General features: G+C 71.7%; 45 protein-coding genes and 2 tRNA genes (1 of these 47 running past the window's edge). 17 read left to right on the top strand and 30 right to left on the bottom strand.

Annotation, left to right across the window (positions count from 1 at the left end):
* Positions 1 to 772, top strand: the 3' portion of a protein-coding gene (gene rsgA / locus ACFYTE_RS02730) for a ribosome small subunit-dependent GTPase A (protein WP_388703866.1). Its footprint begins 239 nt before the window's first position; only the last 772 of its 1,011 coding nucleotides appear in the window; its start codon lies off the left edge, out of view; it ends in the stop codon at positions 770 to 772.
* A gap of 89 nt (positions 773 to 861) precedes the next feature.
* Positions 862 to 1,185, top strand: coding sequence for a DMT family transporter (locus ACFYTE_RS02725; RefSeq protein WP_388703864.1), 324 nt, complete (start codon positions 862 to 864; stop codon positions 1,183 to 1,185).
* A gap of 69 nt (positions 1,186 to 1,254) precedes the next feature.
* On the opposite strand, the gene ACFYTE_RS02720 is transcribed toward ACFYTE_RS02725, so the two are convergent.
* Positions 1,255 to 1,848 (bottom strand): TetR/AcrR family transcriptional regulator, encoded by a 594-nt coding sequence (locus tag ACFYTE_RS02720; protein ID WP_388703861.1) that lies wholly within the window; start codon positions 1,846 to 1,848, stop codon positions 1,255 to 1,257.
* 197 nt (positions 1,849 to 2,045) lie between these two features.
* Between ACFYTE_RS02720 and hisN the strand changes: the two genes are divergently transcribed.
* Together hisN and ACFYTE_RS02710 are read left to right on the top strand one after the other, a co-directional pair.
* Complete coding sequence (gene hisN, locus ACFYTE_RS02715) at positions 2,046 to 2,846, top strand: histidinol-phosphatase (RefSeq protein WP_388703858.1); 801 nt, start codon at positions 2,046 to 2,048, stop codon at positions 2,844 to 2,846.
* Between the two features lie 296 nt (positions 2,847 to 3,142).
* The gene (locus ACFYTE_RS02710; RefSeq protein WP_388703856.1) at positions 3,143 to 3,535 is read left to right on the top strand and encodes a cyclic nucleotide-binding/CBS domain-containing protein; all 393 of its coding nucleotides are present in this window, start codon (positions 3,143 to 3,145) and stop codon (positions 3,533 to 3,535) included.
* 75 nt (positions 3,536 to 3,610) lie between these two features.
* Here the strand turns inward: ACFYTE_RS02710 and ACFYTE_RS02705 are convergent, their stop codons facing one another.
* On the bottom strand, positions 3,611 to 5,134 hold the full coding sequence (locus ACFYTE_RS02705) for a catalase (protein WP_388703853.1): 1,524 nt from the start codon (positions 5,132 to 5,134) through the stop codon (positions 3,611 to 3,613).
* A 73-nt stretch (positions 5,135 to 5,207) separates the two neighbouring features.
* Between ACFYTE_RS02705 and ACFYTE_RS02700 the strand changes: the two genes are divergently transcribed.
* The 4 genes from ACFYTE_RS02700 to ACFYTE_RS02685 all read left to right on the top strand — a co-directional run bounded on the left by ACFYTE_RS02700 (position 5,208) and on the right by ACFYTE_RS02685 (position 8,551).
* Complete coding sequence (locus ACFYTE_RS02700; RefSeq protein ID WP_388703850.1) at positions 5,208 to 5,624, top strand: Fur family transcriptional regulator; 417 nt, start codon at positions 5,208 to 5,210, stop codon at positions 5,622 to 5,624.
* Between the two features lie 154 nt (positions 5,625 to 5,778).
* On the top strand, positions 5,779 to 6,546 hold the full coding sequence (locus ACFYTE_RS02695; RefSeq protein ID WP_388703847.1) for an ABC transporter ATP-binding protein: 768 nt from the start codon (positions 5,779 to 5,781) through the stop codon (positions 6,544 to 6,546).
* A complete protein-coding gene (locus ACFYTE_RS02690; protein ID WP_388703845.1) occupies positions 6,543 to 7,403 on the top strand; it encodes an ABC transporter permease in 861 nt (286 codons plus the stop codon). Before ACFYTE_RS02695 ends, ACFYTE_RS02690 begins: the two co-directional genes overlap by 4 nt.
* Positions 7,400 to 8,551 (top strand): ABC transporter substrate-binding protein, encoded by a 1,152-nt coding sequence (locus ACFYTE_RS02685; RefSeq protein ID WP_388703843.1) that lies wholly within the window; start codon positions 7,400 to 7,402, stop codon positions 8,549 to 8,551. The genes ACFYTE_RS02690 and ACFYTE_RS02685 overlap by 4 nt, the downstream gene beginning before the upstream one ends.
* An 80-nt stretch (positions 8,552 to 8,631) precedes the next feature.
* Here ACFYTE_RS02685 and ACFYTE_RS02680 read toward each other — a convergent pair.
* The 4 genes from ACFYTE_RS02680 to ACFYTE_RS02665 form a co-directional block, all read right to left on the bottom strand.
* Positions 8,632 to 8,705 (bottom strand) — tRNA-Met (locus ACFYTE_RS02680).
* Positions 8,706 to 8,890: 185 nt separating this feature from the next.
* Entirely contained in the window at positions 8,891 to 10,738 is a 1,848-nt protein-coding gene (locus ACFYTE_RS02675; RefSeq protein WP_388703840.1) for a tetratricopeptide repeat protein, read from the bottom strand.
* Between the two features lie 215 nt (positions 10,739 to 10,953).
* A tRNA-Met gene (locus ACFYTE_RS02670) sits at positions 10,954 to 11,027 on the bottom strand.
* A gap of 40 nt (positions 11,028 to 11,067) precedes the next feature.
* Positions 11,068 to 14,037, bottom strand: a complete 2,970-nt coding sequence (locus ACFYTE_RS02665; RefSeq protein ID WP_388704050.1) for a UPF0182 family protein — start codon at positions 14,035 to 14,037, stop codon at positions 11,068 to 11,070.
* Between the two features lie 174 nt (positions 14,038 to 14,211).
* Between ACFYTE_RS02665 and ACFYTE_RS02660 the strand changes: the two genes are divergently transcribed.
* Positions 14,212 to 14,754: a PPA1309 family protein gene (locus ACFYTE_RS02660; RefSeq protein ID WP_388703838.1), complete on the top strand. Its 543-nt coding sequence runs from the start codon at positions 14,212 to 14,214 to the stop codon at positions 14,752 to 14,754.
* Between the two features lie 566 nt (positions 14,755 to 15,320).
* Here the strand turns inward: ACFYTE_RS02660 and ACFYTE_RS02655 are convergent.
* The 4 genes from ACFYTE_RS02655 to ACFYTE_RS02640 form a co-directional block, all read right to left on the bottom strand.
* Entirely contained in the window at positions 15,321 to 16,418 is a 1,098-nt protein-coding gene (locus ACFYTE_RS02655; protein ID WP_388703837.1) for a PDZ domain-containing protein, read from the bottom strand.
* Positions 16,419 to 16,477: 59 nt separating this feature from the next.
* Positions 16,478 to 16,642: a hypothetical protein gene (locus ACFYTE_RS02650; RefSeq protein WP_388703835.1), complete on the bottom strand. Its 165-nt coding sequence runs from the start codon at positions 16,640 to 16,642 to the stop codon at positions 16,478 to 16,480.
* Between the two features lie 131 nt (positions 16,643 to 16,773).
* Positions 16,774 to 17,232 (bottom strand): molybdenum cofactor biosynthesis protein MoaE, encoded by a 459-nt coding sequence (locus tag ACFYTE_RS02645; protein ID WP_388703833.1) that lies wholly within the window; start codon positions 17,230 to 17,232, stop codon positions 16,774 to 16,776.
* 196 nt (positions 17,233 to 17,428) lie between these two features.
* Entirely contained in the window at positions 17,429 to 18,541 is a 1,113-nt protein-coding gene (locus ACFYTE_RS02640; protein ID WP_388703831.1) for an SDR family oxidoreductase, read from the bottom strand.
* Positions 18,542 to 18,733: 192 nt separating this feature from the next.
* Between ACFYTE_RS02640 and ACFYTE_RS02635 the strand changes: the two genes are divergently transcribed.
* Together ACFYTE_RS02635 and ACFYTE_RS02630 are read left to right on the top strand one after the other, a co-directional pair.
* Positions 18,734 to 20,194 carry a zinc-dependent metalloprotease gene (locus ACFYTE_RS02635; RefSeq protein WP_388703828.1) on the top strand — a complete coding sequence of 487 codons (1,461 nt, stop codon included), beginning with the start codon at positions 18,734 to 18,736 and terminating at the stop codon, positions 20,192 to 20,194.
* Positions 20,191 to 20,712: an NUDIX hydrolase gene (locus ACFYTE_RS02630; RefSeq protein WP_388703825.1), complete on the top strand. Its 522-nt coding sequence runs from the start codon at positions 20,191 to 20,193 to the stop codon at positions 20,710 to 20,712. The genes ACFYTE_RS02635 and ACFYTE_RS02630 overlap by 4 nt, the downstream gene beginning before the upstream one ends.
* A gap of 92 nt (positions 20,713 to 20,804) precedes the next feature.
* On the opposite strand, the gene ACFYTE_RS02625 is transcribed toward ACFYTE_RS02630, so the two are convergent.
* The 4 genes from ACFYTE_RS02625 to ACFYTE_RS02610 form a co-directional block, all read right to left on the bottom strand.
* On the bottom strand, positions 20,805 to 21,560 hold the full coding sequence (locus ACFYTE_RS02625; protein ID WP_388703823.1) for an AIM24 family protein: 756 nt from the start codon (positions 21,558 to 21,560) through the stop codon (positions 20,805 to 20,807).
* A gap of 18 nt (positions 21,561 to 21,578) precedes the next feature.
* Entirely contained in the window at positions 21,579 to 22,259 is a 681-nt protein-coding gene (locus ACFYTE_RS02620; RefSeq protein WP_388703821.1) for an AIM24 family protein, read from the bottom strand.
* 11 nt (positions 22,260 to 22,270) lie between these two features.
* Positions 22,271 to 24,004 carry a TerD family protein gene (locus tag ACFYTE_RS02615; RefSeq protein WP_388703819.1) on the bottom strand — a complete coding sequence of 578 codons (1,734 nt, stop codon included), beginning with the start codon at positions 24,002 to 24,004 and terminating at the stop codon, positions 22,271 to 22,273.
* Positions 24,005 to 24,140: 136 nt separating this feature from the next.
* Positions 24,141 to 24,737, bottom strand: coding sequence for a M48 family metallopeptidase (locus ACFYTE_RS02610; protein WP_388703817.1), 597 nt, complete (start codon positions 24,735 to 24,737; stop codon positions 24,141 to 24,143).
* A 276-nt stretch (positions 24,738 to 25,013) separates the two neighbouring features.
* Here ACFYTE_RS02610 and ACFYTE_RS02605 point away from each other — a divergent pair, with 276 nt between their 5' ends.
* Positions 25,014 to 26,228 carry a TOMM precursor leader peptide-binding protein gene (locus ACFYTE_RS02605; RefSeq protein WP_388703815.1) on the top strand — a complete coding sequence of 405 codons (1,215 nt, stop codon included), beginning with the start codon at positions 25,014 to 25,016 and terminating at the stop codon, positions 26,226 to 26,228.
* Positions 26,221 to 27,594: an ABC1 kinase family protein gene (locus ACFYTE_RS02600; protein WP_388703813.1), complete on the top strand. Its 1,374-nt coding sequence runs from the start codon at positions 26,221 to 26,223 to the stop codon at positions 27,592 to 27,594. The genes ACFYTE_RS02605 and ACFYTE_RS02600 overlap by 8 nt, the downstream gene beginning before the upstream one ends.
* Positions 27,595 to 27,600: 6 nt before the next feature.
* Here the strand turns inward: ACFYTE_RS02600 and ACFYTE_RS02595 are convergent, their stop codons facing one another.
* From ACFYTE_RS02595 to ACFYTE_RS02575, 5 genes are all read right to left on the bottom strand, one after another.
* Complete coding sequence (locus tag ACFYTE_RS02595) at positions 27,601 to 27,813, bottom strand: hypothetical protein (RefSeq protein WP_388703810.1); 213 nt, start codon at positions 27,811 to 27,813, stop codon at positions 27,601 to 27,603.
* Positions 27,814 to 27,945: 132 nt separating this feature from the next.
* Positions 27,946 to 28,269, bottom strand: a complete 324-nt coding sequence (locus tag ACFYTE_RS02590) for a hypothetical protein (RefSeq protein ID WP_388703809.1) — start codon at positions 28,267 to 28,269, stop codon at positions 27,946 to 27,948.
* On the bottom strand, positions 28,266 to 28,634 hold the full coding sequence (locus tag ACFYTE_RS02585; protein WP_388703806.1) for a WhiB family transcriptional regulator: 369 nt from the start codon (positions 28,632 to 28,634) through the stop codon (positions 28,266 to 28,268). The genes ACFYTE_RS02590 and ACFYTE_RS02585 overlap by 4 nt, the downstream gene beginning before the upstream one ends.
* Before the next feature lie 173 nt (positions 28,635 to 28,807).
* Entirely contained in the window at positions 28,808 to 29,146 is a 339-nt protein-coding gene (locus ACFYTE_RS02580; RefSeq protein ID WP_388703803.1) for a hypothetical protein, read from the bottom strand.
* Positions 29,147 to 29,310: 164 nt separating this feature from the next.
* The gene (locus tag ACFYTE_RS02575; RefSeq protein WP_388703800.1) at positions 29,311 to 31,506 is read right to left on the bottom strand and encodes an ATP-dependent DNA helicase UvrD2; all 2,196 of its coding nucleotides are present in this window, start codon (positions 31,504 to 31,506) and stop codon (positions 29,311 to 29,313) included.
* A gap of 239 nt (positions 31,507 to 31,745) precedes the next feature.
* Between ACFYTE_RS02575 and ACFYTE_RS02570 the strand changes: the two genes are divergently transcribed.
* Positions 31,746 to 31,988 (top strand): mycoredoxin, encoded by a 243-nt coding sequence (locus ACFYTE_RS02570; protein WP_388703797.1) that lies wholly within the window; start codon positions 31,746 to 31,748, stop codon positions 31,986 to 31,988.
* Positions 31,989 to 32,066: 78 nt separating this feature from the next.
* Here the strand turns inward: ACFYTE_RS02570 and nudC are convergent, their stop codons facing one another.
* From nudC to ACFYTE_RS02545, 5 genes are all read right to left on the bottom strand, one after another.
* A complete protein-coding gene (gene nudC / locus ACFYTE_RS02565) occupies positions 32,067 to 33,011 on the bottom strand; it encodes an NAD(+) diphosphatase (protein ID WP_388703794.1) in 945 nt (314 codons plus the stop codon).
* A 151-nt stretch (positions 33,012 to 33,162) separates the two neighbouring features.
* Positions 33,163 to 34,566, bottom strand: a complete 1,404-nt coding sequence (locus ACFYTE_RS02560; protein ID WP_388703792.1) for a dipeptidase — start codon at positions 34,564 to 34,566, stop codon at positions 33,163 to 33,165.
* Between the two features lie 10 nt (positions 34,567 to 34,576).
* Complete coding sequence (locus ACFYTE_RS02555; RefSeq protein ID WP_388703789.1) at positions 34,577 to 38,098, bottom strand: UvrD-helicase domain-containing protein; 3,522 nt, start codon at positions 38,096 to 38,098, stop codon at positions 34,577 to 34,579.
* A gap of 236 nt (positions 38,099 to 38,334) precedes the next feature.
* Complete coding sequence (locus ACFYTE_RS02550) at positions 38,335 to 41,778, bottom strand: ATP-dependent helicase (RefSeq protein ID WP_388703787.1); 3,444 nt, start codon at positions 41,776 to 41,778, stop codon at positions 38,335 to 38,337.
* Positions 41,779 to 42,032: 254 nt separating this feature from the next.
* Positions 42,033 to 42,422: an MGMT family protein gene (locus ACFYTE_RS02545; protein WP_388703784.1), complete on the bottom strand. Its 390-nt coding sequence runs from the start codon at positions 42,420 to 42,422 to the stop codon at positions 42,033 to 42,035.
* Positions 42,423 to 42,608: 186 nt separating this feature from the next.
* On the opposite strand from ACFYTE_RS02545, the gene ACFYTE_RS02540 reads away from it, so the two are divergent.
* The 3 genes from ACFYTE_RS02540 (at position 42,609) to ACFYTE_RS02530 (ending at position 48,690) form a co-directional block, all read left to right on the top strand.
* Entirely contained in the window at positions 42,609 to 45,350 is a 2,742-nt protein-coding gene (locus tag ACFYTE_RS02540; RefSeq protein ID WP_388703782.1) for a lysylphosphatidylglycerol synthase domain-containing protein, read from the top strand.
* Positions 45,351 to 45,453: 103 nt separating this feature from the next.
* The gene (locus ACFYTE_RS02535) at positions 45,454 to 46,992 is read left to right on the top strand and encodes an alpha/beta hydrolase (RefSeq protein ID WP_388704047.1); all 1,539 of its coding nucleotides are present in this window, start codon (positions 45,454 to 45,456) and stop codon (positions 46,990 to 46,992) included.
* Between the two features lie 180 nt (positions 46,993 to 47,172).
* Positions 47,173 to 48,690, top strand: coding sequence for an alpha/beta hydrolase (locus ACFYTE_RS02530; RefSeq protein ID WP_388704044.1), 1,518 nt, complete (start codon positions 47,173 to 47,175; stop codon positions 48,688 to 48,690).
* A 95-nt stretch (positions 48,691 to 48,785) separates the two neighbouring features.
* On the opposite strand, the gene moeZ is transcribed toward ACFYTE_RS02530, so the two are convergent.
* From moeZ to pelF, 6 genes are all read right to left on the bottom strand, one after another.
* Complete coding sequence (moeZ, locus tag ACFYTE_RS02525; RefSeq protein WP_388703781.1) at positions 48,786 to 49,964, bottom strand: adenylyltransferase/sulfurtransferase MoeZ; 1,179 nt, start codon at positions 49,962 to 49,964, stop codon at positions 48,786 to 48,788.
* A 63-nt stretch (positions 49,965 to 50,027) separates the two neighbouring features.
* Positions 50,028 to 50,777, bottom strand: coding sequence for a spherulation-specific family 4 protein (locus ACFYTE_RS02520; protein ID WP_388703778.1), 750 nt, complete (start codon positions 50,775 to 50,777; stop codon positions 50,028 to 50,030).
* Positions 50,765 to 51,724, bottom strand: coding sequence for an NAD-dependent epimerase/dehydratase family protein (locus ACFYTE_RS02515; protein ID WP_388703776.1), 960 nt, complete (start codon positions 51,722 to 51,724; stop codon positions 50,765 to 50,767). Before ACFYTE_RS02515 ends, ACFYTE_RS02520 begins: the two co-directional genes overlap by 13 nt.
* 175 nt (positions 51,725 to 51,899) lie before the next feature.
* The gene (gene ltrA / locus ACFYTE_RS02510; protein WP_388703772.1) at positions 51,900 to 53,639 is read right to left on the bottom strand and encodes a group II intron reverse transcriptase/maturase; all 1,740 of its coding nucleotides are present in this window, start codon (positions 53,637 to 53,639) and stop codon (positions 51,900 to 51,902) included.
* Between the two features lie 747 nt (positions 53,640 to 54,386).
* Positions 54,387 to 55,886, bottom strand: coding sequence for a hypothetical protein (locus tag ACFYTE_RS02505; protein WP_388703771.1), 1,500 nt, complete (start codon positions 55,884 to 55,886; stop codon positions 54,387 to 54,389).
* Positions 55,883 to 57,568, bottom strand: coding sequence for a GT4 family glycosyltransferase PelF (gene pelF, locus ACFYTE_RS02500; protein ID WP_388703769.1), 1,686 nt, complete (start codon positions 57,566 to 57,568; stop codon positions 55,883 to 55,885). Before pelF ends, ACFYTE_RS02505 begins: the two co-directional genes overlap by 4 nt.
* Positions 57,569 to 57,671 lie beyond the last annotated feature (103 nt).

The raw sequence follows: 57,671 nt of genomic DNA, 5'->3' as shown, positions 1-57,671 counted from the left end.
TGATCTGTCCGGGCGGAAGGACACGCTCGCGCGGATCGTCCGCATCGCGGAGCGCACGTCGGTGCTGCGCCGCACCGCGGACGACGACGACCCCTACGAGCGGGTGGTCGTCGCCAACGCCGACCAGCTCGCCATCGTCACCGCCCTCGCCGACCCCGAGCCCCGCCCCCGGCTGATCGACCGCTGCCTGGTCGCCGCCTACGACGGCGGCCTCGACCCGCTGCTGATGCTGACCAAGTCGGACCTGGCCCCGCCCGACAAGCTCCTGGAGCTGTACGGCGACCTGGACATCCCGTATGTCGTCACCAGCCGCGCGGAACTGGCGGACGGCGCCGCGGCCGACCGGGTGCGGGAGCAGCTGGCGGGCAAGGTCACCGCGTTCGTCGGTCACTCCGGCGTCGGCAAGACGACGCTGGTCAACGCGCTGGTCCCGGAGGACCTGCGGCGTACGACGGGCCATGTCAACGCGGTGACGGGCCGCGGCCGGCACACCACCACGTCGGCGCTCGCGCTGCCGCTGGGCGACGTGACCGGCTGGGTCGTCGACACCCCGGGCGTTCGCTCCTTCGGCCTCGCCCACATCGACCCTTCCCGCGTGATCCACGCCTTCCCGGATCTGGAGCCCGGCACCGCGGGCTGCCCGCGCGCCTGCAGCCACGACGAACCGGACTGCGCGCTGGACGCTTGGGTGACCGAGGGACACGCGGACCCGGCACGCCTGTACTCTTTGCGCCGGTTGCTGGCCACACGGGAACGCAGGGACGGCGACTGACCTCAGCGGTGTTTGCGGGGGCGCGGGTCTGGCAAGTGCATAATCGCACCGGAGCCGGACATACGGCCGGACATACGGGAGGACAGCACATGGCGTGGCTGCTGGTCGTGGTGGCCGGACTGCTCGAAACCGGCTTCGCGGTCTGTCTGAAGCTGTCGCACGGCTTCACCCGGCTGTGGCCGACCATCGCGTTCGCGTGTTTCGCCCTCGGCAGCTTCGGCCTGCTGACCCTCTCCCTGCGGAAGCTGGACGTGGGGCCCGCCTACGCCGTGTGGACCGGCATCGGCGCCGCGGGCACCGCGATCTACGGCATGATCTTCCTGGGCGACCTGGTGTCGACGCTGAAGATCGTCTCGATCAGCCTGGTCATCATCGGCGTGATCGGACTCCAGCTGTCCGGCTCGGCCCACTAGCCGGACCGCCGGCGGGACGGCTCCCGACGGCGCTGGCAGGGGTTCACGCCGGCGAGTGGGAGCAGGGGTTCACACCGGCTGGTGGTGCAGTGCGTCACGCACCAGGTCGGCGATCCCGCCCTCCGCGGGCGGCGCGGCCACACACGACAACGCCAGCCGCGCCACCAACTCACAGGACCGAACCAGCTCCCCGCCCGCACCCGGACCGGCCAAGGCCGCAAGCGCCCTGTCCCGCACCATCCGCACCAAATCCCCCGGCGACGGCAACGCCCCATCCGCCCGACGCTGCGCCGGCACAACCGAAGACGACACCACAGCGGACAACGACGGCGCGGGCAGTCGCTCGCTCCAGCAACCGGTGAGCATGGCACGCACGATCGGGTTGTCACGGGCGACGGCGGCGGTCCACTCGGCGGTGGCGGTGAGCCGCTCGTGCGGTTCGACGCCGCCCGCCAGGGCCCGCTCGACCCCCGCGAGATAGCCGTCGGCCTCCCGGCGCACGAGCGCCCGGGCGAGCCCGTCCTTGCTTCCGAACTCGTTGTAGAGGGTCTGCCGGGACACTCCGGCCGCCGCGGCCACGTCCACCATCCGCACGGCGGGCCACGGCCGCAGCGCGAGTGCGGTGTAGGCGGCGTCCAGCAGGGATTCCCGGGCAGCAGGCATCGTCGCCTCCCTGGGGGTGAGCGGCTCTGCGCCCAGGTTTGACGCGCCCCTGTGCACTGTCAAGGGTTCGCGTAGCGGGCGCATCCCGCGGGGGCGGTTGTGCGCCATGCCGTGGCCGAGGCGGCCGCGCCGGGGCGGGGCCCTCGCCCGCGGCCCCCGCTGGCCGCGCCGCGAGTGGGCCGGATACGGTGCATCACATGCCCGACTACCTCGACGACCTCCGCCTCGCCCACGTCCTCGCGGACGCGGCCGACGCCGCGACGACGTCCCGCTTCAAGGCCCTCGACCTCAAGGTGGAGACCAAGCCGGACATGACCCCGGTGAGCGAGGCGGACAAGGCCGCCGAGGAGCTGATCCGCGGCCAGCTCCAGCGCGCCCGGCCCCGGGACGCCGTCCTCGGCGAGGAGTACGGCATCGAGGGCACCGGCCCGCGCCGCTGGGTGATCGACCCGATCGACGGCACCAAGAACTACGTGCGGGGCGTGCCGGTCTGGGCCACGCTGATCTCGCTGATGGAGGCGGCCGAGGGCGGCTACCGGCCCGTCGTCGGCGTGGTCTCCGCCCCGGCCCTGGGCCGCCGCTGGTGGGCCGCGAAGGGCCATGGCGCCTTCACCGGCCGCAGTCTGTCCTCAGCGACCCGTATCCACGTCTCCCGGGTCTCCGAGCTGGCGGACGCGTCCTTCGCGTACTCCTCGCTGTCCGGCTGGGAGGAGCAGGGCCGGCTCGGCGGCTTCCTCGACCTCACCCGCGCGGTGTGGCGCACGCGCGCGTACGGCGATTTCTGGCCCTACATGATGGTCGCCGAGGGCTCGGTGGACCTCTGCGCCGAGCCCGAGCTGTCCCTGTGGGACATGGCGGCGCCGGCGATCGTCGTCACGGAGGCCGGCGGCACCTTCACGGGCCTCGACGGCCGCCCGGGCCCGCACGGCGGCGACGCCGCCGCGTCCAACGGTCTGCTCCACGACCGGTTGCTGGGGTATCTCAACGGGCGCTACTGAGAAGCGCGAGGTGCCTGCGCACGCCCTCGGTCAGCTGCACGCGCCCCCTTGTTGACTCGCGCTTTGCCTGCGACTCTGAGAGTCCCCCCATTTGTGAATTTGTGAATCCGTGAACTACCGATCCGTCGACGTGATCGATCCATCGATCTGCCGAATTGCCGAACTGCCGCCCTGTCGCCCTGTCGATCCATCGATCGGCACGACCGCCGGTCGGCCACTTCGTCGCCAGGTCACCGCGTCGTCCACGATCGGCCCGGATTCCTCGGAGGATTCTCCCTAGGAGGTGGCTTACTGCCATGCTCGTCCGTGACGCCATGAGCACGGTGGTCCTCACCGTCGGCCCCGCACACACCCTCCGCCAAGCAGCCGCCCTGATGTCCGCCCGCCGCGTGGGCGCCGCCATCGTCCTCGATCCCGACGCCGGCGGCATCGGCATCCTCACCGAGCGCGACATCCTCAACTCCGTGGGCCTCGGCCAGAACCCGGACACGGAACGCGCCCACGCGCACACCACCAACGACGTCGTGTTCGCCACCCCGACCTGGACCCTGGAGGAGGCGGCCCGCGCCATGGCGCACGGCGGCTTCCGCCATCTGATCGTCCTGGACCACGGCGAGCCCGTGGGCATCGTCTCGGTCCGCGACATCATCCGCTGCTGGGCTCCGCTGCGGCAGCGGGTGCCGGCCTGAGACATGCCGACGGGCCGGAGCCCCCGTACCCGGGAGATCCGGCCCGCGCCACGGCAAGCGGTCCAGTGCTGGTGATCAGCCGCGCAGGGCCTGGACCGCGGCCTCCAGCCGCTTGCCGAAGTCGTCGTCCGCCCGGCGGAAGTTCCCGATCGCGCGCTCGGCGATGTCGTCCCTGGACACCTTGGCGATGAAGCCCGCCAGGTTGCCGATCAGGCGCTCCTTCTCGTCCTCGGACATCAGCCGGTAGAGGGTGCCCGCCTGCACGAAGTCGTCGTCCTCGGCGTGCACCGGTGCCGGGTGGTCGCCCGTGCCGCCGGCGACCGCCGTGGACTGCCACAGCGGCCGGTCGGTCTGGAACGGGCCGCCGAAGCTGTTCGGCTCGTAGTTCTTCGCGCCCTTGTGGCGGCCGTCGTAGAGGAAGCCGTCACGCGCGTGGGTGCGCGCCTCGGTGGCGTGCGGCCGGTTCACCGGCAGGTGGTCGGCGTTGATGCCGACGCGGTAGCGGTGGGCGTCGCCGTAGGCGAAGAGGCGGCCCTGGAGCATCTTGTCCGGGGACGGGCCGATGCCGGGCACGAAGTGCGCGGGACTGAAGATCGACTGCTCGACCTCGGCGAAGATGTTCTCCGGATTGCGGTTGAGTTCCAGCTTGCCGATGGTGATCGGCGGGTAGTCCGCGTGCGGCCACACCTTGGTCAGGTCGAACGGGTTGAAGCGGTACGTCGCCGCGTCGGCCGCCGGCATGATCTGCACCTGCACGGTCCAGCTCGGGAACTCACCGCGCTCGATGGCCTCGCGCAGGTCCCGCTGGTGGGAGTCGGGGTCCTCGCCGGCGAGCCGGTTCGCCTCCTGCTGCGTGAGGTTCTCGATCCCCTGGTCGGTCTTGAAGTGGTACTTGACCCAGAAGACCTCGCCGGCCTCGTTGTTCCACTGGTAGGTGTGCGAGCCGTAGCCGTTCATGTGGCGGTAGGAGGCCGGGATGCCGCGGTCGCCGAACAGCCAGGTCACCTGGTGGGTGGACTCGGGCGACAGCCCCCAGAAGTCCCAGACGTTGTCCGCCTCCTGCGAGCCGGTGTACGGGTCGCGCTTCTGGGTGTGGATGAAGTCGGGGAACTTGATGGCGTCCTTGATGAAGAACACCGGGGTGTTGTTGCCGACGAGGTCGTAGTTGCCCTCCTCGGTGTAGAACTTCAGCGCGAAGCCGCGCGGGTCGCGGACCGCGTCCGCGGCGCCCAGGTTGCCGGCCACGGTCGAGAAGCGCAGGAAGGTCTCCGTCTGCTTGCCGACCTCGGACAGGAACCCGGCGCGGGTGTACCGCGTGACGTCGGCGGTGACCGTGAAGGTGCCGTACGCGCCGGCGCCCCGTGCGTGCACCACACGCTCCGGGATGCGCTCACGGTTGAAGTGGGCCAGCTTCTCCAGCAGCAGCTGGTCCTGGACCAGCACCGGGCCGCCGATGCCCGCGGTCTCGCTGTTCTGGTTGTCGGCAACCGGAGCACCGGCCTCCGTCGTGAGAGGTCCCTGCGTCACGTGCGCCTCCTGGGTCGCTTGCCACTGATCCTGTTGCTTGGCCAAAGCCGAACCCGATCCTACAATAGACATTGTCTAAGTCAAATGGCGATCCAAAGTCACACTTGTTCGGAACCTGGTCCCTTTAGCTGTTAGGCTGGTTTTCATGAGTGACCTTCTGGAACGGCTGCGCGGACGCGGATGGCGGATGACCGCGCAGCGCCGCGTCGTGGCCGAGGTCCTGGACGGCGAGCACGTCCACCTGACGGCCGACGAGGTCCATGCCCGCGCCGTCGACCGGCTGCCGGAGATCTCCCGCGCGACCGTCTACAACACCCTCGGCGAGCTGGTCTCGCTCGGCGAGGTGCTTGAGGTCGCCACCGACAAGCGGGCCAAGCGCTACGACCCGAACGCCCACCGGCCGCACCACCACCTGGTGTGCGCCCGCTGCGGCGCGATCCGCGACGTCCACCCGAACGGGAACCCGCTCGCCGACCTCCCCGACTCGGAGCGCTTCGGCTTCACGGTCTCGGACGTCGAGGTCACCTACCGCGGCCTGTGCCCGGACTGCGCAAGGGCCTAGCCCACTCACCGCGCACACCCGACGAAGACCCGGCGAGCCCCGGCAGCGACATCTGCCGGGGCTTTGTGCTGCGTACGGGCTTCCTGAAACTGACGACCCGTCATATGGTCAACGGCGCCCACCAGTCCGTTCCGCACTCCGCGAGGAGACGCCCGTGGGAGAGCCGTATCCAAAACTCCGAGCCACCGAACTGACCCGCACCTTCGGCCGAACCCCCCACACGGTCGACGCCCTCGGCCCCCTCGACCTCACCGTCGACGCCGGCGAGTTCGTCTGCGTCGTCGGCCCCTCCGGCTGCGGCAAGTCCACACTGCTGCGCATCGCCGCGGGCCTGCTGCGCCCCAGCACGGGCACGCTGGAGATCCGCACGACGAGCCCGCACCCGGTCGCCATGATCTTCCAGGACTACGGCATCTACGACTGGAAGACCGTCCAGGCGAACGTGCGCTTCGGTCTGGACGTGCAGCGCGTGCCGCGCCGCGAGGCGAACGCCCGCGCCGCCGACTGGCTGGCCCGGCTGGGCCTCGCGGACTTCGCTCACGCCCATCCGGCGACGCTCTCGGGCGGCATGCGCCAGCGCGTGGCGATCGCCCGCGCCCTGGCGGTGGAGCCCGAACTGCTGCTGATGGACGAGCCGTTCGCCGCGCTGGACGCCCAGCTGCGCACCATCCTCCAGGACGAACTGCTGGAGATCACCCAGGCGCTGCGCACCACCACCGTGTTCATCACCCACAGCCTGGAGGAGGCGATCGTCCTCGGCGACCGGGTCCTGGTGATGTCCGCGCGCCCCGGCCGGATCATCGCCGAGCGGCGCCCGCCGTTCCCGCGTCCGCGCACCGGCGACATCCGCTCGGCGCCCGCGTTCACCGCCCTCAAGGGCGAGCTGTGGGACCTGCTGCGGAAGGAGGCGGTGCCGGCATGACGACCGTGCTTTCCGACCGGGAAGCCGTCCTGGTCCGCCGCCCCGGCTCCCGCGAACTGCATCCGGCCGGCGCCCACCGCCGGCACCGCGCCCTGGAGCTGTCCCTCGCGGTGGCCGTGCCCCTGCTGCTCGTCCTGCTGTGGCAGCTGGCCGCGAGCCGGGCGTGGATCGACGACCGCGTCTATCCGGCACCGTCCGCGATCCTCGCCGACGGCTGGGACCGGGCGGCGGCCGGCGAGCTGTGGCCCGACGTGTGGGCGACGCTGCGCCGCGTCCTGGCGGGCTACGCCGTCGGCACCGCGACCGGTTATCTGCTCGGCCTCCTGATGGGTTCGCTCCCCCTGGTCCGGGCGGCCCTGGAACCGCTTCTGGACGCCCTGTACGTCGTACCGAAGCTGGCCCTGCTCCCCGTCTTCCTGAACATGTTCGGCCTCGGCGAGGGCCCGCAGGTGGCCCTGGTCGCGGCGACCGTCTTCTTCTTCGTCTGGATCTCGACGATGTCGGCGGTGATCGCCGTCCCGGCCGGCCACCGGGACGCGGGACGCGTCTTCGGCGCCTCGCCGTGGCAGATGTTCCGCCATGTCCTGCTCCCCGCCTCCCTGCCGTCGGTCCTGGTCGGCGCGCGGATCGCGGCGGGCGTGGCGGTCCTGGTGATCGTCGCCTCGGAGCAGATCGCCGCATCCGACGGCCTGGGCCATCTGATCTTCGACTCGCGCGCGCTGTTCCAGAACGACGTGATGTTCGTGGGGATCGTCTGCGTGGCCGTGCTCGGGGTGCTCTTCTCCGAGCTGGTCCGGATCGCGGGCAGGCTGCTCACTCCGTGGGCGCCGCGGGACCGGGGACGGGGGCAGTCATGAGGAGACGCTCCGGCCCCGGGCGCAGGACGGCGCTCGCCGCGGGCGCCGCCCTGCTGGCGGTGGCCGGCTGCTCGTCGGCGCACTCCGGGGACGCCCGGGCGCGGTCCGGACCGGAACACCGCACGATCCGGCCGGTCGACGGCTGCGGCACGGCGTCCTGGACCGACCCCGCGGACGTGTCCCCCGGCCGGGCACCGGCCCGCTGCGCGCCGCGCGCCCCGGCCGCCCGGCCACTGGCCCAGGACCGGAAGATCACGATCGCCACCGGGACGCTGAGCGCGGAGTATGTGGCCCCGTTGCAGGTCGCCCTCGACAAGGGTGAGTTCAAGGCGGAGGGGCTGGATGTCACGCTGCGTGTGCTGCCGACGCCGGACGCGCTGCCGCTGCTGGCCAAGGGCGACATCGATGCCCTCTGGGCGGCTCCGGAGGCGGCCGTGATGAACGGCGTCCGCGGCGGCTTCGACATCAAGTGGGTCGCGGGCAACTTCTCACCCGCCCCGGAATCGAAGAGCGGCCTGTGGGTGAAGCTGGCGAGCGGCGAGGGCGCACACCGGGTCCGGATGGCGGGCCGCACCATGGGGACCATGATCGGCAAGGGCTCGGTGATCGCGTACCCGATGCAGCGGGCCCTGGCCCGGCACGGCGGCGGCCTCGACGAGATCCGCTACCAGCAACTGGGCTCGGCGGACGTGCTCACGGCCCTGCAGGGCGGCGGCGTGGACTCGGCCTGGCTCCTCGACCCGGTCTGGCGCCGGGTGGACGGCGAGCGGGGCTATGCCTTCCTGGGCGGCCAGCCGCTCGGGGAGCCCCTGGGCGGCATGCTGTACGGCCGCACGCTGCTCCAGGACGACGTGGACGCCGGGGTGGCCCTGCTCCGGGCCTACATCCGCACGGTCGACACCTACTTCGCCGCCGACTACAAGAAGGACGCGGGTTTCGTCGCCTACCTGGCGAGGCTTCTGAAGACGGACGCGGCGGTCCTGAAGTCGACGCCGTCGCTCCGCATGGACTGGGAGATCAGATCCGGCACCGTCACCCGCCTCCAGGCCGCCTACCGGGCCCAGGGAGTCGCCGAGGGCGCGGCCCTGCCGGAGTCGAAGACGGTGGACCGCTCGCTGTACGAGGAGGCGGTGGGCCACGCCCCCTGACCCGCAGCCCCGGCATCGGGCCGCCCGGAAACACACCGAGGGCCGGAATCCACTGCCTGGATTCCGGCCCTCGGTATCAGTAGCGGGGACAGGATTTGAACCTGCGACCTCTGGGTTATGAGCCCAGCGAGCTACCGAGCTGCTCCACCCCGCGTCGGTGAACGCAACATTACGTGCCCCCCACCCCCAGACGCAAATCACTTACTGCCCCCTGCCCCGGAACTCCTCCATCACGCCCACACCACAACCCACCCAGGGGCGCGGGGAACTGCGCGCTCAGCCCCCACCCACCCGCACAAACAACCCCACCTGCAGGCCGAGCGGTCTTCCCGGCCAAAGCTACGCAGTAAGCTCGTCGCGGAGCGCATCGCTCAGCCGAGCCGCGCGTTCCGTGACCTCCGCGGGACCCAGCGTCACCGCACGGTCGGCCCACCGCTGGCCCTCCGCCAGCTCGCCGCGGCGGGCGTAGACGAGGGCCAGCCGCAGTGCCGCACGGCCGTGCCCCGCGTCGGCGGCCCGCGTCCACCACACCGCGGCCTCCGGCTCGCTCCCCTCGCGGGCCAGCAGCAGCCCCAGGTTGAACGCCCCGTTCCGGGACCCGGCCTCGGCCGCCGCCCGGTACCACCGCGCCGCCTCGACGACATCGCCCCGCGCCGCGGCCATCATCCCGACCCGCACCTGCGCGCGCCGGTGCCCCTGGCCGGCCGCCCGCTCGTACCACTCCTCGCACTCGGTCTTCTCGTGCACCGTCTCCCCCAGCTCGTGCGCGGGCCGCGGGGGCCGCCGCGCGTCGAGCAGGGCGGCCAGCCGGTATGCCGCCTCCGCGCTGCCGGCCCCCGCCGCGCACCGCAGGTGCCGCTCCGCCTGCTGTTCGTCCCCCTCCCGCAGCCGGGCGATCCCGACCTGCAGAGCCGCCTCCGTGTGCCCGGCAGCCGCCGCCCGCTCGTAGCAGCGCAGCGCCACCCGCTCCTCGCCCCGCCCTGCGTACAGGATCCCCAGGTTGAACGCCGCGTCGACGCTGCCCGCCTCGGCCGCCTTGGAGAACCACGGCTCTGCACCGGCCGGGTCGCCGCTCTGCAGCAGCAGGATCGCCAGCGCGTTGGCCGCCTCCCGGTGTCCGGCGTACGCGGCTCGCCGGTACCACTGCTCGGCCTGCCCGATCCGCCCCTGCTGGGCGCAGAGCAGCCCCAGGTTGTACGCGCCGTTGTCGTCGCCTGCGTCCAGCGCCGCCCGGTACCACCGCTCGGCGGTCTGCGGCTGGCCGCGCTCGGCGTACAGTGCGCCCAGCGCGTTCGCCGCGTTGCCGTCGCCGTCCTGCGCGGCCCGCAGCCACCACACGGCCGCGCTCTCGGTGTCCCCGGCGTCCCGCAGCAGGAATCCGAGCGCGCAGGCGGCCCGCGCCTCGCCGTCCTTGGCCGAGGTCAGGTACCAGCGCCCGGCCTCCTTCAGTTCGCCCCGCTTCTCCAGGATGGCCCCGAGCTGGAGCGCGGCCCGGCGGTGCCCGCGCGCGGCGGCCTGCCGGTACCACTGCTCGGTCTCCTCCGCACCGGACGCCCCGGCACCGGTGTCCGCGTCGGCGCCCGCGGCGCGGTCCAGCATCCGCGCCAGCCGGTACGCCGCCTCGCGGTGCCCCCGTTCGGCGGCGGCCCGCAGCCACCGCTCGGCTCCGTCCACGCCGCGGTGTTCCAGCAGATCGGCGAGCGCGTACGCGCCCAGCACATGGCCCTGTTCGGCGGACTGGCGCAGCCAGTACTCGGCCGCGGGTTCGTCGCCGCGTTCGCGGTGGTGGCGGCCGAGCGCATGCGCGGCGGCGGGCGATCCGGCGACGGCGGCGATCCGCCACCATCCGGCGGCCTCGTCGGCGTATCCGCGCTGGTGCAGCAGGACCCCGAGGTTGTTGGCGGCGGCACGGTCGCCCGCGGCGGTGGCGGCCCGCAACTGGGGTTCGGCGCCGTCGAGATCACCGCGGCGCAGCAGCATGGCGCCGAGGACGCTCATCGCCTCGACGTCACCCGCCTTGGCGGCGAGCCGGCGGCGCGCCTCCTCGGCAGCCTCGCCGGCCTCGTCACGGTCGGTGGGCTGGACAAGGTCGGCGGGGTGCACAAGGCCGGCAGCCTGCCCAAAGTCGGCAGGCTGCGCAAAACGCCCTGTCTCCAACAGACTTGCCTTGTCCCCCATAACGTCCATCGTCGCACCACCCGCAACCCGGGTACACCCGGTATACCGCAGCCCATGAGGTCACTTCAGCGTTTTGTCGACATGCCCACAGAGAGACAAGTCAAACACACATCCCCCAAGTCCCCACGAGGGCGCGGCGACCCCGCACATCGGCACATGCGTTCGTCGTGCGTACGCACACGTCGAAGGCCCGGATCCCTGAGGATCCGGGCCTTCGACTTCAGTAGCGGGGACAGGATTTGAACCTGCGACCTCTGGGTTATGAGCCCAGCGAGCTACCGAGCTGCTCCACCCCGCGCCGTGTGCAGTAACCGTACCACGGCACGGGGTGGTCTTGATCAGCCGCTGCTCGGACTGCCGCCCGGACTGGGGCTGCCGCTCGGACTCGGACTGCCGCCGCCCTTGCCGTCGCCGTTCTTGCCGCCGCTCGCGCTGTCGGCCTTGGCCTGTGCCTCCTCGGCCCGCTTCAGCGCGTCCTGGAGGTCCTTCTGCGCCTTGCCGTAGGCCGTCCAGTCGTTGTTCTTCAGGGCCTCCTGGCCGGCGTCGAAGGCCTTCTGCGCGTCCTTCAGCGCCTGCTGGACGGTGGGATCACCGGAGGCCGGCGGTGGATTCTCGGTGCCGGTACCGGCGCCGTTGTCGGTGTCCGACGGCGGAGGAGTCGATGCCTTCGCCCCGAACACCACGTCCAGGGCCTCGTCGAGGGTGTCCTCGAAGGCGGTTCTGCCCTCGTAGGTCACCAACACCTTCCGCAGCAGCGGGTACTTGAGTCCACCACCGCGTACATAGACCGGCTCCACGTACATCAGTCCGCCGTCGAGCGGCACGGTCAGCAGGTTGCCGTACTCGACCTGGGAGCTGCCGCCCTCAAGCAGCTTGATCGCCGAGGCGATCTCCTGTTCCGAGTTGAACTGGCTCTGCACCTGTTTGGGCCCGTCGACCGTCGTGCTCGTCGGCAGTTTCAGGATTCTGATCTTGCCGTAGTCGCTGGTGCCCGCCTCGGCGTCGACCGACATGAACCCGCTGAGATTGTCCCGGCCGTTGGGCGTGAAGGTCGTCGACAGCGAGAACGACTGCGACGTCTGGTCGGGCATCCGCATGCTCAGGTAGTACGGCGGCACCGCGTTGCCCGACTTGTTGGTCGGGTCGTCCGGCACCTGCCACACCTCGCTGCCGGTCAGGAACGTCTGCGCGTCCGTCACGTGGTAGCGGGTGAGCAGTTCCCGCTGCACCTTGAACAGGTCCTGCGGGTAGCGCAGATGCGCCATCAGATCGCCCGAGATATCCGACTTGGGGTGAACCGTTCCGGGGAACGCCTTCATCCAGGTCTTCAGGACCGGGTCCTTCGTGTCCCACTCGTAGAGCTTGACCTCGCCGGTGTACGCGTCGACAGTCGCCTTCACCGAGTTGCGGATGTAGTTGACCTGGTTCTGCTGGGCGACCACCGCACGCGAGTTGTTGGTCGCGGTCAGCGAGTCGGCCGTCGTGTCACCGAGGGTCGTGCGCGAGGAGTACGGGTAGCCGTTCGTCGTCGTGTACGCGTCGACGACCCACTGGATGCGGCCCTTGACCACCGCCGGGTAGGCGTCGCCGTCGATCGTCAGCCAGGGGGCCACCGCCTCGACGCGATCCTTGGGCGTGCGGTTGTACAGGATCCGCGAACCGTCGCCGATCGCGCCGGAGTAAAGGATCTGCGGCTCGTTGAACGCCAGCGCGTACGCGGCACGGTTGATCGGGTTGGCGAGGCTGACCCCGCTCTTGCCCTGGTAGCTGGTGGTCTTCTCACCGTTGTCGTCGGAGTAGTCGATCTCCTTCTGGGGACCGCCGACGATCGAGTACGTGGTGGTCTTCTCGCCGTAGTAGATCCGCTGCTCGTAGGTGCCGAGGTCGCCCTTGGACGGCAGGTTGTACTCGGTGAAGACCGGGCGCCCCTCGGAGTCCGCCTCGGTGCCCTTGCCGGCGACCGCGCCGTACCCGTGGGTGTAACGGAAGTGGTCGTTGATCCAGTTGTTCTTCGGAATGCCGTCCAGGTTCAGCTCGCGCAGACCGATGACGGTGTCCTGGTCCTTGCCGTCCTTGGAGTACCGGTCGACGTCCAGGTTGGTCGGGAACGCGTAGTAGTTCCGCATCTGCTGGAGCTGCTGGAACGTCGGCGAGACGATGTTCGGGTCCATGATCCGGATGCTCGCGGCCGAGTTGACGTCGTCCCGCAGTCGCGTCTTGTCCGTGGTGGTGCTCTTGCCCTCGTACTCGGTGACCTTGGTGTCGTCGATGCCGTACGCCTGACGGGTCGCCTTGAGGTTCTTCTGGACGTACGGGGCTTCCTTGGCCTGCTCGTTGGGCTGGACCTGGAACTTCTGGACGATCGCCGGGTACAGACCGCCGATGAGGATCGCCGAGAGGACCATCAGGCCGAAGCCGATGACGGGCAACTGCCAGGTACGCCGCCACAGCGTGGCGAAGAACAGCAACGCGCAGATGACCGCGATGCAGAACAGGATCGTCTTCGCCGGCAGATACGCGTTCGCGTCGACGTACCTGAGGCCCGTCCAGTTGCCGGTGGCCTTGAAGTCGCTGGACTTCACGGCCAGTCCGTAACGGTCGAGCCAGTAGGCGACCGCCTTCAGGGCGACGAAGATGCCGATCAGCACCGACAGATGCCCGGTGGCCGCCGCGGTGGCCCGCGCGCCCGGACTGGTCACGCGCAGCCCGCCGTACAGATAGTGGGTGAGCGCGGCGGCGATCACGGACAGGATCGTGGCGGCGAAGCCGAAGCCCAGCAGGAAGCGGTACCAGGGCAGATCGAAGGCGTAGAAGGAGACGTCGAGGTGGAACTGCGGGTCCTTCTCGTGGAAGGGCACGCCGTTGACCCACATCAGCCAGGTGCGCCACTGGCTGGCCGCGGAGGCGCCGGCGATCAGGCCGACCAGGGCGGTGATGCCGAGCAGCAGCCACTTCTTGAAGGGCGCGATGCCCATGCGGTAGCGGTCGAGGCTCTGCTGCTCCATGGACATGGCGCTGAGCGGTGGCCGCAGCCGGTGCGCGAGCCAGACGTTGAAGCCGACCGCGAGCGCCATCAGCAGTCCGAAGACGGCGAACAGCCCGATCTTGGTCCACAGGGTGGTGGTGAACACGGACGAGTAGTGCACCGACCGGTACCACAGCCAGTCCGTCCAGAACCCCGCGAACATGGTGAACGCCATGCCGAGGACGGCAAGGACGCCCAGTGTCATGAGCAGGGTCCGGACGCGCCGGGACGGGCGGCCCGCTCTGATCCGTGGCCCCGTCGGGCCTCCGCCGCGGTCCGGCATCTGGAAAGCCAAGGTGCGTACCTCGAAGTTCGGTGGTGGTTCGCTGTCGTTGCGTCAGGCCCCGGGTTCGTGGACCGTCCGGTGGGCCCGCGGTTCACGGGCCCACACCTATGCAACTTACTGACCGTTTACTCGGTTCCCGATTCCGGCCAGGAACGAGGCAGGATTGTGACCATGTCCAACACTCCCATGGCAGCGAACCCGCTCACCCGGGTCGTGCTAGAGATCGACGAGTACGCCTCCGGCCTCGGCTGGGACCAGCCCGCTCGCCTTTTCGCCCTCGTCGACACCGCGCGGCTGCGGGCCGAGGAACCCGCGCTCGCGGCCCAGCTCGCATTGCCGGACGAGCCGGGGCCCGCCGGCCTCACCCCGATCGAGCAGGACGAGATCCCCGCGGGCAGGCCGCTCGACGAGTTCCTCGGCACCATCGCCTGGCCGGACGCCGTGGCCGGCTGTGCGCTCACGGTGGAGCGTCTGATGCTGCCGCCGTCCGCCGAGGCACAGGTGCCGCAGGGGCTGGACGGGGCGAGGCTGACCAAGTGGGTGGCGGATCACCCCGAGCGCCAGGAGGTCCGGATGACGGTCGCGGTCCTGCGCGACGGCGCCCGGGAGTCGGCGCTGCGGCTGCGTGACAAGGACACGCCGACGGAGGTGCTCACCGGGCCCGACCTGGTGCCGGGACTTGCGGATGCGCTGACGGCGACGTTCGAGGACTGACCCGCCCGCGCGCCCACGGCCCGCTGCTCCGCCCCGCGCGCCGGACACCCCTGCGGCCTCCTGCGCGCGGGCCGCCCCGCTGTCCTGCGCATGCTGACGCCGTCACGGTCTGCTGCCCGCCGAACGCCGGCGGCCCTGCGCCAGGAAGCCCCGGCTGCTGCTGACGTACCCCACCGGGACCCGGCTCGGCCGGGCCCGACAGTCCGCACACGCCGTGGTCCACGCTCGCCCCGCCCGCCCCAAGGACCCTCACGGGTCACCGGCCCGCCCGGCCCACGCACGCCCGGCGGCCGGACCGCAGCGGACCGGGCGGTGAAGCCCTAGGGACGCCTCGCCCATTCGCCTCGCCGCGATCGCAACCTGACCGGCCGGGTCTCCCTCGGCCCGGGGAGGATTGGGCGACTGCGTCCCTGCGGTCTCCCGCGCGCGGGCCGCACCCGCGGTGATCCGCGTGGGACGCCCGCGCGGTCTCCTGCACTCTGGACGCCTCGTCCGACCGGGCACCCCTTCCGGCCGGGCGTCTCCGGCCCGGTCCTTCCGGTGGCCTCGCGTGCGGTGCCGGTTGTTCAGCCCTTGGTCGTGCACTTCGGCAGGGCGGCCGTGTCTCCGCTGCGGATGTCGTCGAGGGCACCCAGGGCGTCCTTGATGGTCTTGACCTTGACGAGGGTCAGCCCGCCCGGGGCGTCCTTGGCCGCGGCGGCGCAGTTGTCGGCGGGCGTCAGGAAGTACTGGGCGCCCTTGTCACGCGCGCCGACGGTCTTCATCTCGATCCCGCCGATCGGCCCGACCTTGCCTTTGTCGTCGATCGTGCCGGTGCCGGCGACGAACTTGCCGCCGGTGAGACTGCCCGGGGTGAGCTTGTCGTAGATGCCGAGCGCGAACATCAGACCGGCGCTGGGCCCGCCGACGTCGGCGAGCTTGATGTCGATGGAGAACGGAAAGGTGTGGTCGGTCCCGGCGGAGATCCCCACGATGGCCCGCTTGGCCCCGCTGTCCTCGGACGTCGTCGTGGTGATCGTCACATCCTGGGTGAGGGTCGGCGTCCGGTTCTCCTTCTCCGCGGCGGCCTGCTCCTTGGCCGGGATGATCCTGAAGACGACGTCCTGGCCGGGCTTGTGCTTGGTCACCAGCTCGGCGACATCGGAGGGCTGCTTCACGGGCGTGCCGTCGACGGCCTTGATGACGTCACCGGCATGCAGCCGGCCCTCGGCCGGTGAGTCCTTGACGACGGTGGAGACGATCACCCAGGACTTCACCGGGATGTCCAGCTCCTTCAGGGCGGAGACCTTGGCGCTCTCCTGGGACTGGCTGAACTCCTCGGCGTTCTCCTGGGTGGACTGCTCCTCGGTCTTGCCGTCCGGGTAGAGCGTGTCGTGCGGCACAACCTTGTCGTCGTGCGCCAGCCATCCGTAGACGGCCTCGACCAGGTTCATCTTGTAGTCGGCGCTGGTGACCCGGACCGTGGTCATGTTGAGGTGCCCGGTCGTCGGGAACGTCCTGTGACCGGAGATCTGCAGCACCGGTTCGCCGTCGTGCTCCCCGAGGGTGTTCACCGTCGGTCCCGGGGACATCTCCGAGTACGGGACGGGCAGCAGTACACCCGCGCACAGAAATGCGATCAGCATCAGGGTGGAGGCGAGCATCGTCGCGGTGCGGCGTGGCATGGTTCGACACTACGGGACGAGCCTGTCGGAGCACCGTCAGGGCGCCCTCGACCGGGTTGTCACCGACCGGAGTGCGGCTTCTCCATCGCCGCGCAGAACCGGGCGTAGCCGTCCAGCTCGGGACCGTCGCTACGGGCCTTCCGCGTCCGGTTGGCCCAACTGCCCCACAGACTTGCGCCTATCGCGGCGATAAGCGGAATCAGCAACCAGGCGAGCACCGCCATGCCGACCTCCCAACCCCATGAGCGTCCGCAACTGACAGATCAGCAGATTAACCATTCGCACTGACAACGCTCAGGCCAGGGGTGCGGTTACGCAACCGGAACGGCGTGCGGGAGCGGGCCGACCTGCGGGGCTACGCCCCCACCCACTCCTCGGTGCCGTCGGAGAAGGTCTGGTGCTTCCAGATGGGCACCTCGTGCTTCAGGTCGTCGATCAGCTTCCGGCAGGCTTCGAAGGCCTCCGCCCGGTGCGGGCAGGCGACCGCGACCACGACGGCGAGATCCCCGACGTCGAGATCCCCCACCCGGTGAACGGCGGCCAGCGCCCGCACCGGGTACTCCGCGACGACCTTCTCGGCGATCCGGCGCATCTCGGCCTCGGCGCTGGGGTGACACGAGTACCCGAGCCGGTCGACGTCCGCGCCCCCGTCGTGGTTGCGCACGGTCCCGACGAACAGCGCGATGCCGCCCGCCGCGGCGTCGCCCACGGCCTGGAACACCTCGTCCACGGAGAGCGCGGTCCGGCGGACGCCGATCAGCTTGATGGGATCCTGAGCCGCCTGCTCACCGGGGTGATCGTTGGTTGGTGCCATGGAGCCATGGTGCCGCACCGCAGGGAGATCGTGGAACAGGCCGCCACGGAGACCCCGGACGGCACGCGACCCGTCACGCGCGCGTAGGCGTTCCAAGGCTCCTCCACAAGCACGATCCGCAGCTCCTCCACAGGCACGATCCGCCGGGGCCTCCTCCGGGCTCCTTCCGGGCTTCTGCCAGGGGGCCGGGATCGTCTCAGATCCGCCGCCGCGCCTTCCGTGCCCGCCGTACCACGGCCGCCGCGCCCAACAGGGCGACCGTCGCCCCCGCGGCCCCCGCCGCGGTCGCGTCCTTGCGGCCGAGCCGCCGTCCGGCCACGGTGTGCCGCCCGGAGACCTCGTCCAGCAGCTCCGCCAGGACCTCCTCGTTGGTCCACTGCGGCCGCCACCCGGCGTCGTGCAGCCGGCTCCCGCTGACCACCCAGGGGTACATCGTGTAGGCCAGGTCCCCGGCAGGCGACGGGGTGAGCCCGATCCGGTGCAGCCGGGCCGCCGCCCCCAGGGCGACCGCCGACGGCAGTTCCATCCGCCGGATCCCACTCAGCTCCTCGACCTCCTCCTGCTCCAGCCAGCCGTCGCAGCCCACGGCCAGTTCCCCGTCGACCTTCTCCAGGACGGCGTACTCCAGGGCGCCGCACAGATCCTCGACGTGGCAGAACTGCCAGGCGGGCCGCGACCCGGCCACCACGAGCAGCCGCGGCGACTCGAAGTACCTGGTGAGCGCGGTGTCGGTGCCGCCGACCAGGACGGCGGGCCGCACCACGGTGACATTGAGGCCGGGATGCGCCCGCGGCGCCCGCCGGGCCAGCCGCTCGATCTCCAGCAGGTCGCCCACCCCGGTCGCCTCGGCGGTCGCCCGCAGCTCCGCGTCCTCCGACAGGGGCAGTTCGTTGTCCGGCAGCGCCCCGTACACCATCGCGGAGGTGCACAGCACCACCCGGTGCACACCGGCCGCCGCGGCCGCGGTCAGCACGGTCTGCGTGCCGCGCACGTTGTACGCCGTCCGGGCCGCCGCTTCGGTCTCCAGGTCCAGGTCGAGCGCAAGGTGGACGACCACGTCGGCGCCGCGCAGCCTCTCGGCGATGGCCGGATCCCGTACGTCGAGGATGTGCCACTGGGCCGCCGCGCAGTCGCCGCGCCGCTCGTCGATCGCGATGACCCGCTTGACCTCCTCGGACGCGGCGAGCCGCGCGGTCAGCAGCGCGCCGACCCCGGTCGCGGCGCCCGTGACCGCGACGACGGGCCCGCGCACGGCGGGAGGGGTTGCGTGGTTTCGCGCTGCGCGAACCTGCGGATCTGGGGAACTCACCAGGCGTCTCCAGCGGTTGTCTTCAGTACATACGCGTCGGAGGCGTACGAACCAGGTGGCATCCATCCTGCCGCAGGCCGAGAGTCGGCGAAGCACCGAGGCCCGATCGGGTCTTGGTGTCTACGCTGGGTGGTGTTGTCGGGCAGCCGCGCCGTCGGAGAGAACCGGCGGCCTAACCAGCCGAGGAATCCCGTGAGTGACACCCCATTCGGATTCGGCCTTCCGCCGGAGGAGCCGGAGAACGGCGACGAGGGCAAGAAGAAGGACCAGCAGAGCGGTGGTGAGCAGGGACCGGCCAACCCGTTCGGTTTCGGGCTGCCCGGAGCCGGAGGCTTTGGCGGCCCGGGCGCCGACAATCCGCTCGCTGCCATGTTCGGTTCGCTGAACCCCACCGACCTGGGCGCCGCGTTCCAGCAGCTGGGCCAGATGCTCTCCTACGAGGGCGGCCCGGTGAACTGGGACATGGCCAAGCAGATCGCCCGCCAGACGGTCTCCCAGGGCACCCCGGACGGCGTCAAGGACGCGAGCGTCGGCCCCGCCGAGCGTTCCGCGGTCCAGGAGGCCGTGCGCCTGGCCGACCTGTGGCTGGACGACGCGACGTCCCTGCCGTCCGGAGCGGGCTCCGCGGTGGCGTGGAGCCGCGCGGAGTGGGTCGAGGCCACCCTTCCGGCCTGGAAGGAACTGGTCGACCCGGTCGCCGAGCGGGTCGGCGCGGCCATGGGCGACGTCCTGCCGGAGGAGATGCAGGCCATGGCGGGCCCGCTGATCGGCATGATGCGCTCGATGGGCGGCGCCATGTTCGGCACGCAGATCGGGCAGGCCGTCGGCGTGCTCGCCGGCGAGGTGGTCGGTTCCACCGACATCGGTCTGCCGCTCGGTCCGGCCGGCAAGGCCGCGCTGCTGCCGCTGAACATCGAGGCGTTCGGCAAGGACCTGGGCGTTCCCCGGGACGAGGTGCGGCTCTACCTCGCCCTGCGTGAGGCCGCCCACCAGCGGCTGTTCGCGCATGTGCCGTGGCTGCGCTCGCACCTGTTCGGCGCGGTCGACGGCTACGCTCGCGGGATCAAGGTCGACACGGCCAAGCTGGAGGACGTCGTCGGCCAGTTCGACCCGCAGAACCCGGAGCAGTTGCAGGACGCCCTCCAGCAGGGCATGTTCCAGCCGGAGGACACGCCGGAACAGAAGGCCGCCCTGGCGCGTCTGGAGACGGCCCTGGCGCTCGTCGAGGGCTGGGTGGACGCGGTGGTCCACGCGGCCGCGAAGCCGCGTCTTTCGTCCGCCGACGCCCTGCGTGAGACGCTGCGCCGCCGCCGTGCCTCGGGCGGTCCGGCCGAGCAGACCTTCGCGACGCTGATCGGCCTGGAGCTGCGGCCCCGCCGGCTGCGCGACGCCTCCCGGCTGTGGGCCTCCCTCACGGACGCGCGCGGTGTCGACGGCCGGGACGCCCTGTGGGCCCACCCGGACATGCTGCCGACGGCCACCGACCTGGACGACCCGGACGGCTTTGTCCACCGCGAGCAGCTGGACTTCTCCGAGCTGGACAAGATGCTCGGCGAAGCGGCCGGCGGCACCGGTGAGAAGCCGAACCTGAAGAAGGGCGACGCGGGCGACGACGCCAAGGGTGACCCCGCCGAGGGCGACGGCACCGAGTGAGCCTGTACGACGACGCGGTCCTCGTCCTGAAGGAGTACGAGGGCCAGGAAGAACTGCGCCAGGCCTATCTGGACCACCTCGCCGCGCATCCGGACGGCATGTGGAAGGCCTGCGAGGCCGGGCACCTCACGGCGAGCGCCCTGGTCGTCGACCCGGCACAGGGCCGGGTGCTGCTCACCCTGCACAAGAAGCTGCGGATGTGGTTGCAGATGGGCGGCCACTGCGAACCGCAGGACCCGTCCGTACGGGCCGCGGCCGTGCGCGAGGCCACGGAGGAGTCGGGCGTGGCGGGGCTGACGCTGCTCCCCGGCGGCCCGGTGCGCCTGGACCGCCATCGGATCCCGGCCCCGTGCCACTGGCACTTCGACGTGCAGTACGCGGTCCTGGCACCCCCCGGAGCGGTGCAGGAGATCAGCGACGAGTCGCTCGACCTGCGCTGGTTCGCCTACGACGAGGTGCCGCGGGTGGCGGACGCATCGGTCGTACGGCTGCTGGAGGCGACGCGTGCCAGGCTCTGAGACCTGACGTCGTCAAGGCGTGCACCCGGGCGACCGGCGGGTGAGGGACGACCGCCCGAGGGTGGTCGCCCCTGCGCCTTGCTCGCCGCGGCTCAGCTCCAGACGTTGCCCTGGTTCTGGCCCCGTGCGCCGTGCTGCCCCATGCCGTACTGCGCGGCGAGGCCCTGGCCGACCGCGGCGTTCTGCGGCGGCAGCAGTTCGCTCGGCTGGACGAGCGCGTAACCGGTGCCCATGAAGCTCAGCTCCCAGCCCTCACCGGTGTTGCCGCGGCGCCGCCACACGCCGGAGGAGTGCGTCTGCGCCTGCATCTGGACGCGCAGGCCCGTCGACCAGGCGACGATCGCGTCGGCGTCGCAGTTGACGTACCGGTCGGGGGTGACCTGCATCATCAGCGGCACGCCCGACGTCATCAGGGCGACCTTGCCGTGTCCGGTGATGTTGAGCTGGTACTTCCCGGACCCCGAGATGCCGTACTGGCTGTCCACGGCGATGACCTCGTGGTGCAGCGAGGAGTCCAGGGCGAGCACATAGCTGCTGTCGACGGTCAGGCCCTCCTGCTCGACGTCCACCACATGGACGTACTGGGCGAGATTGGCGAAGTAGACCGTGCCCTGCCCGTGGCAGCGCATCAGGTCCAGGCCCTCCCCGGTGTGCGCACGCGCGCGTGCCTGGCCGCCGCTCTGGTACTCGGCGTCGAACTCGACGAGTCCCTGGTAGGCGACCATGGTGCCCTTGCGGGCGAGGATGTCGTCGTGACCCCCCAGGGTGACGCGGAGCATCTGCTTGTTCTGCAGGCTCCAGCGTTCCTGGGTCTGCTGGTCGTTGTGGGCGAAAAGCGGGCTCTGCATGGTGACTCTGGCTCCCCCTCAGCCCCGGACCCGGAGGCGGTCGGTGCTGTCCTCGCTGGGCTGGACGACGACGATGCCCTGACCGGAGAAGGCCATCTGGTAGGCCTCGCCGCTGCCGCGGCCGATCAGCGACTGCGCCTTGAAGCTGCGCTTGCCCTTCACCTTGAGGTTCGGGGACCACGCGACGAGCGCGTCCGGGTCGACGTACGTCTCGTCCTCGCCGCCGCCGCAGTCGACGACGATCGGCTTGCCCCGGGAGGTCAGGGCGACCCAGCCCTGCCCGGAGATCCTGGTGTTCCACAGGCCCTGTCCGGCGAACTTCGCGAGCCCCTTGACCCGCTCCACACCCCAGGTCAGATGGGCGTCGAAGGCGAGCAGGTTGGTGGCGTTGACGGAGATGCCGTCGCCGTTGAGGTTGATCACGACGACGTTCGCACCGTAGTCGGCGAGGTAGAGCAGGCCGTCGCCGGAGCACTTCATCAGGGGGGCGCCCTCGCCGGTGACCCAGTCGCGGGCGATCTGGCGGACGGCCGGCGGGTTGGGCTCGTACTGGACGAAGCCTTCGTAGGCGACCATGGACCCCACGCGCGCGAAGAGGTCGTTCCCGGTCTGCATGGCGACCTTCAGCATGTGGTCGCCGTGGTTCTCCATGCGGGCGGTGACCGGTGCGGGGGCGTAGCCCGCGAGCGGATGGATCATGACGGGCTCCCTCAGACCTCGTACGGCTGGACGACGATGAAGTTGCCGGGTGCGCCCCGGAACTGCAGGTTGATGCTTTCGCCGGTGTCGCCCGGGTAGGCGTTGCGGCGCATGCGGACCTGGCTGGAGACGATCACCTGGGAGGCGGCCGACCAGGCGACGACCGCGTTGCAGTCGGCGAACGTGGTGGGTGTGACGGGCAGGACGACGGGCGTGCCGTGCGTCTTGACGACGACGGTGCCGGTGCCCTGGAACTGCATCGTGAACAGGGCGCCGCCGGGGATGCCGTGTCCCTCGATGCGGCGGACCTCGTACTGAAGGCTCTCGTCGAAGGCGAGGACGTTCTCGGAGGAGACGCAGATCGCGTCGCCCTGGAGTTCCACGGGGTGCAGATGCGTGGCCTCCTCCGCGAGGAACACCTGGCCCTGGCCGGTGCAGCGCATCAGCTGCATCTCCTGGCCGGTGGCGTTGCCCACGATCCGGCCCATCACGCCCGCGCCCTTGTAGCTGAAGTCGACCTTGCCCTGGTAGAGCACCATGCTGCCCTGCCGGGCCAGCACGGGCTGGCCGCCGATGCCGAGGTCGACCCGGATGAGCTTGCTGTTCTGCTGGGTCCAGCGCTGCCCGGTGGGCGTTTCCTTGAACAGTTGCAGCGCCGCGGTCACACCGGCGCCGCCCTGGGGCGCGCCCTGCGGCACGCCGTAGCCGGCGGGCGGCTGGCCCAGGGCCTGTCCGAGCGGCGGCTGCTGGCCGTATCCGGGGGGCGGGACCGGCTGTCCGTAGCCGGGGGGCGGTGCCGGGGCCTGCGGGGCCGGGGGCTGGCCGTATCCGGGAGGCGGCGGGGCGCTCGGGGCGCCGGGCCCGCCGCCGTACGACGGCTGGGGCTGGGGCTGGGGGTAGGGCGCGGGGGCCGGGGGCGGCACCGTGCCGCCGGGGGGCGTGCCCAGGGGAGCGATGACGGTGGGCGCGGCGTGCACGTTGGGGGCGGGTGCCGGGGCGGGCGGCGCGGGCGGTGTGGCGCCGGGCGGGGGCGCGAAGCCCTGCGGAGCGGGAGCCGGCGCCGGGGCGGGCGCGGAAGGCGCGGGCGCGGGGGCGGGTGGAGCGGGCGCGGGGGCGGGTGGAGCGGCGAACGCGGGCGGCGCGGCGGCCTGGGCGGGCGGGGCGAAGCCCGGAGCGGCGCCGGACTGCGGCTGCTGCGCGGCCGCCTCGGGCGCCTCCTCCGCCACCTCGCCGCCGAAGTTCTTCAGCAGCGCTTCGAGACCGCCGTCGAAGCCCTGGCCGACCGCCGCGAAGCGCCACACGTCCTTCAGATAGAAGTCGCCCAGCATCACGGCCCGTTCGGTGGAGAACTCCGAGCCTGTGAACGAGTACCGGGCCACCTCCTCGCCGCCCGCGACGATACGGAGGTAGCCGGGCTGTATCTGGGACATCTGCCCGGCGCCGTCGATGGTCGCCGTGAACGACAGCTTCTGGATCCCCGGCGGGATCCGGTCCAGCGTGATCCGGAAGGACTCCGTGTCACCGGCCTGGGCACCCAGCAACTGGATGGACTCCTCGGGGGACTTCGGCTGGTTGAAGAAGACGAAGTACCGGTCGTCCGAGAGGCGCTCGTCGGCGTCGAGCCCGAAGCAGCTGATGTCGAAGGTCAGTCCTGGTCCCGAGATCTGCACGCCTACGTACAGGTCCGTGCCCGCGGTGAGGTCACTGATCCTGGCCTTGTGGCCCCGTTGGAATTCCCTGGCCATGCGTAACGACCGTCCCCCATCCGGAATGTGAGTGCGTCGCGTCAGGCTAACGGCAAACCCCGACATTGGACGAAGTCGGTACAGACCCGGTACACAACGTCCTCGGCGGCGCGGGAGGCTCCGCCCGGGGAAGGGATCACTCCTCGTGCGGGTCCTGCGCATGGGGCAGTCGGTCCGCGGCGGCGACCCCTTCGAGGTAGCCGCGCGCCCGCTCGGTCCGCGGGTAGGACTCCAGCAGCTGCCAGAACCGCGGCCCGTGCCCGGGTACCAGCAGATGCGCGAGTTCATGGCAGAGCACGTAGTCGATCACATACTCGGGCATGCCCTGCAACCGGTGCGAGAGCCGGATGCTGCCCTCGGCGGGGGTGCACGAACCCCAGCGCGTGTTCTGATTGGTGACCCAGCGCACGGAGGCGGGCCGGGCCCGGCCGTCGAAGTACTGCTCCGACAGCCGCCGGGCGCGCTCGGCCAGTTCCGCGTCGCCCAGCACCCGCCTGCTCTCCTGGGCGGCCAGTTTGTCGAGCATGACGGTCACCCAGCGCTGCTCCTCCGCCTCGGACATCCGGGCGGGGATCAGCACGACGGTGCGATCGCCCTCGCGGTACGCGGAGACCGTCCGGCGTCGCCGGGCGCTCCTGCGGACCTCGATCGCGCTCGTCCCCGAGCCGCTCGGCGGCTGGCTCGTCGTGCTGCGCTGTGGCGTTCCGGCGCGGTGCGGTGGGTCGGCGGGCACGCCCCGACGTTACCCGCTGGGCCCTGGGGAAGTCCCGGGTCCGGAACGGTTCAGTGCCGTTCCCCCACCATGCGTTTGATTTGTACGACGAATATCCACCGCCTGTGGACAACTTTCGGCGCCGGTTCGCCGGGCCGGGCATGCTGGCACTCGTCGGCGGAGCGCGACCGATTCCGTCGACTATCACCGATATGCCGTGAATTGCTTCTGTTTTAAGCGAGTCACGGAGGATTACGGTGAAGTACGGGGAATGGCAGCGAATGACGGGGGACAGATATGCATCCGATGACGAAGCCCGCGTTCCGGCGCGGCTGGCGCGACCTCAACACCGTGCAGTTCGGCATGACACCGGCGCATGCGCTGACGCTCGGTCCGATCGACACGGCGACAGGCAGCTTCCTGGAACTGCTCAACGGCACCCGGGGACTGCCGCTCCTGCGCGACGAGGGGCACCGGATGGACCTGCCCGACGGCCATGTCGACGCCCTGGTCCGCGGGCTGGCCGGGGCCGGGCTGCTCGACGACGCGCGCGGCGGCGGCCCCGCGGGCGCCGCCCTGCGCGAGCACAAGGAGATCCTCGACCGGCTGCGCCCCGATCTGGCCTCCCTGTCCCTGACCACCTCCGAACCGGGCGAGGCGATCGACCGGCTGGCGGCCCGCCGTGCTCTGCGCGTGCAGGTGAGGGGCGCGGGCCGGGTCGGCGCCGTCCTGGCCTCGCTGCTGTCGGGCGCGGGGGTCGGCGAGGTCGACGTGCGCGACGGCGGCCAGGTCGAGCCATGGGACGTCGCCCCGGGCGGGCTGCCCGCCGAGTCGGTCGGCGAGCGCAGGGACGAGGCCGCACGCCAGGCCGTCCGCCGGGCGGCACCGGACCGCCCGCGCCGCCGTGCCCGCGCCGGTCCGCCCCCGGCCGACGACCCCGGCTTCTGCCTGGTGATCCTCGCGCCGCGGGACGATGTCGCCGTGCACGCCCCCGATCCGGGCGCCATCGACCCCTTCCTGGCGTCCGGGACACCTCATCTGCACTGCGGTGTCGCGGAGGGAACCGCGGTCGTCGGACCCCTCGTGCTGCCGGGTGAGACGGGCTGTGCCGGCTGTCTGCACCGGGACCGGGCGGACCGGGACCCGGTCTGGCCCCGCCTGGTCGCGCAGTGGCGCTCCGGGCGGGCCCGCCCGGTGGGCCCCTGCGACCTGACGCTGGCGGCCACGGCCGCCGGGCTGGCGGCCGCGCACGCGCTCGCCTTCCTCGACGGGCGTTCGCCGTCGAGCACGGGCGCGCGCTGGGAGGCCGCGCTGCCGGGCCTGCGGTGGCACGCGCGACCTGTCCCGCCCCATCCCGCGTGCCCGTGCGGGGCCGCAGGCAGAGGTAAGGAAGAACACACCTCCACGGACGGGCGGCCGCACGAGACAATGGCCGTGCAACGGCCGTCGACGCAACGACGACGCACCACGGACGCTTCGCGGCCGGCTGGGACTTGGAGGGCGCATGTCTGATCTTCCCCGGAAGGCGGTCACCCGGACCGCCAAGCTCGCCGCGCTCCCGCTCGGCTTCGCCGGCCGGGCGACCTGGGGCCTGGGCAAGCGGATCGTGGGCGAGTCCGCGGACATCGTCGGCCGCGAACTGCAACAGCGCACGGCCGAGCAGTTGTTCAAGGTCCTCGGCGAGCTGAAGGGCGGTGCGATGAAGTTCGGGCAGGCCCTGTCGGTCTTCGAGTCGGCGCTGCCCGAGGAGGTCGCGGGCCCCTATCGCGCGGCCCTGACCAGGCTCCAGGAGGCGGCGCCCCCGATGCCCACCCGCACCGTGCACTCGGTGCTGGAGGAACGGCTCGGGACAGACTGGCGGGAGCTGTTCCTGGAGTTCGAGGACAAGCCGGCCGCGGCTGCGTCGATCGGCCAGGTGCACCGGGCGGTGTGGCACGACGGCCGCGACGTGGCGGTCAAGGTGCAGTACCCGGGGGCCGGCGAGGCACTGCTTTCCGATCTGGGGCAATTGAGCCGTTTCGCCCGTCTGTTGGGGCCGCTCATCCCCGGCATGGACGTCAAGCCGCTGATCGCCGAGCTGCGGGACCGCGTCTCCGAGGAACTGGACTACGGCCTGGAGGCCCAGGCCCAGCAGGCACACGCCGAGGAGTTCGCGGACGACCCCGATGTGCTGGTCCCGGCCGTGGTGCACCAGTGCGACCAGGTACTGGTCACCGAGTGGATCGACGGAATCCCGCTCTCGGAGGTGATCACCGGCGGCACGCAGGAACAGCGGGACCGGGCCGGCCAGCTTCTGGCCCGCTTCCTGTTCTCGGGTCCGGCCCGCACCGGTCTCCTGCACGCCGACCCGCACCCGGGCAACTTCCGGCTGCTGCCCGGCGAGCCGGACGGCGAGGGCGACTGGCGCCTGGGCGTCCTGGACTTCGGCACCGTCGACCGCCTCCCCGGCGGCCTGCCGTCGCCGATCGGCGACGCCCTGCGCATGACTCTGGACGGCGAGGCCGTCGCGGTCTACGAAATGCTCCGCGCCGAGGGCTTCGTCAAGGACTCCATAGAACTGGACCCCGACGCCGTTCTCGACTACCTCCTGCCGATCATCGAGCCGGCCCGGGTCGACGAGTTCACGTTCACCCGTACCTGGATGCGCAGCCAGGCCGCCCGTATCGCCGACCCCCGCTCCCCTGCCTACCAGCTGGGCAAGCAGCTCAACCTGCCCCCGGCCTACCTGCTGATCCACCGGGTGACCCTGAGCACCATCGGCGTCCTGTGCCAACTGGGCGCAACGGTGCGACTGCGGGAGGAACTGGAGGAGTGGCTTCCGGGATTCCTCCCCGAGGAGGAGAGCCTGACCGCGCAGGAACCGGCGGCGCAGGCGTGAGCCCCGTCACCACCAGGCCGAGTCCAGCCGCCCCTCGATCGCCCTGAGGTTCTCTCTGGAGCAGCCGTCGCAGAAGTACTGACGGACGCCGTTCTCCACGGAACAGGTCCAGGTCGCGGGCTGAGGGGCCGCGGAGGGGGTGCGGCAGCGGGCGCACACTAGGGGGCGCTGCCGCGCGGCGGGGCCGTCGTGGTCACCGTCTCCGGAAGGACTCGTCACTCGGCGACGATATCTCCGCGGCCCGGTTTCGGCCCGACAACGCACCGCGGGGGCCGGTCCGTTCGGACGGACCTGCCCCCGCGGGAAGGTTTCGCCCCCGAGGCCGGGGGCCACCGCTTCCGGTGTGATCGGCTACTGCATGAGCGCCATGGCGAGCGCACGGCGGGCACGCCTCGACGCGCGCTCGGCCCGGCGCTGCATCCGGCGGGCGGTCGCCAGGCGTACCGCCTGGCGCTCCCGTTCGGCCTCGTGCAGCCGGTCGTGCATATGCGCACGAGCCAGGGCTTCTGGGATGAGTTGCATCTCTCGGGTCCTGTTCTGACGCGAGTCGATCGCGCCGGTGGTGGTGAAGTCTGGGGTCGCGGAGCCTTCGGGCTCGTTGGTGGACGGCTTCATCGGGGCCTGCTTCTTGGGGTCGTGCGTGAGGGGGCGGTCGATGGTTCCTGGGATGTTCATGCTGTGACCGGGTTCTTGCGCGGGCGGCCACGCGGCCGCTTCCGGGCGACGACAACCCCCTGGACGAACAGCTCGCCACCCCAGACGCCCCAGGGCTCACGCCGTTCCCTGGCGCCGGCGAGGCATGCCTCGATCAGCGGGCAGGTCCGGCAGAGGGACTTGGCGTACTCGACGTCCGCCGGCGACTCCGCGAAGAAGACCTCCGGGTCGTAGGAACGGCAGGGGACGGGCACGCCGAGGTTCTCGATGGCGTCGTCGAGCGCGGTGAGCGGGGTGAGCGGGGTCAAGGTGGAGTCCTCCGTGGGGACGGGCGGGGGGATCGTGTCGGAAGGCGGTACGGACGGGGCGTGCGCTTCGAGTTGCACGGTTCGTCTTCCTCGTCTGGTCGGTCCGGCCTGTTGACCGGGTGTCGGCTTGGTACCGGGTTCTTTCTTGTCCCGAGGCCCCTTCGCTCCGTCGTCCCCGTTCGGGGAAAACAGAAGGGCCGCGGATCCCGGATGGGGTTCCGCGGCCCTGAAGGCGCCGGCCTGATCGGCGATCAGGCTGGATCACTCCAGGGTTTTGGCCCACGGAAGGCCCACATCAGGTGGTGCTGCGTCGTCTGCTTCCGGAATCCGGCACCGGCTGCCGCAAAGGCATAGGCCTGCGCCTGTGCCACTACTGCTTCCAGTGCCTTGGTCGGTCGCTCATCGCGCTCACGCACGGGAAGACCCGCGAGAGACACGGAGGACGCCGGACGCACGGCACGAATGCCGGACACACCGGTGCCCGTGTTCGAGGCGCCGAACATGCACGGGGAGACGGTCGCGCGATCGCGCAGTTTGGCCGCGTTCATGAAACCGGCGCTGGTGCTGGTGCTGGTGTTGATGCTGATCACTGGACTCGCCTCCTCTCGGCGTCTCGGGGACCGGGGTGAGCCGGTCCCATCGGATATGCAAGTAGAACACGGAATCAGTGCCTCCGAGAAGGCCGCTGTTTCCGTGTCTAGAACCTATGGGGATCGCCGGGCCATGCGCAAACTATTTTTTCGACGAGTTCGCATCAGTCGCCCTCGTCGTCTCCCGCGCCGCTGCCGCCTGCGCAGATGGCCAGAACGGCGGCCCCGTAGAGCTTGAGCTTGCGGGCCGGGACCCCGGGGATCCGGGACAGCTCGGGATAGTCCTCGGGCACGGACTCGGCGATCGCCATCAGGGTCTTGTCGGTGAACACACAGAAGTCCGGCTGGCCCGAGCGCAGCGCCTGCTCCGCCCGCCACTCACGCAGTCGCTCGTAGATTCCCTCGTCCATGTCGGAGGGGCAGTCGTCACAGCGCATCAGTTTCATCTCACCGGCGTCGGTGAGCGTACGGCCGCAGACCCGGCACCGGGCCGGGGTGCGCTGGGTACGCCGGGGCGCGGCCGTGCCGCCCGCCGGCCGGCCCCGTTCGATGCCGCCCGCGGCACCGCCGGCCCAACGCCCGACCGTGGCCGCGGAACCGGGGCGCAGTCCGTCGAGGAAGCGGCTCGGCCGACGGCTCGGACGACCGCCCGGGGACCGGGCGAGGGACCAGGAGACATGCAGCCGCTCCCGGGCCCGGGTCACACCCACATACAGGAGCCGGCGTTCCTCCTCGATCTGCTCGTCGGTCTTCGCGTAGGTGATCGGCACCATGCCCTCGGCGACGCCGACCAGGAAGACGACGTCCCACTCCAGGCCCTTGGCCGAATGCAGCGAGGCGAGGGTGACGCCCTGGACGGTGGGGGCGTGCTGGGCGTTCGCCCGTTCGTCGAGCTCCGCGACGAAGTCGCCCAGCGTGGCGCCTGCTCTGGCGGCGGCGAAGTCCTGCGCCAGACCGACCAGCGCCGCCAGTGATTCCCAGCGCTCCCGGACCGCGCCCGAACCCGCCGGGGGCTCGGGGCTCCAGCCCTCCCCCGACAGGACCGCGCGCACCTGGGAGGGCAGGTCCACGGCATCGTCCAGCAGCGCGTCGTTGCCGCCGAAGCGGGCCGCGCCGCGCAGGGCGATGCCCGCCTTGCGCACCTCGGGGCGGTCGAAGAAACGCTCGGCGCCGCGCAGTTGGTAGGGCACCCCGGCGTCGGCGAGGGCCTGCTCGTAGGTCTCGGACTGGGAGTTCGTGCGGAACAGGATCGCGATCTCGGCGGCCGGGACACCGGCGTCGATGAGTTCGCGGATCCGGCGGGCGGCGCCCTCGGCCTCGGCGGGCTCGTCCACGTACTCGGTGTAGACGGGCTCGGGGCCCGCGGCGCGCTGGGAGACCAGCTCCAGGCGGTGGTCGGCGGCCCGCCCGCGGGCCTGGGCGAGCAGCCCGTTGGCGAGGTGGACCACCTGGGGGGTGGAGCGGTAGTCGCGGACCAGTTTGACGACGGTGGCGCCGGGGTGGCGGATGCGGAAGTCGAGGAGGTGATCGGGGGTCGCGCCGGTGAAGGAGTAGATCGTCTGGCTGGCGTCGCCGACGACGCACAGGCTGTCCCGGTCGCCGAGCCACAGCTCCAGCAGCCGCTGCTGAAGGGGGCTGACGTCCTGGTACTCGTCGACGACGAAGTGCTGGTACTGGACGCGGACCTGCTCGGCGATGTCGTGCCGGTCCTGGAGGATCGCGACCGTCAGCAGCAGGACGTCCTCGAAGTCGATGACCGAGCGGCTGCGCTTGAGGTCCTCGTACACGGAGTAGAGCTGGGCGACCTCGGCCGCGTCGCGGGGGGTCTCACGGCCGGCCTTCACGACGGCGAGCGGATAGTCGGCGGGGACGGTCTGGGTGACCTTGGACCACTCGATCTCGGCGGTGACGTCGCGCAACTCGCCGCGGTCGAGGCGGATGCGGCAGGCGGCGGCCGCGTCCGCGACGAGCTGGATCTTGCGGTCGACGAGCCGGGGCATGGCACCGCCGACCGCCTTCGGCCAGAAGTACTGGAGCTGGCGGAGCGCGGCGGAGTGGAAGGTGCGGGCCTGGACCCCCTGCGCGCCGAGCTGGCGCAGCCGGCCGCGCATCTCGCCGGCGGCGCGGTTGGTGAAGGTGACGGCGAGCACGCTGGACGGCTGGAGGATGCCCGCACGCACGCCGTAGGCGATGCGATGGGTGATCGCCCGCGTCTTGCCCGTGCCGGCCCCGGCCAGCACGCACACCGGGCCGTGCAGGGCGGTGGCCACCTCGCGCTGCTCGGGGTCGAGCCCTTCGAGCACCGCGTCGGCCGAGTCCGGTACCTGCGGGAAGAGGGTGGAATGCGTTGCTGCTGTCACACGGCCATGCTGCCAGGTCGCCCGGGACGGCTGTGGCGGTTGTCCACAGGGAGCCCCTTGCAGTCGTACTAATACGTCAGGCGTGCGGTACATCAGGGCTGACGCAGGCGCATCGCCCGGGCGGCGGGCCGCACCCGCTCCCTGTACCCCCGGCATACCCCCGGCGGGAATGGCGGGGCCGGTGGCGTACGTTCCCCACAGGACGACCTTCCCCGAGCTGCCAGAGGAGCGCGAGCGAGATGCAGGGCACTGTGACGATGTACAGCACGACGTGGTGCGGATACTGCCGTCGGCTGAAGAGCCAGATGGACCGGGAAGGCATCGCGTACACCGAGATCAACATCGAGCAGGACCCCGAGTCGGCCGCGTTCGTGGAGAAGGCGAACAACGGCAACCAGACGGTGCCCACCGTGCTCTTCGCCGACGGTTCGACGCTGACGAACCCGTCGTTGGCGCAGGTGAAGCAGAAGGTCGGCGTCTGAGCGGTCCGCTCACGCGAAGGGGTGGCGGTCCTGACGGGACCGCCACCCCTTCGCCGTTTCCGGCCCCGTCCCCGGTCCTCAGACGAAGCTGCGGGTCGGCAGCGGCTTGCCGTACCAGAGTTCGATGAGGCGGGCGGCGATGGAGATGCCGTACGGCGGCTGTACCTCGCCGGACTCGAAGGCGGCCCGCAGCTCGTCCCGGGAGAACCAGCGGGCCTCGTGGATCTCGTCGCCGTCGACCTCGATGTCGGTCGTGGTGGCGTGGGCCATGAACCCCAGCATGAGGCTGGACGGGAACGGCCAGGGCTGGCTGGCGACGTACTCGACCCGGCCGATGGTGACGCCTGCCTCCTCGAAGACCTCGCGGCGCACCGACTGCTCGATGGACTCGCCGGGTTCGACGAAACCGGCGAGCGTCGAGAAGCGGCCCTCGGGCCAGTGGACCTGGCGGCCGAGCAGAATGCGGTCCTCGTCGTCGGTGACCGCCATGATCACGGCGGGGTCGGTGCGCGGGTAGTGCTCGGCGCCGCAGGCCGGGCAGCGGCGGATGTGGCCGGCGGCTGCGATGACCGTGCGCTCCCCGCAGCGGGAACAGAAGCGGTGGGTGCGCTGCCAGTTCTCCAGGCCGACCGCGTGCACCATCAGGCCGGCGTCACGCGGTGACAGGAGCAGACCGGCCTCCCGCAGCCCGGCCGGACGGGCGGACTGGTCGATGCGGCCGGGCAGGGAGTCCTTCTGGAGCGCGAAGTAGCTGACGCCGTCCTCGTCGGTGCCCAGGAAGTAGCGGTGCGCCTCGGTGAGGGGGGCCTCGAAGGACGGGGTCATGACGAGTTCGGTACGGCCGTCCGCCGTCTCGTCGATGAGGACCTGGCCGCCGGAGACCACGAAGCAGCGGGTCGTGGGGTGGCTCCACGCCGCCGCGAGCCAGGCCTCGTCGAGCCGGTGGTGGGCGGCGCGGTCGATGCCACTGGGTGCGGTGAGCGAGATGGGTCGGTCGGCGGTCTGGTCGGTCCAGGTGGTCACGGGTGCTTCCAACTCCCCCGGTGGAACGGTCGGGTTCGGCGGCGGTCAGCGGGATCTGGGGTGGGAGGGAACCGGGTCGGGCGGGTACGGGGCGGGCAGGGCGGTCCTTCCAGTGTGCCGCGCGGGCGGTGCCGCCCTGCGCGGCACCGGATCAGGGCGCATGGCGCCAGTTCTGCGCGAGGTCGCCCCACAGGTGGGCGCTGGTCTCGACCCCCTTGAGCAGCAGGTCGAGCTCGACCTTCTCGTTCGGGGCGTGCCAGCCGTCGGAGGGAACGGAGATGCCCAGGAACAGCACCGGGGCACCGAGGACGTCCTGGAGGTCGGCGGCCGGTCCGGAGCCGCCCTCGCGGGTGTAGCGGACGGGTCTGCCGAAGGCGCGGCCCATGGCGCGGACGACGGACTGCAGGGCGGGGTGGTCCAGCGGGGTCAGGCACGGGCGCGTGGCGGCGCCGAAGTCGATCTCGCAGCGGATCCCGGCGGGCACCTGGTCGGCGGCCCAGGCGCGGACGGCCTTCTCGATGTGGTCGGGGTCCTGGCCCGCGACCATCCGGAAGGAGAGCTTCACCATCGCCGAGGCCGGGATGATCGTCTTGCTGCCGGGGCCCTGGTAGCCGCCGCCGATCCCGTTGACCTCGGCGGTGGGGCGGGCCCAGATGCGTTCCAGGGTGGTGTGTCCTGCCTCGCCGTGGGCGGCGTACGACTTGGCGGTACGCAGCCACTGCTCCTCGTCGAAGGGCAATTCGGCGAAGAGTTCGCGCTCGCGGTCGGTGAGTTCGACGATGCCGTCGTAGAAGCCGGGGATCGCCACGCGCGCGTGCTCGTCGTGCAGGGCGGCGACGAGGCGGGCTGCTGCGGTGGCCGGGTTGGGCACGGCGCCGCCGAACGAGCCGGAGTGGATGTCCTGGTCGGGGCCGTACAGCCGGATCTCGCACTCGGCGAGGCCGCGCATGCCGGTGCAGACGGTGGGGGTGTCCGCGGACCACATGCCGGTGTCGGAGACGATCACGGCGTCGGCGGCGAGCCGTCCGGCGTGCTCCTCGACCAGGGCCCGGAAGTGCGGGGAGCCGGATTCCTCCTCGCCCTCGATGAGCAGCTTGAGGTGGACGGCGGGGGCGGTACGGCCGGTGACGGCGAGGTGGGCGCGGACGCCGAGTGTGTGGAAGAACACCTGGCCCTTGTCGTCGGCGGCCCCGCGCGCGTACAGCCGGCCGTCCCGTACGACGGGCACGAAGGGATCGCTGTCCCAGCCGTCCTCGCGGGCGGCGGGCTGGACGTCGTGGTGGCCGTAGACGAGGACCGTGGGTGCCTCGGGGTCGTCGGCGGGCCACTCGGCGAAGACGGCCGGGGCGCCCGGCGTCTCCCAGACCTCGGTGGTCGGGAAGCCGGTCTCCATGAGCACGGCGGCGAGCCAGTCGGCGCTGCGTCGTACGTCGGGCGCGTGGTCGGGCTGGGCCGACACGGAGGGGATGCGCAGCCATGCGGCGAGGTCGTCGAGGAAGGCGGCGCGGTGCTGCTCGATGTACGCGCGGACGGCGCTGTCCGGGGTCTGGCTCATGCCATCGAGCCTATCGGCCCGCGACGGCTTCCTGATCGGGCGGTTCGTCACACCGGGCCTCCCCGGTGAGCAGTCTTTCGAGCGCCGCCCGGTCCGGCAGGCCGCCTGGTCGTTCGACCTCACCGCTGCGTACATAGAGGAAGGCGGCGGTGACGGCTTCGGGCGGTACGCCCTGCTGCTCGGCCCAGGCGATCCGGTACACCGCCAGCTGGAGCGGGTCGGCGCTGTGCCCGCGGCCGGTCTTCCAGTCGACGATCTCGTAGGTGGCCGTGGCGCCGTCGCCGTGCTTGTAGACGGCGTCGATCCGGCCGCGCACGAGGCGTCCGGCGAGGGCGAGCTGGACGGGGACCTCTACGCGGTAGGGCGTGCGGTGTGCGTACTCGGTGCGTTCGAAGGCCTCTTTGAGGGCTTCGAGGTCGCGTTCGTCGGCGATCTCGGCCTCGGTGCCGGGCAGTTCCTCCGGTTCCAGCATCGGCAGCGTCAACGCTTCGTAGCGGGCCTCTACCCAGGCGTGGAACCGGGTGCCTCGACGCGCGGCCGGTTGCGGGGGGCGCGGCATGGGGCGTGCGAGTTCCTGTGCGAGCCCGTCGGGGTCGGCGGCGAGGCGCAGCAATTGGGTCGCGGTCAGCGTGGCCGGCAGGGGGACGTCCGTCACGGTCTCCCGCGCGCGCAGCAGCTCTCCGGTGAGCGCATCGAGGTCGCGGTCCCAGGAGGCGACGGCGCGGGCTTCTTCGGGGGTGAGCTGGGTGGGGCCGGGCTGCGTGGGGTGGGGGCGGGCAGGCGTCGGCGGGACGGGTGCGCCCGCTTGGTGCGGGAGCGTCGGCCGGTCGGTGGCCCACGAGTCCCAGTCGGCCGGGTCCTCCGTGAACGGGGGCTCGTCCTCGTACGGAGCGAACTGCGGCTCGTCCTCATGGCGGGTGTAGGAGGGCTCGGCGTCGAGAGGTGCGTCGTCGTCGGGCGGCGTGGGCCAGTCCGGGTCGTCGGGGGCGTCCGGGTCGTGGACGGCCGCTGGATGGGCGTCCACGCGGGAGGAGAGGCCGTCCAGGTGGGCGAGGACCGTCTCGGCGGCGGCCCGGCGGCGGGCGAGGGCGGCGGCGTCCAGGGGCAGCGGCCAGGCCCGGTCGGCGGTCGCCTCGTGCAGGGCCGGGTTCTCCTCGCCCTCCTCGGGTTCGTCCGCCCACGCCTCGATCTCGCCGTGTCCGGCGGCGCAGTGGTCGTGCAGCGCGCGCAGGAAGTCGGAGGGGCCGCGTGGCTTCTTCTGGGCGGGGCCCCACCAGTGACCGGAGCCGAGGAGCAGGGAGCGGGGGCGGGTGAAGGTGACGTAGCCGAGGCGTAGCTCCTCGGTGTGCTGGTGGTCCTTCATGGCCTCGTGGAAGGCCTTCATGCCGCGCGCGTCCCAGGCGGCGATGTCGGGCAAGGTCTCGGCGTCGCCGCGCAGCGCGTGCGGCAGCACCTTGGCCTGCGAGGTCCATTTCTCCCGGCCCTGGGCGCTGGGGAAGGTCCCGGTGACCAGGCCGGGGACGGCGACGACGTCCCATTCCAGGCCCTTGGACTTGTGGGCGGTGAGCACCTTGACGGTGTTCTCGCCTCCGGGGAGGGCGTTGTCGAGGCCCTTCTCGTACTGGGCCGCGGTGCGCAGGAAGCCCAGGAAGGCGAGCAGGGTGGCCTCGCTCTCGTTGGCGGCGAAGGAGGCGGCGACGTCCAGGAAGTTCGACAGGGTCTCGCGGCGGCGGGCCGCCAGGGCGTGCGGGGAGGCGGACAGTTCCACTTCGAGGCCGGTCACGGCGAGGACGCGGTGCAGGACGTCCATCAGCGGGTCGGACAGGGAGCGCCGCAGTTCCCGCAGTTCGGTGGCGAGGCGGGCGAAGCGCACGCGCGCGTCCGTGGAGAAGGGCAGCCCGTCGTCGGCGCCGTCCGCGTCGATAGGGGACTCCAGGAATGTGTCGAGGGCGTCCGCGAGCGATATCACCTCGGACGGGTCGACCCCCTCGACGGCCTCGGCGAGCCTGCGGTCGGGGTCGTCGTCGGCGGCCACGCGCGCGTGGGACACGAGGAGGCGGGCGCGCCGCCCCAGCAGGGCGAGGTCGCGGGCGCCGATGCGCCAGCGGGGGCCGGTCAGCAGGCGGACCAGGGAGGCGTTGGCGCCGGGGTCCTGGAGGACTTCGCAGACGGCGACGAGGTCGGCGACCTCGGGCAGGTGCAGCAGCCCGGACAGGCCGACCACCTCGACGGGGATGTCGCGGGCGACGAGCGCGCCCTGGATCTCCGCGAAGTCGGTCGCCGTACGGCACAGGACGGCGATCTCGCCGGGTGCCGTCCCGGTGTGCACGAGGTGGGCGACGGAGTCGGCGATCCACGCGATCTCCTCGGCGTGGGTGCGCAGCAGGGCGCAGCGGACCGTGCCGTCGCGCTCGGCTCCGGGGGCCGGGCGCAGGGCCTCCACGCCCGCGTGCAGTGCGCGCAGGGGCTCGGCGAGGCCGTTGGCGAGGTCGAGGAGACGGCCGCCGCTGCGGCGGTTCTCGCTGAGCGCCTGGCGGGTGGCGGGACGGCCGTCGGCGTGTGCGAAGTGCTCGGGGAAGTCGTCCAGGTTCGCGACGGAGGCGCCGCGCCAGCCGTAGATCGCCTGGCAGGGGTCGCCGACGGCGGTCACGGGGTGGCCGGTGCCGCCGCCGAACAGACCGGCCAGCAGGACGCGCTGGGCGACCGAGGTGTCCTGGTACTCGTCGAGGAGCACCACGCGGAACTCCTCGCGCAGGGCGCGGCCGACGTCGGGGATCTCGGCGAGGGCGGCTGACAGGGCGATCTGGTCGCCGAAGTCGAGCAGGTCGCGGTCGCGTTTCACGGCCCGGTAGCGCAGCACCACCCCGGCGAGTTCGCGGCGTGCCGCGGCCGTCTCGGGGACCTTGCGCAGGTCGGCGTTGGTGAGTTTGGCGCCCTCCAGGGTGTGCAACAGCCCGGCGTCCCAGGTGCGCAGGTCCTCGGGGCGTACGAGGTGCTCGGCGAGTTCGGCGTCGAGCGCGAGCAGGTCGCTGACCAGGTCGGCGAAGGAGCGGGTGAGCGCCGGGTAGGGGCCGGGGGCCTCGCGCAGCACGCGCGCGGCGAGCTGGTAGCGGGTGGCGTCGGCGAGCAGCCGGGACGTCGGTTCCAGCCCGATGCGCAGGCCGTGGTCGGTCAGCAGGCGGCCCGCGAAGGCGTGGTACGTGGAGATGACCGGCTCCCCCGGCGGGTGGTCCGGGTCGATGGTGTCGGGGTCGGTGACGCCGGCCTTGACGAGCGCCTTGCGAACGCGGTCGGCGAGTTCCCCGGCGGCCTTGTTGGTGAAGGTCAGGCCGAGGACCTGCTCGGGGGCGACCTGGCCGGTGCCCACGAGCCAGACCACGCGGGCCGCCATGACCGTGGTCTTGCCCGACCCGGCTCCGGCCACGATCACCTGCGGGGCGGGCGGCGCGGTGATGCAGGCCGTCTGCTCCGGGGTGAACGGGATGCCGAGCAGCTCCTTGAGCTGCTCGGGATCGGTGATACGGGCGGGCATGTCGCAGAGGCTATCGGCGGGCACTGACAGTCGGTGCCGGGTCCCGCTGCGGGGGCGGATCGTGCGGCCGGGTCGGAAGGGGCGCGGATCGGTCGCCCGGGCGCCGCGGATCGGTACGGGCGCCGGCGGCCGGCACGGGCGTCGCGGGTCGGTCCCGGCGCCGCGGGAGGGCCCGGGTGGTGGGGCGGGTCACAGCGGTGGTCGTCGCGGAACGGCGCGGCGGCAGGCGGCGCGGGTCACTCGACCACGTGCCGTCCTTCGGGCCGCGCGCTGCACGACGCCCGGAACGCGCAGTGGGCGCAGTGCTGTCCGGTGGTCGGCGTGAACCGCTCGTCGAGCACCTTGCCCGCGGCGGTGGCGAGCAGTTCGCCGATCCACTCGCCCTCCAGAGGGTCCTGGGCCTGCACCTTGGGCAGGCTGTCGCCGCCGTCCCGCTTGGGCGCGCCCTGGCGCAGGTGGACGAGTTCGGCACCGCCGGGTTCGGGGCGCGTGCCGTCGAAGGCGTCGTCCACGGCGCCCTCGCGGACGGCCAGCTGGTAGACGGCCAGCTGGGGGTGGCGGGCCACCTCGGCCGTGCTGGGCGCCTGCTTGCCCGTCTTGAAGTCGACCACGTACGCGCGTCCCTCACCGTCCGTCTCCACACGGTCCATCTGGCCGCGGATGCGCACTTCGTAGTCGCCCGCTTCGAGGCTGACGTCGAAGTCGTGCTCGCTGGTCACCGGCTTGCGCCCCGCGCGGGCGCCGTTGGAGTCGACGTGCCACGTCAGGAAGCGTTCGAGTGCCACGCGCGCGTTCTCCTTCTCCTGCGCCGACTTCCAGGGCGCGTCGAAGGCGAGCGCGTTCCACACCGACTCCAGGCGCTCCATCAGGACGTCGAGGTCGGCGGGGGTGCGTCCGGAGGCGACCTCGTCGGCGAGGACGTGCACGACGTTGCCGAAGCCCTGGGCGGTGGTGGCCGGTGCGTCGGCCTTCACCTCGCGGCCGAGGAACCACTGGAGGGCGCAGGTGTTGGCGAGTTGGTCGAGGGCACTGCCGGACAGCACGACGGGCTGGTCGCGGTCGCGCAGCGGCACCCTGCTCGCGGTCGGCTCGTACATGCCCCACCAGCGGTCGGGGTGCGCCGACGGGACGAGGGGGCGGCCTTCCTCGTCGCCGAGCGCGGCGAGCCGGGCCAGGCGACGGGCGGCGGCCTCCCGCAGCGCGGCGGACGCGCGCGGGTCGACCGTGGTGGCGCGCAGCTCGGCGACCAGCGCGGCCACCGACAGGGGACGGCGCGGGCGACCGGTGACGTCCTGCGGGTCGACGCCCAGCTCGGTGAGGAATCGGGACGGCCGGTCGCCGTCGTCCGCGGGCGCCTTCACCGCGGTCACGACGAGACGTTCACGCGCGCGCGTGGCGGCCACGTAGAACAGGCGGCGCTCCTCGGCGAGCAGCGCCCCGGGGGTGAGGGGTTCGGCGAGCCCGTCGCGGCCGATGCGGTCGGCCTCCAGGAGTGAGCCGCGGCGGCGCAGGTCCGGCCACAGGCCCTCCTGGACGCCGGCCACGACGACCAGGTGCCACTCCAGGCCCTTGGCGCGGTGGGCGGTCATCAGCCGGACGGCGTCGGGGCGCACGGCGCGAACGGCGAGCGTGTCCGCGGCGATGTCCTCGGCTTCGATCTCCTCCAGGAAGTTGAGGGCGCCGCGGCCCCCGGTGCGCTCCTCCGCCCGCGCGGCGGTCGCGAACAGGGCGCACACGGCGTCGAGGTCGCGGTCGGCGTTGCGGCCGGCCGCTCCGCCGCGCCGGGCGGCCCGTGCCAGGCGACCGGGCCAGGGCGTGCCCTCCCACAGGGCCCACAGCGCCTCCTCGGCGGTGCCGCCGCTCGCGAGGCGCTGTCGGGCCTTCCTCAGCAACGCGCCGAGTCGCTGGGCTCCCCGGGCGTACGCCGGGTCGTGCGCGACCAGCCGTTCGGGCTCGGCGAGCGCCCGCGCGAGCAGCACGTCCGAGGGCGGCGGCAGCGGGTTGCCCGCCGTCCTCTCCTCCTCGCGCAGGGCCCGGCCGAGCCGGCGCAGATCGGCGGCGTCCATGCCGGCCAGCGGTGAGACGAGCAGGGTCAGCGCGGTCTCGGTGTCGAGCCAGGAGGTCTCCTGCCGGGCGGGCTCGACGGCGTCCCCGGAGCGCCGCTCTGCAAGGGCCCGCTCCCCGGAGGTCCCCACGCGGGGCTCCTCCCCGGGCGCCCCCTCGTCGGGGGCCTCGCCGTCACGGGGCTGCTCGTCCTGCCGCGCGCCTTCTTCGGCCGCCCGCGCCGCCTCTGCCGTGGCCACCGCCCGGAGCGCCGTCAGCAGCGGTGCGACCGCCGGTTCGTGGCGCAGCGGCAGGTCGTCGCCGTCGATGTCCAGGGGCACGCCGGCCGAGGTGAGGGCCCGGCGGACGGTGGGGATGGTGCGGGATCCGGCACGCACCAGGACCGCCATCTCGTGCCAGGGCACGCCGTCCTCCAGGTGTGCCCTGCGCAGGATGTCGGCGATGTTGTCCAGCTCGGTGCCGGCCGTGGGGTACGTGCAGACCTCGACGCGGCCGGTGTCGCGCACCGGGGCGAGTTCACGGTGGGCGCGCACCTTGTCGGCCGGTAGGCGGGTCAGGGGCATGCGCTGGGTCAGCAGCCGGGTGGCGGCCAGCAGGGCGGCCCCGGAGCGGCGTGCGGTCCGCAGCACCTCGACGGGGGCCGGGCGGCCGTCCCCGCGCGGGAAGGCCGCCGGGAAGTCCAGGATGCCGTTGACGTCGGCGCCCCGGAAGGCGTAGATCGACTGGTCGGGGTCGCCGAAGGCGACCAGGGTGCGGCCGCCGCCGGCGAGGGCGTGCAGCAGGCGCACCTGGGCCGGGTCGGTGTCCTGGTACTCGTCGACGTACACGGCGTCGTACCGGGCCGCGAGGCGGGCGGCGGCCTCGGGCCGGTCGGCCAGCAGCACCGCGCGGTGGACGAGTTCCGCGTAGTCGAGGACGCCCTGCTGGTCGAGCACATCGAGGTATTCGGCGAGGAAGGCCGCGGCGGCCCGCCAGTCGGGGCGGCCGATGCGGCGTGCGAAGGCGTCCAGGGTGGCCGGGCCGAGGCCCAGCTCCCGGCTGCGGGCGAGGACGGCACGGACCTCGTCGGCGAAGCCCCGGGTGGTCAGGCAGGCGCGCAGTTCGTCCGGCCAGCGCACATGGGCGAGGCCGAGCCGCTCCAGGTCCGGCTGGCCCGCCAGCAGCTCGCGGACGGTCACATCCTGCTCGGGGCCGGACAGCAGCCGCAGCGGCTGCACGAACAGGTCGCTGTCCTGGTGGGCGCGGACCAAGGCGTAGGCGTACGAGTGGAAGGTGGTCGCGCGGGGTGCGCGGGCCGCGCCCACCCGCCGGGCCATGCGATCGCGCAGTTCGAGCGCGGCCCTGCGGCTGAAGGTCAGCACCAGGATCCGCTCGGGGTCCGCGCCGCGGGCGATCCGCGCGGCCACGGACTCCACCAGCGTGGTGGTCTTGCCGGTGCCGGGACCCGCGAGGACCAGCAGGGGTCCGGACCGGTGGTCAACCACCGCGCGCTGCGCGGCGTCCAGACGAAGGGGATCCGGCTCGGCCGGCGGGGTGCGGACCAGTCGGTAGGCGCCACGGCTCCCCTGCCGCATCTCTTGGTGCGGCAGGTGTCTGGTGGTGGAGGAGGAGCTCACGTGGTTCGCCGGTCCTGGTGCTCGTACTCGTCTGGCTGCCCCGCGTGCAGGGTGGTGGCTGCGGGGTGAGGGGGACACGCGCAGCCGACGCTACGCCGACGCGAGGTACGGAAGCAGGACTTCCGCTTCTTCTCACGCGCCTCCCACGGCGCATGAGCCCCATAACCCACGAACGTACGTCATGTCACGGAAGTCCCCGGTGTCCCCCGAACGGGCCATGGGTTCCCCCAATGGGCCCTCGATGGCGGAAGCTGTCAGGTGTGACCCTGTGCGCTCTCGCCGCCGTCCCACCGGGCTCGTCTCATGTCGAGCCGCGGCAGGTGGCCCTCGGCGGCCCTGCCCGCCTCCTTCAGTGGTGTGCCCTCCGCGCGGTAGTGGCCGAGCGCGCGCAGTTCGTGGCCCGGGAGCAGCAGCCCGTCGGCCCGCACGACGCGCCACCACGGCACGGCTCCCCCGTAGAGGGCCATCACCCGGCCGACCTGGCGCGGGCCGCCCTCCGCCAGCCACTCGGCGACGTCCCCATACGTCATGACCCGCCCGGGCGGGATCCGTTCGGCGACGTCGAGGACCCGCTCGGCATACTCCGGCAGCGCGTCCGCGTGCCCCTGCGCACCCGCCTCCTCCGGAAGGCTCTCCTCGCTCATTCGCCCCATCCTGCCCCACCCCACCGACAACGCGGCGCGAGCGGCGTCATGCCCGCCCCTCGCCCTGCGGCGGCGTTTCCGGCACACTGTGCGCCCCCGCATGTGCACCCTGATGACCCTGTGTGTCGGAGGGTCATGCCACCATCGTGCGGGCGGTGACCGGTGATACGAGACCAAGAAGAGACCATGAAGCAGCAGGGCGTGCACGCCGAGGGCGCGGAGGGCACCTCCGACGCCGGGGCGCGCCCGGACGCCGCCCAGACGCACGGCACGAGCCCCGCCGAGGCGGACAACGGCACCGGCGCCGCGCACCTCGCCGACTGCCCGGACGACGCCCACGCCGACGAGGTCGAGGGCGACGAACCCCTGCTCCCCGCGCGCGTGCACCGGCCCTCCGACCTGATGCGCCTCCTGGTGGGCGTGCTCGCGATCGCGGTGCTCCTGGCCATCGCCGCCTTCGCCCACGGCACCACCTCGGGCCTGGAACAGGACATCAACAAGGGCACCGGCCAGGCTCCGGACCTGCTGATCAAGATCGCGGGGCTGGCGTCGAGCATCGCCATCCTCCTGGTGCCGGTCGCGTTCGCGATCGAGCGGCTGATCAAGCGGGACGGGCTGCGCATCGCCGACGGCGTCCTGGCGGCGGTCCTCGCGCACGGGGTGACGCTCGCCACCGACCTATGGGTCGCCAGGGCCGCTCCGAACTCGATCCAGGAAGCGCTCACCCAGCCCTCCCCCGGCGACATCCACGCCCTGACCGACCCGGTGCACGGCTATCTGGCCCCCGTCATCGCGTACATGACGGCCGTCGGCATGTCCCGCAGACCGCGCTGGCGCGCCGTGCTGTGGATCGTGCTGCTGCTCGACGCGTTCTCCATGCTCGTCACCGGCTACACGACGCCGTTCTCGATCATCCTGACGGTGCTGATCGGCTGGACCGTGGCCTACGGGACGCTGTACGCGGTCGGCTCCCCGAATGTCCGCCCGACCGGGCGCACGCTGATGGCGGGCCTGCGCCACGTCGGCTTCCATCCGGTCTCCGCCGCCCGGGAGGAGGCCGCGGACACCGAGAACGGCGACCGCGGACGGCGCTACTTCGTGACCCTGGAGGACGGTCCGCCCCTGGACGTCACCGTCGTCGACCGGGAGCAGCAGGCCCAGGGCTTCTTCTACCGGGCGTGGCGCAATCTGACCCTGCGCGGCTTCGCCACCCGCTCCAGCCTGCAGTCGCTGCGCCAGGCACTGGAGCAGGAGGCGCTGCTGGCGTACGCCGCCATCGCGGCAGGCGCCAACGCGCCCAAACTGATCGCGACCTCCGAGCTGGGCCCGGACGCCGTCATGCTCGTCTACGAGCACACCGGCGGGCGCACGCTCGACTCACTGGCCGACGAGGAGATCACCGACGAGCTGCTGCGCCACACCTGGCACCAGGTGCAGGCATTGCAGTCGCGACGCATCGCGCACCGCAGGCTCGCGGGCGACGCCATCCTGGTGGATCGGTCCGGTTCGGTGATCCTCACCGATCTGCGCGGCGGCGAGATCGCGGCCGGAGATCTGCTGCTGCGCATGGATGTCGCCCAGCTCGTGACCACGCTCGGACTGCGGGTGGGTGCCGAGCGGGCGGTGGCCTCCGCGGTCGGCGTCCTCGGCCCCGACGCGGTCGCCGACTGTCTGCCGATGCTCCAGCCCATCGCGCTGACCCGCTCCACGCGCGCGACGCTGCGCAAACTGGCCCGCGAGCGGGCGCAGCGCGAGCGCGAGGCGGTCCTGGAGGCCTCCCGGCAGGACAAGCAGACCCGTCTGGAGGTGGTCCCGGATGACACCGGGACCACCCTGGAAAAGCCCGACAAGAAGACGGTGCGCGCCGAGCAGCGGGCCGAGAAACGGGCCATCGACGAGGCCCTGGAGGAGGCCCGCGAAGACGATCTGCTCACCCAGATCCGGCACGAGGTGCTGCGCATCAGGCCGCAGGCACCGGTGGAGCCGGCCCGGCTGGAACGGGTCCGGCCACGCACGCTGATCAGCTTCATCGCGGGCGCCATCGGCGCGTACTACCTGCTGACACAGCTCACGCACATCGAGTTCGGCACGCTCTTCGCGCAGGCCCAGTGGGGCTGGGTCGCGGCGGCGGTGCTGTTCTCGGCGCTCAGTTACGTCGCCGCCGCGATGGCGCTCCTGGGCTTCGTGCCCGAGCGCGTGCCGTTCCTGCGGACCGTGGGCGCGCAGGTCGCCGGGTCGTTCGTGAAGATCGTGGCGCCGGCCGCGGTCGGCGGTGTGGCCCTCAACACACGCTTTCTGCAGCGCGCCGGCGTGCGCCCAGGGCTCGCGGTGGCGAGCGTCGGCGCGTCGCAGTTGTTCGGGCTCGGCTGCCACATTCTGATGCTGCTGTCCTTCGGCTATCTGACCGGCACCGAGAAGACCCCGTCGCTGTCCCCGTCCCGGACGGTCATCGCGGGCCTGCTGACGGTGGCGGTGCTCGTCCTCGTGGTGACCTCGGTGCCGTTCCTGCGAAAATTCGTCGTCACGCGCGTGAGGTCGCTGTTCGCGGGCGTCGTGCCGCGCATGCTCGACGTGTTGCAGCGCCCGCAGAAGCTGGTCACGGGCATCGGCGGGATGCTGCTGCTCACCGCCTGCTTCGTGATGTGCCTGGACGCCTCGATTCGCGCGTTCGGCGACGGGTCCACCTCGCTCAGCATCGCCAGTGTCGCCGTCGTCTTCCTGGCCGGCAACGCCCTCGGTTCCGCGGCGCCGACTCCGGGCGGGGTGGGCGCCGTGGAGGCCACGCTGACCGTCGGACTGATCGCCGTCGGGCTCCCCAAGGAGGTCGCCGCACCGGCCGTGCTGCTGTTCCGGCTGCTCACGCTGTGGCTGCCGGTGCTGCCGGGCTGGCTGGCCTTCAACCACCTCTCCCGCCGGGGCTCCCTCTAGAAAGCCGGGGAGAACGCCGGGACGCGGCCCGGCCAACAGGTCGGCTCGTACCTCGTACGGCCCGCGGCCCCGAGCGCCCCGGCGTGCGTCGCCCCAGGATGGGATCATGAAGCCCTCCCGGATCCGCGCCACCGTGGCCGCCGCCGTCCTGCTGCCCTCCCTGCTCGTGGCCTGCGGCGGCGGCTCGAAGGCCGGGGACCTGTCGGCCCAGAAGCTGGACTGGAAGGACTGCCCGGCCCCCTCCCAGGCAGAGGGCGGCGGCAACGCCCCCTCGCCGCTGCCGGGCAGCGGCCCCTGGCAATGCGCCACCCTGGAGGCTCCCCTGGACTGGAGCAACCCGAAGGGCGACACCATCGGGCTCGCCCTCATCCGGGCCAGGGCGAGCGGCGACCCGGCCCAGCGGATCGGCTCGCTCATCTTCAACTTCGGCGGGCCCGGCGGCAGCGGCGTCACCACGCTGCCCGCCTTCGCCTCGGACTACACGAAGCTGCGCACGCGCTACGACCTGGTGAGCTTCGACCCGCGCGGCGTCGGCCGCAGCGCCCCCGTCAAGTGCAAGACCGACGCACAGCTCGACGTGTACTTCCAGCAGGACGCGACGCCCGACGACGCCACCGAGCGGGCCGAACTGGTGAACCGGACCAAGGGGTTCAACGCGGCCTGCGAGAAGAACTCCAAGACGATCCTGCCGTATGTGCGCACCACGGACGCCGCCCGCGACATGGACCTGATGCGCCAGGTCCTCGGCGACACCAAGCTGCACTACTTCGGCATCTCCTACGGCACCGAACTCGGCGGCGTCTACGCCCACCTGTTCCCCAGGAAGGTGGGACGGGCCGTCTTCGACGCGGTCGTCGACCCCACCAATACCCCCGAGCAGAACGCGCTGGGCCAGGCCAGGGGCTTCCAGCACGCGCTCGACAACTTCGCCGACGACTGCACCTCGAAGGTCACCGAGTGTCCGATCGGCGACACCCCGCAGGACGTCAAGAACCGCATCGTCAAACTCCTCGCCGACCTCGACAAGAAGCCGATCCCGGGCATCTTCCCGCGCCAGCTCACCCAGACCGCCGCCACCAACGGCATCGCACAATCTCTGTACTCCAAGGATTTCTGGGAGTACCTGACCGAGGGGCTGGACGAGGCGTACGACGGCGACGGCAGGATCCTGATGCTGCTGTCCGACTCGTTGAACGGCCGCAACGAGAACGGCGAGTACAGCAACCTCACCTCCGCGAACATGGCCATCAACTGCGCCGACGAGAAACCGCGGTACACCGTCGACCACATCCAGCGGAAGGTGCCCGAGTTCCGCGCCGCCTCCCCGCTGTTCGGGGACTTTCTGGCCTGGGGCATGATCAGCTGCACCGACTGGGCGGTGCCGGGCGCCGCCGACCACCCCGACGTGAGCGCGCCCGGATCCGCGCCGATCGTCGTCGTGGGCAACACCGGCGACCCGGCGACCCCGTACGAGGGCGCGCGGAGGATGGCGGACGCGCTCGGCAAGGGCGTCGGCATCCAGCTGACGTACAAGGGGCAGGGGCACGGCGCGTACGACAGCAAGAACAAGTGCGTGCAGGACGCCGTGAACGGCTATCTGCTGGACGGGAAGCTGCCGACCGCCGGCGAGGTCTGCTCCTGACCCACCATCAGATTCGATTAGCCGCAGGTCAGAGCGTTATCCACAGGCTGTCACGGGTCCGGCTCGATCCGCCTACTATGGCCTGACCGCTCTCCGCGACCGACGTGCGGAGGGCTTGCGAGGGGGGTGCACGAGGTGCGTTTCGTACGGTGGACGGCCGCGGTCGCGGCAGCGGTGCTGATGGCCGGATGCGGCGGTGGGTCGTCCGACAACAGTGGAGACACAGGCGCGGGCGCGGGTGACGGAAAGGACCGGTCGGCTCCGTCGTCGACGGCACCGGCCGGACCGTCCACCGCCGGGCTGCCCTCCTCACTCACCACGCAGAAGCCCGACTGGGGCCGTTGCAAGGCCACCGCGGACTCGGCGGCGCCGAGTGCCGACTGGCAGTGCGGGACGCTCAAGGCCCCGCTGGACTGGTCGAAGCCGGACGGCCCGACGATCGATGTCGCACTGATCCGGGCGCGGGCCACCGGCGACGACCGCATCGGATCGCTGCTCTTCAACTTCGGCGGCCCGGGCGGCTCGGGCGTTTCGATGATGCCGTACTACGCCACGACGGTCGCCGAGCCGCACGAGCGGTACGACCTGGTGAGCTTCGACCCGCGCGGGGTCGGGGCCAGCGAGGGTGTCCGCTGCCGCGGCGACCGCGACATCCAGGCCGCCGAGACCGTGGACAACACCCCCGACACCCCGGCCGAGGAAAAGGCGTACCTCCAGGACGCCGCCGGCTTCGGCAAGGGCTGCGCACGCGCCGCCGGAAAGCTGATGGCGCATGTCTCGACGGCCGACACCGCCCGCGACATGGACCTGATGCGCCAGGTCCTCGGCGACACCAAGCTGCACTACTTCGGCATCTCCTACGGCACCGAACTCGGCGGCGTCTACGCCCACCTGTTCCCCAAGAACGTGGGCCGGATCATCCTGGACGCGGTCGTCGACCCGACCGCCGACACGGTGGGACACGCCAAGAACCAGGCCCTGGGCTTCCAGCGGGCCCTTGACGACTACCTGAAGTCCACCGGTCAGGACCCCGCGGAGGGAACCCGGAAGATCGCGGACCTGTTGGACCGGCTCGACGCCCAGCCGCTGCCGGCGACGTCGGGGCGCAGGCTCACCCAGTCGCTCGCGGTCACCGGCATCGCCCTGCCGCTGTACAGCAGGTCCCGCTGGCCGGAGCTGACCGAGGCGCTGAAGACGGCCGAGCAGGGTGACGGCTCACGGCTGCTGTCCCTCGCCGACGACTACAACGAGCGTCACTCCTCAGGGCGCTACGGCACGTCGTCCCACGCGCAACGGGTCATATCGTGCCTGGACGACAGGCAGCGGCCCACGCCGGAGGAGACGAAGAAGCTGCTGCCGGAGTTCGCGGAGATCTCCCCGGTGTTCGGGAAGTTCCTGGGCTGGGACACGGCCGGCTGGTGTCACGACTGGCCGGTGGCCGGGCAGTACGACACCCCGGAGGTCGGTGCGCCGGGTGCGGCGCCGATCCTGTTGGTCGGCAACACCGGCGACCCGGCGACGCCGTACGAGGGCGCCCGCAGGATGGCGGACGAGCTGGGCAAGGGCGTCGGTGTGGAGCTGACCTGGAAGGGCGAGGGACACGGGGCGTACGGCAAGGGGAGCGACTGTGTCGATACGACGGTGAACGCCTACCTGCTGGACGGAACGGTGCCGAAGGACGGCAAGGTCTGCGCCTAGCGGCCCACGGAGCGCGGGCCCCGGGCATGGGCCGGGCAGCGGAAAGGGGCCCGGCCGCGGTGCCGGGCCCCTCCGGAATCGGTGAGGGCGTTCGCCTAGTAGACCGGCTTGTCCGGCTCGATCTGGTTGACCCAGCCGATCACGCCGCCGCCGACGTGCACGGCGTCGGCGAAGCCCGCGGACTTCAGCACCGCGAGGACTTCGGCGCTGCGCACGCCCGTCTTGCAGTGCAGGACGATCTTCTTGTCCTGCGGAAGGCCCTCCAGGGCGGAGCCCATGAGGAACTCGTTCTTCGGGATGAGCGTGGCGCCCGGGATGGAGACGATCTCGTACTCGTTCGGCTCGCGGACGTCGATGATCTCGATGTTCTCGCCGTCGTCGATCCACTCCTTGAGCTGCTTGGGAGTGATCGTCGAGCCGGCGGCCGCCGCCTGGGCCTCCTCGGAGACGACGCCGCAGAATGCCTCGTAGTCGATGAGTTCGGTGACGGTCGGGTTCTCGCCGCACACCGCGCAGTTCGGGTCCTTGCGGACCTTGACCTGGCGGTACTGCATCTCCAGGGCGTCGTAGATCATCAGGCGGCCGACCAGCGGCTCACCCGTGCCGGTGAGGACCTTGATCGCCTCGGTGACCTGGATGGAGCCGACGGACGCGCACAGCACGCCGAGAACGCCGCCCTCGGCGCAGGAGGGCACCATGCCGGGCGGCGGGGGCTCCGGGTAGAGGCAGCGGTAGCAGGGGCCGTGCTCGGACCAGAACACCGAGGCCTGGCCGTCGAAGCGGTAGATCGAGCCCCACACGTACGGCTTGTCGAGCAGCACGCACGCGTCGTTGACCAGGTAGCGGGTCGCGAAGTTGTCCGTACCGTCGACGATCAGGTCGTACTGGCTGAAGATGTCCATCACGTTGTCGGCCTCAAGCCGCTCCTCGTGAAGGATCACGTTCACGTACGGGTTGATGCCCTTGACGGTGTCACGCGCCGACTCGGCCTTGGAGCGGCCGATGTCGGCCTGGCTGTGGATGATCTGGCGCTGCAGGTTCGACTCGTCGACCTCGTCGAACTCCACGATGCCGAGCGTGCCGACGCCCGCGGCGGCCAGGTACATCAGCGCCGGCGAGCCCAGACCGCCGGCGCCCACACAGAGCACCTTCGCGTTCTTCAGCCGCTTCTGCCCGTCCATCCCGACGTCAGGGATGATCAGGTGGCGGGAGTACCTGCGGACCTCGTCTACGGTGAGCTCAGGGGCCGGCTCGACCAGGGGTGGCAGCGACACGGGGACTCCGTTGGTCGGTCAAACACTACGGTTGTTCTCCCCGTAACACTGCCACGGCCTTTTTCATTCCGAGACACCCGTTCCGATCCGCGAGACGATGTCGTCCCAGTAGCCGGGCATCGTCTCCCAGGGGTCGATGTGGCCGCCGCGGTCGGTGCGGTCCGTGAAGTAGATCGTGGCCGCGCCCTGCCAGCGGGCGATGCGCAGCGCCTCGTCGAGATGGCCGCGGGGCACGCCGTGCACGAAGTGGCAGAAGCGGTCGGGCGGGTAGTCGGCGGTCCACTCGGCGGCCTGCGACCAGCGGTAGTCGGACCAGGTGCCGGAGAAGGTGACCAACTGGTCGGCGTTCTCGGCGTAGCCCGGGTGCGGGTGGGCGCCGTGGTCGAGGACGATGTGGGTGGCCGCGCCGAGGGTGCGCAGCGCGGTGACGGCGCGCCGGATGTCGGGCAGTTCGGCACGCTCGGTGGGGCAGCGGGCCAGCAGGAAGCCGTCGACCTGGTACCAGTCGCGGTAGCGGCGCGCGTCCCACAGCAGGTCGGCGCGGGCGCGGGCGCCGTACGCGGTGTCCAGGTGGCCGAGGACGCGGACGCCTCCGTTGCGCAGCCGCCCGGCGGCCTCCAGGCAGTGCGGGTCGGGGTGCGCGCCGGGGCCGCCCGCGACGTCGAGGACCACCCAGTGCAGGGGCGTGCCGGGGCGGGCGAGTTCGGCCCATTCGGCCGGGGCGACGAGGGGGTGCGCAAGGCCGGGGACGCCGAAGCCGGTGCGCAGAGCGGCGCGGGCGGTGCCTTCCGGGGTGCTGGTCAGATACGGCATGCGGCCTCCATCCAGATGTCGGCGAGGGATTCCTCAAGGTTGATCCGGGGGCGCCAGCCGAGCCGGTCGCGTGCGGTGCGTACGTCGGCCTGCTGCCAGCTGCCGCAGCCGTCCGGGTACGGGTACGCGACGGGCGGCGTGTGGTCGGAGTCGCCGCGGGGGTGCCCGATGGCCGGGCGCAGCGGGCCGGGAGGTCCGTCGAGTTCGTGCAGGGCGCCGCCGTATCCGGCGACGCGGGCGAGGACGGCGGCGGCGTCCCGGAGCCGGACGGCCCGGCCGGAGCCGATGTTGATGACGCCCTGCGCGGCGGAGAGCGAGGCCGCGTGCACGGCGCGGGCCACGTCGCGTACGTCGACGAAGTCGCGCTGCACGCCGAGGCCGCCCAGTTTGAGTTCGCCGTCGCCGGCCTGCATGGCGCGACGCATGGCTTCGGCGAGCCGGCCGAGCGGCGAGCCGGCCGGGGTGCCGGGCCCTGCGGGCGAGAACACGCGGAGCACGACGGCGTCCAGGCCCGATCCGAGGACCAGTTCGGTGGCGGCGAGCTTGCTGACGCCGTACGGGCCGCCGGGCCGGGGCACGGCGTCCTCGGCCGTGGAGGAGCCGGGCTGGCTGGGCCCGTACTCGGAGCCGCAGCCGAGCTGCACCAGGCGGGCGCCGCAGCCGCTGCGGCGCAGGGCCTCGCAGACCGTGGCGACGGCGACGGTGTTGTGCCGGGTCAGTTCGCGGGCACCGCCGCGGGTGGCGCCCGCGCAGTTGACGACGACGCCGGGGTGGACCGCGTCCAGGAAGCGGGTGAGCGCACCGGGGCTGCCGGTCGCGAGGTCGAAGCGGACGTCGGCGTCGTCGCCGCGGCCGAGCGCGGTGAGCTGGACGGCCGGGTCGGCGAGCAGACGGTCGGCGACGAACCGGCCGAGGTAGCCGTTGGCTCCGATCAGCAGGACCCTCATCGTTCGGCTCCCGGGGTGTGTGCTCCGGCTGCTCCGGTGGCTCCGGATGCTCCGGGTCGGGAGGTGGTCAGTCGGGTAGCCGGGGTACGTCGCCGCACCCCGGCCCCCTCAGAACCGGACGTGCGGGTTGTCCCCGCATCCGGCTCAAGCGGACCCCGGGGGCTGCTGTGGACGGTCATGCTTTCTTGGCCCTTTCATGATCGCCAGCATGGTGCCGGCGGTGACATTCGGCGTGTACGAGGCGAAGATTGCTTCGCTCATCCGATCCGCCGTCTCGCCGATAGATGAAGTGATGCTTGTGCAGTGGCTTCATCGATGCCGAGAACCAGGCCGCCCATTCCCGGGGGCTGTCGGGTTCATATTCGGCACCTGAGATCAACGGTTGCTTGCACAACGGGCAGATCCCTTTTTGGCGCGCGGCGAGCGTGATCGTTGTCTTGTCGACAAGCGATGGCAGGCTGCCACGTCGACGGATCGCCCAGTAGTCGGCCAACCGTGGGTCGTCAGGGGAGTTCGCTCCCTTGATCATCACGTGCCGGTCGATCCTGGTCCAGGCGAACTTAAATAGGTAGCTTCCGCTAGCGCGGTCGCCGTACACCCACTTGTCCCGTCTGGTTGAGTTGAATTCGCCGAAGTAGCGGGTTACTACCCAATTCTTCGACTTCAACGGGTGAGTGTGTCTGCTCCACTTGTAAGTGAGAGTCCACACATGCTTGTCCAGTGACCGGAAGGTCGCCTTGGACACCACCGTCCGGTAATACGCCGCCCAACCCTTGATGATGGGATTGAGCCTTTTCACCACGGCTGCCGCGTTCGCCCCTCGCAAGGAGAACACTTCATCCGTGAGGCGCTTCCGAACCCTCTTTACGGCCTCCTTGCTCGGTTTGATAAGGAGCTTCCCGCTGTACCGGCGGATGTTGAACCCGAGGAAGTCGAACCCTTCTTCAAGATGTACGACTTGCGTCTTTTTCTCGTTAAAGGAGACACCCCGAGGCTGCATCCACCGAGCGAGTTCGTCCTTCACACGGTAGGCCTGTTCTTCGCTGTGACAGAACACAGCGAAGTCGTCTGCGTACCGCACCAGGACGGTTGCGTCACGCCGCGTCCTGCCGTCTGATTCATTCAGGCAGCCCGCAGCGGCCTCCATACCGTGCAAAGCAATATTCAGGAGCAACGGGCTGATCACACCGCCCTGAGGAGTTCCCTCAAGTGTCGGCGCGAATCGACCACCGTCAAGCACTCCAGCCCGTAGCCAGCCTCTGATGGCTTCCCTGGCAGGGAAGTACCCGAGGCCGCTCATCAGGTGGTCGTGCGAGATGCGGTCGAATGCCGCTGTCAGGTCAGCATCGAGCACCCACAGCCGACTGGCCTTCTTCCGGGCTGCAACTGTGTAGATACGCGCGATGGCGTCATGACAACCCCGGCCGGGCCGGAAGCCGTAGCTCCGCGACTCGAACCGGGCTTCCCACTCAGGTTCCAGTGCGTTCTTCACACGGGCCTGCTGGATACGGTCTTTTACAACCGGGATCCCCAGTGGGCGCTGCTTCCCGTTGGCCTTGGGAATGTACACGCGTCGCACGGGTCTGGGCTGACTCGGTTTCTCTTTGGAGAGTTGGGCAGCCGTCTTCCCTCGCTCGCGAGGGGTGAGGACAACCTCCCCGTCAATGCCTGCCGTGCGACGGCCCTGACTCTGTTGCGTCACCCTCTTTACGCTCACGAGCGTATTGGAGTGGGAGCGCAGCATGAGCTTCTGCAAGTTGCGGACCTTTTTGAGGTCCCCGTCCTGTGCTGCCGTGAAGATCCGCTGCCTCAGTCGCCGTACCGATGCCTCGGCCTTGGCCCAGTCCACACTGTGCCATGCCTGCGCATAGTCCTCGGGTCCGTTCACCGGAGCAGCCGACTCCGACTCAGTCACCTTCGTTGTCACACCTACCTCCGATATCTAACTTGTCCTCTGGTTCTGGCTTCCTTGCTGCTTTGCTTCACAGGTCCACCTGATCCGCGTGGGCTCCCTTTCGGGTGGGCACAAGTCCCGTATCCGACGAGTTCTCTCAGGCGGCTGAGGAGTCCGCCCTGGTTCCTCTGGGCTTTCGCCCCGTCGGCATTTGCTTCTCGGATCATCCTGTCCCGCTGGAGAGTTGGGCCTTTGTTACCTCCGGCTTACCGACTTCCGCCGGACTCCAACGGGGTTTCCACGTTCCACTCCGTCAAGGTGCGACTGGGTTGGGCTCCCTCTTAACCCCGGGGTCTGCGGTGTCCATCCCCCCTCTAGACCAGAAGCCGAGGGGCACATTGCACTTTCCAGCGCCAGACCCTGCTAGCCGCCGATTACATCGCCATCGACGCGGCTTGGAGATAACGAGGCGTCATCAAGGGTTCATTTGCATTAGCCCGTCCAGCCTTCCCCTTCGCCTGTTGCCGCCCGATGGCGCGGGCCGCTCTTGGGCTTGATCAGTCCGGCTTCGCACCCCGCCGTTACCAGCGACGCACGCGAACCTGGGGACAGACCTTGGACACTGGTCCGGGACGTCCTACATCGTCATTCCTTCCTCTCGCAGAACGTCCACTTGGGCGGAGCGACTTCGTGTCGCACTCTGGTCTTCTCCTTCGAAGGGGTGATGCGGTCGCCGCCGCCCGTGGGGCCGGGCGCCTGCGCGTGGGTTCACGTCTGCTCCCCGGTCGGCGCGTGGGCCGAGGCCCGGGTCAGGGCGCGGCTCGCGTGGAGCAGCAGCGCCAGGGCGGCCGTCGCGCAGGCGAGCGTCGGGACGCCGCCCGGACCCCAGGCGTCCACCAGGGCCTCGACGGGGGTGGCCAGGAAGGCGCAGCCGGGGAGGTGGGCGGTGAGGACCAGGGCGGGCGCCAGTGCCTCGGCCGTGGCCGCGGCGGCGAGGGCCAGGCCCGCGGGGTGCGGTAGGTGGTGGACGGTGAGGAGGCGGGCGAGCAGGAGGAGGGCACCGAGGGCGAGCGTCTCGGGGTAGGCGGCGGGCTCGCGCAGGACCGCGCCGGAAAGTGCGGCCAGGGCGGCGAGCGCGCCCAGGAACAAGGCGAACGCGCCGAACAGCAACGGCCGCACAGCGGCGGCGAACTCCTTGAGGCCGCGGCTGCCGTCGAGTCTGCGGCGGGCGCGGGTGGCGAAGAGGTGGGCGCAGCAGGCCGCCGGGACGCAGGCCAGGGTGAGGGCCAGGACGGGCGCGGCGGTCATCGGCCAGGGGCCGTCCGCGGTGCCGTTCGGCAGTCCGTCGGGGCCGCCGGACAGGGCGGCCCCGAGGAGGCCGTCGCCGAGGAGGGCGTATCCGAGCAGCCACCAGGTGCCTGTGTGCGTGCCGTCTGCCGGGCGCCACGCGTGCGTGCGGTACGGCGTGCTCAGCGGGCCGCGACGCAGTGCCGTGCGGACGCCGAGTGCCACGGCGAGGACGCCCGCGGCGGCCACCAGGAGGCGGGCGCGGCCGTGGGTGAGGTGCAGGCCCGCCAAAGTGAGCCCGGTCAGGGCGCCGGGCAGGAGGGCGCGCAGTGCCCAGTCGACGCGTGCCCGGGTGGCCGGGGCGGTCCGGGCGGGCGGCGGGGGCTGGTCGCCATCGCGGGGGACGCGCGCGTACATCTCCTCGGCGAGCGAGAAGACGTCGCGGTGGCGGAAGCGGGCGGCGGTCCGGTCGGTGATGCCGTGCGCCTCCAGGCCCGCGGCGATCTCCAGCGGGTCCACGGCCCGTTCGCACAGGTCGCGGTGCCGGTGCATCAGCGTCTTCACGGGGTCCGCGGCCCCGCGCCGCCCCCTGGCTCCGCGCCTCGCGTCCGAGCCGGCACCGACCGCACCGCGGCGTCCGCCCGCATCGCGGCCGCCACCCGCCGGCCTCGCGCCGGTCAGGGTGCCGGTCGGGGTGCCGAACACCGGTCTCTCACCGGTGACATCCGTGGTGGCGTCGGTAGTCGCGTCGCCGACCGTCGTGTGTCCGTCGATGTCCTCCTGAGACCGCATGATGTCCCTCGCGTCCCTTGCCTGCGTCACACCTGCCTCGCCGGTCGCACCGGTCGCGTAAGGCCGAGCGGACTCACCCGGCTCATCCGGCTCCTTCGGTTCTCCGAAGAGCCAGCCCTCGGATCGGGCGTCCCAGGCGCCGGGGCTGGCCGGGGTTCCGGGGCGGTCCAGTTCGCCCAGGCCGCTCATCGGGCACCCTCCGTGGCCGCCACCGGGGTCGCCGCCACCGGGTCGGACGCGGTGGTGGCCCAGCCGGGGCCGCCGCGGGCGAGGACGCGGCTCGCCGGGCCGGTCCAGCGGCCGGGGATGTGCGCCTCGGCCGGGACGGCGAACGGCAGGGGTTCGCCGGAGTCGTCGAGGACCACGCGCCGCACCGGGCAGCGCGAGACGACCTCCAGGTAAATGCCGTGAAATGCCGCGATGTTCTGCTCGACCGTGAACAGTTCGAGCGCGCGGGCGCGGGCGGCTGCGCCCAGGCGCTCACGGCGCTCGGGGTCGCGCAGCAGCGCCACGCAGGCTTCGGCGAGCGCCCGCGGATTGCGCGGCGGCACGACGAGGCCCGTGCCGCCGATGACCTCGACCACCGCGCCGACGTCCGTGGACACCGTCGCACGGCCGCAGAACATCGCTTCGACGAGACCGATGGGGAAGCCCTCGACGACGCTGGACAGGACGACCACGGCACCCGAGGCGTACGCGTCGGCCAGGGTCGGGGTCTCCGGGCTGCCGATCTCCTCGAAGGACACCGGATTGTCCCCGACGGCGTGCACACCGTCCGCCTCGTCCGGGAAGAGCTGGGCGGCAAGTGCCCTGCAGTGCCCCAGATAGGCCCGGCCCTCGGGGTCCGCCGGGGCGCCCACGATCCGCAGCCGGGTCGTGGGCTGCGCCCTGCGGACCTCCGCGAAGGCGTGCAGCAGCGACACCAGGTCCTTGGCGGGCTCCACCCGGCCGACCCACACCAGCGTGTCCGCGTCGGCGCGCTCCTGCGACTCACCGACCTCGGCGAAGCGGGACGCCTCCATGCCCGGGTAGACCGTACGGATCCGGGAACGGTCCGCGCCGCACCGCTCCTGCCAGCGGCGGGCATGGGTGTTGCCCGGGGTGAGGAGCGCGGCTCGTGCGTAGATCTCGGCGGCGAGCCGGCGGTTGAAGGCGGCGAGCAGCGTCCGTACGGCGGGGGCCTCCGTCCCGGCGCCGGCGGCCAGGTAGTGCGAGCGCAGTTGTACGCCGTACTCGGTCACCAGGAGGGGCACGCCGGAGAAGTGGCCGGCGAGCAGTCCCGGCAGGGCGGCGGAGCCGCCGGCCGTCGCATGGCACAGGTCCACCGAGCCGAGGCCGTCGTCCTCGTACCAGTCGAGGGAGAGGGGGCGCAGGGCGCGTTCGAGGTGGGCCGCGACGGTGAGGAGGTCGGGGACGCGGGCCTCGCGCACCGTGCGGGGTGTGCCGGGGGCGCGGCAGGCGCGTTCCAGCGCGCGTACGGCGGTCTCGGAGCGGAGTGCGCCGACGAGTCCGCCCTCGTCGCGGGCCAGTTCCGCGAGCCCGTACAGGGCGCTGGCGAAACGGTCCGCCTGATCGTCCGAGCTGGTGCAGACGGCCCTCGCCAGATCCTCGTAGCACTCGGCGAAGCGCCGGCGCGCGCGCCGTGCGTAGCCGACCCCATCGTCCTCGGCCGTCCATAACGGTGCCGTGCGTACGCGGCTGACCTGCGGTGGAAGCGGAAGCCAGCCCTCGTCCTCCTGCTGCCTGCTGCGGCTGAGCGCGTAGATGTCGAACTCATGCTGTCCGAGCCCGCGTACGAGCCGGTCGCACCAGAGTCTGGCGTCACCGCTCACATACGGGTAGCCACCCTGCGTAAGCAGTCCGATGCGCACGTGTGCACCCCCGATCTCCCTTTTGGGGAGCCGCCGTTGTCCCGGCGGCTCACAGCGGGACGAACGTAAGCGGACAGGGCGGTGGCGCGACGGACGGTTGTCC

The organism is Streptomyces sp. NPDC004629, from assembly GCF_042873595.1.
In the GTDB taxonomy this organism is placed as follows: Bacteria; Actinomycetota; Actinomycetes; order Streptomycetales; family Streptomycetaceae; genus Streptomyces.
This window is presented reverse-complemented; position numbering and strand designations above follow the sequence as displayed.

Bases quoted from the DNA above. Each gene is read 5' to 3' on its own strand.
- ACFYTE_RS02675 (WP_388703840.1), bottom strand. From the start codon at position 10,738: ATGGACGTTATGGGGGACAAGGCAAGTCTGTTGGAGACAGGGCGTTTT.
- ACFYTE_RS02530 (WP_388704044.1), top strand. From the start codon at position 47,173: ATGGCCGGATGCGGCGGTGGGTCGTCCGACAACAGTGGAGACACAGGC.
- ACFYTE_RS02725 (WP_388703864.1), top strand. From the start codon at position 862: ATGGCGTGGCTGCTGGTCGTGGTGGCCGGACTGCTCGAAACCGGCTTC.
- ACFYTE_RS02655 (WP_388703837.1), bottom strand. From the start codon at position 16,418: ATGCCACGCCGCACCGCGACGATGCTCGCCTCCACCCTGATGCTGATC.
- ACFYTE_RS02520 (WP_388703778.1), bottom strand. From the start codon at position 50,777: ATGCCGTATCTGACCAGCACCCCGGAAGGCACCGCCCGCGCCGCTCTG.
- ACFYTE_RS02555 (WP_388703789.1), bottom strand. From the start codon at position 38,098: ATGCCCGCCCGTATCACCGATCCCGAGCAGCTCAAGGAGCTGCTCGGC.
- ACFYTE_RS02615 (WP_388703819.1), bottom strand. From the start codon at position 24,004: ATGGCCAGGGAATTCCAACGGGGCCACAAGGCCAGGATCAGTGACCTC.
- ACFYTE_RS02650 (WP_388703835.1), bottom strand. From the start codon at position 16,642: ATGGCGGTGCTCGCCTGGTTGCTGATTCCGCTTATCGCCGCGATAGGC.
- ACFYTE_RS02605 (WP_388703815.1), top strand. From the start codon at position 25,014: ATGCATCCGATGACGAAGCCCGCGTTCCGGCGCGGCTGGCGCGACCTC.
- ACFYTE_RS02660 (WP_388703838.1), top strand. From the start codon at position 14,212: ATGTCCAACACTCCCATGGCAGCGAACCCGCTCACCCGGGTCGTGCTA.
- ACFYTE_RS02700 (WP_388703850.1), top strand. From the start codon at position 5,208: ATGAGTGACCTTCTGGAACGGCTGCGCGGACGCGGATGGCGGATGACC.
- ACFYTE_RS02540 (WP_388703782.1), top strand. From the start codon at position 42,609: ATGAAGCAGCAGGGCGTGCACGCCGAGGGCGCGGAGGGCACCTCCGAC.
- ACFYTE_RS02570 (WP_388703797.1), top strand. From the start codon at position 31,746: ATGCAGGGCACTGTGACGATGTACAGCACGACGTGGTGCGGATACTGC.
- hisN (WP_388703858.1), top strand. From the start codon at position 2,046: ATGCCCGACTACCTCGACGACCTCCGCCTCGCCCACGTCCTCGCGGAC.
- ACFYTE_RS02625 (WP_388703823.1), bottom strand. From the start codon at position 21,560: ATGCAGAGCCCGCTTTTCGCCCACAACGACCAGCAGACCCAGGAACGC.
- ACFYTE_RS02665 (WP_388704050.1), bottom strand. From the start codon at position 14,037: ATGCCGGACCGCGGCGGAGGCCCGACGGGGCCACGGATCAGAGCGGGC.
- ACFYTE_RS02720 (WP_388703861.1), bottom strand. From the start codon at position 1,848: ATGCCTGCTGCCCGGGAATCCCTGCTGGACGCCGCCTACACCGCACTC.
- ACFYTE_RS02590 (WP_388703809.1), bottom strand. From the start codon at position 28,269: ATGAACATCCCAGGAACCATCGACCGCCCCCTCACGCACGACCCCAAG.
- ACFYTE_RS02690 (WP_388703845.1), top strand. From the start codon at position 6,543: ATGACGACCGTGCTTTCCGACCGGGAAGCCGTCCTGGTCCGCCGCCCC.
- ACFYTE_RS02710 (WP_388703856.1), top strand. From the start codon at position 3,143: ATGCTCGTCCGTGACGCCATGAGCACGGTGGTCCTCACCGTCGGCCCC.
- ACFYTE_RS02545 (WP_388703784.1), bottom strand. From the start codon at position 42,422: ATGAGCGAGGAGAGCCTTCCGGAGGAGGCGGGTGCGCAGGGGCACGCG.
- ACFYTE_RS02505 (WP_388703771.1), bottom strand. From the start codon at position 55,886: ATGAGCGGCCTGGGCGAACTGGACCGCCCCGGAACCCCGGCCAGCCCC.
- ACFYTE_RS02705 (WP_388703853.1), bottom strand. From the start codon at position 5,134: ATGTCTATTGTAGGATCGGGTTCGGCTTTGGCCAAGCAACAGGATCAG.
- ACFYTE_RS02515 (WP_388703776.1), bottom strand. From the start codon at position 51,724: ATGAGGGTCCTGCTGATCGGAGCCAACGGCTACCTCGGCCGGTTCGTC.
- ACFYTE_RS02645 (WP_388703833.1), bottom strand. From the start codon at position 17,232: ATGGCACCAACCAACGATCACCCCGGTGAGCAGGCGGCTCAGGATCCC.
- ACFYTE_RS02685 (WP_388703843.1), top strand. From the start codon at position 7,400: ATGAGGAGACGCTCCGGCCCCGGGCGCAGGACGGCGCTCGCCGCGGGC.
- ACFYTE_RS02620 (WP_388703821.1), bottom strand. From the start codon at position 22,259: ATGATCCATCCGCTCGCGGGCTACGCCCCCGCACCGGTCACCGCCCGC.
- ACFYTE_RS02560 (WP_388703792.1), bottom strand. From the start codon at position 34,566: ATGAGCCAGACCCCGGACAGCGCCGTCCGCGCGTACATCGAGCAGCAC.
- ACFYTE_RS02600 (WP_388703813.1), top strand. From the start codon at position 26,221: ATGTCTGATCTTCCCCGGAAGGCGGTCACCCGGACCGCCAAGCTCGCC.